The organism is Endozoicomonas sp. ALC020 (genome assembly GCF_049275935.1).
Taxonomy (GTDB): Bacteria; Pseudomonadota; Gammaproteobacteria; order Pseudomonadales; family Endozoicomonadaceae; genus Endozoicomonas_A.
In genome coordinates this window covers 4,426,103-4,483,773 of sequence record NZ_CP184830.1, presented here as the reverse complement: position 1 = coordinate 4,483,773, position 57,671 = coordinate 4,426,103, and the positions used below count along the sequence as shown (strand labels likewise).

Annotated in this window: 45 protein-coding genes (1 of these 45 cut by a window edge); 22 read left to right on the top strand and 23 right to left on the bottom strand. The window is 47.8% G+C overall.

Annotation, left to right across the window (positions count from 1 at the left end; translation table 11 throughout):
- Positions 1-3,343, bottom strand: partial view of a hypothetical protein gene (locus ACOJUO_RS17140; RefSeq protein ID WP_422137607.1) — the 5' portion only. Its footprint begins 893 nt before the window's first position; the window shows 3,343 of its 4,236 coding nt (coding positions 1-3,343); its start codon is at positions 3,341-3,343; its stop codon lies off the left edge, out of view.
- 318 nt (positions 3,344-3,661) lie between these two features.
- Between ACOJUO_RS17140 and fnr the strand changes: the two genes are divergently transcribed.
- The 3 genes from fnr to ACOJUO_RS17125 all read left to right on the top strand — a co-directional run bounded on the left by fnr (position 3,662) and on the right by ACOJUO_RS17125 (position 5,725).
- Positions 3,662-4,420, top strand: a complete 759-nt coding sequence (gene fnr, locus ACOJUO_RS17135; RefSeq protein ID WP_422133212.1) for a fumarate/nitrate reduction transcriptional regulator Fnr — start codon at positions 3,662-3,664, stop codon at positions 4,418-4,420.
- 34 nt (positions 4,421-4,454) lie between these two features.
- On the top strand, positions 4,455-4,994 hold the full coding sequence (locus ACOJUO_RS17130) for an adenine phosphoribosyltransferase (RefSeq protein ID WP_422137089.1): 540 nt from the start codon (positions 4,455-4,457) through the stop codon (positions 4,992-4,994).
- A 209-nt stretch (positions 4,995-5,203) separates the two neighbouring features.
- Positions 5,204-5,725, top strand: a complete 522-nt coding sequence (locus ACOJUO_RS17125) for a hypothetical protein (RefSeq protein WP_422133211.1) — start codon at positions 5,204-5,206, stop codon at positions 5,723-5,725.
- A 5-nt stretch (positions 5,726-5,730) separates the two neighbouring features.
- Here ACOJUO_RS17125 and ACOJUO_RS17120 read toward each other — a convergent pair whose 3' ends face one another.
- On the bottom strand, positions 5,731-6,066 hold the full coding sequence (locus tag ACOJUO_RS17120; protein WP_317145896.1) for a TraR/DksA family transcriptional regulator: 336 nt from the start codon (positions 6,064-6,066) through the stop codon (positions 5,731-5,733).
- Positions 6,067-6,422: 356 nt separating this feature from the next.
- Between ACOJUO_RS17120 and ttcA the strand changes: the two genes are divergently transcribed.
- Entirely contained in the window at positions 6,423-7,343 is a 921-nt protein-coding gene (gene ttcA, locus ACOJUO_RS17115) for a tRNA 2-thiocytidine(32) synthetase TtcA (protein WP_422137606.1), read from the top strand.
- Between the two features lie 187 nt (positions 7,344-7,530).
- On the opposite strand, the gene ACOJUO_RS17110 is transcribed toward ttcA, so the two are convergent.
- The gene (locus tag ACOJUO_RS17110; protein WP_422137605.1) at positions 7,531-8,364 is read right to left on the bottom strand and encodes a glucosaminidase domain-containing protein; all 834 of its coding nucleotides are present in this window, start codon (positions 8,362-8,364) and stop codon (positions 7,531-7,533) included.
- Positions 8,365-8,797: 433 nt separating this feature from the next.
- Between ACOJUO_RS17110 and ACOJUO_RS17105 the strand changes: the two genes are divergently transcribed.
- The 3 genes from ACOJUO_RS17105 (at position 8,798) to ACOJUO_RS17095 (ending at position 12,069) form a co-directional block, all read left to right on the top strand.
- Entirely contained in the window at positions 8,798-9,409 is a 612-nt protein-coding gene (locus ACOJUO_RS17105) for a Yip1 family protein (protein WP_422133208.1), read from the top strand.
- Between the two features lie 143 nt (positions 9,410-9,552).
- Positions 9,553-10,065, top strand: coding sequence for a SprT family zinc-dependent metalloprotease (locus tag ACOJUO_RS17100; protein ID WP_422133207.1), 513 nt, complete (start codon positions 9,553-9,555; stop codon positions 10,063-10,065).
- A 351-nt stretch (positions 10,066-10,416) separates the two neighbouring features.
- Positions 10,417-12,069 carry an AMP-binding protein gene (locus ACOJUO_RS17095; RefSeq protein WP_422133206.1) on the top strand — a complete coding sequence of 551 codons (1,653 nt, stop codon included), beginning with the start codon at positions 10,417-10,419 and terminating at the stop codon, positions 12,067-12,069.
- A 139-nt stretch (positions 12,070-12,208) separates the two neighbouring features.
- Here ACOJUO_RS17095 and ACOJUO_RS17090 read toward each other — a convergent pair whose 3' ends face one another.
- Both ACOJUO_RS17090 and recQ read right to left on the bottom strand, forming a co-directional pair.
- Positions 12,209-13,906, bottom strand: coding sequence for a glycoside hydrolase family 36 protein (locus tag ACOJUO_RS17090; RefSeq protein ID WP_422133205.1), 1,698 nt, complete (start codon positions 13,904-13,906; stop codon positions 12,209-12,211).
- 127 nt (positions 13,907-14,033) lie between these two features.
- Positions 14,034-15,863 (bottom strand): DNA helicase RecQ, encoded by a 1,830-nt coding sequence (recQ, locus tag ACOJUO_RS17085; RefSeq protein WP_422133204.1) that lies wholly within the window; start codon positions 15,861-15,863, stop codon positions 14,034-14,036.
- Between the two features lie 156 nt (positions 15,864-16,019).
- On the opposite strand from recQ, the gene ACOJUO_RS17080 reads away from it, so the two are divergent.
- Positions 16,020-16,625 (top strand): YecA family protein, encoded by a 606-nt coding sequence (locus tag ACOJUO_RS17080; RefSeq protein WP_422133203.1) that lies wholly within the window; start codon positions 16,020-16,022, stop codon positions 16,623-16,625.
- A 78-nt stretch (positions 16,626-16,703) separates the two neighbouring features.
- On the opposite strand, the gene ACOJUO_RS17075 is transcribed toward ACOJUO_RS17080, so the two are convergent.
- Positions 16,704-18,065, bottom strand: a complete 1,362-nt coding sequence (locus ACOJUO_RS17075) for a substrate-binding domain-containing protein (RefSeq protein WP_422133202.1) — start codon at positions 18,063-18,065, stop codon at positions 16,704-16,706.
- A 177-nt stretch (positions 18,066-18,242) separates the two neighbouring features.
- On the opposite strand from ACOJUO_RS17075, the gene ACOJUO_RS17070 reads away from it, so the two are divergent.
- A complete protein-coding gene (locus ACOJUO_RS17070) occupies positions 18,243-20,474 on the top strand; it encodes a tyrosine-protein phosphatase (RefSeq protein ID WP_422137604.1) in 2,232 nt (743 codons plus the stop codon).
- A 41-nt stretch (positions 20,475-20,515) separates the two neighbouring features.
- Here the strand turns inward: ACOJUO_RS17070 and ACOJUO_RS17065 are convergent, their stop codons facing one another.
- The 6 genes from ACOJUO_RS17065 to ACOJUO_RS17040 all read right to left on the bottom strand — a co-directional run bounded on the left by ACOJUO_RS17065 (position 20,516) and on the right by ACOJUO_RS17040 (position 28,394).
- Positions 20,516-20,884, bottom strand: a complete 369-nt coding sequence (locus ACOJUO_RS17065; protein WP_317145885.1) for a MerR family transcriptional regulator — start codon at positions 20,882-20,884, stop codon at positions 20,516-20,518.
- On the bottom strand, positions 20,856-21,167 hold the full coding sequence (gene ihfA / locus ACOJUO_RS17060; protein ID WP_317145884.1) for an integration host factor subunit alpha: 312 nt from the start codon (positions 21,165-21,167) through the stop codon (positions 20,856-20,858). The genes ACOJUO_RS17065 and ihfA overlap by 29 nt, the downstream gene beginning before the upstream one ends.
- Before the next feature lie 89 nt (positions 21,168-21,256).
- Positions 21,257-23,635 (bottom strand): phenylalanine--tRNA ligase subunit beta, encoded by a 2,379-nt coding sequence (gene pheT, locus ACOJUO_RS17055; RefSeq protein WP_422137603.1) that lies wholly within the window; start codon positions 23,633-23,635, stop codon positions 21,257-21,259.
- A 44-nt stretch (positions 23,636-23,679) separates the two neighbouring features.
- On the bottom strand, positions 23,680-24,708 hold the full coding sequence (gene pheS / locus ACOJUO_RS17050) for a phenylalanine--tRNA ligase subunit alpha (protein WP_422137602.1): 1,029 nt from the start codon (positions 24,706-24,708) through the stop codon (positions 23,680-23,682).
- Positions 24,709-24,935: 227 nt separating this feature from the next.
- A complete protein-coding gene (locus tag ACOJUO_RS17045) occupies positions 24,936-27,440 on the bottom strand; it encodes an ATP-binding protein (protein WP_422137601.1) in 2,505 nt (834 codons plus the stop codon).
- Between the two features lie 375 nt (positions 27,441-27,815).
- Positions 27,816-28,394: a hypothetical protein gene (locus ACOJUO_RS17040; RefSeq protein ID WP_422137600.1), complete on the bottom strand. Its 579-nt coding sequence runs from the start codon at positions 28,392-28,394 to the stop codon at positions 27,816-27,818.
- Positions 28,395-28,633: 239 nt separating this feature from the next.
- On the opposite strand from ACOJUO_RS17040, the gene thiS reads away from it, so the two are divergent.
- From thiS to smrA, 6 genes are all read left to right on the top strand, one after another.
- Positions 28,634-28,834: a sulfur carrier protein ThiS gene (gene thiS, locus ACOJUO_RS17035; RefSeq protein ID WP_422137599.1), complete on the top strand. Its 201-nt coding sequence runs from the start codon at positions 28,634-28,636 to the stop codon at positions 28,832-28,834.
- Positions 28,835-28,891: 57 nt separating this feature from the next.
- On the top strand, positions 28,892-29,659 hold the full coding sequence (locus ACOJUO_RS17030) for a thiazole synthase (protein ID WP_422137088.1): 768 nt from the start codon (positions 28,892-28,894) through the stop codon (positions 29,657-29,659).
- Entirely contained in the window at positions 29,659-30,774 is a 1,116-nt protein-coding gene (gene thiH, locus ACOJUO_RS17025) for a 2-iminoacetate synthase ThiH (RefSeq protein WP_422133195.1), read from the top strand. The genes ACOJUO_RS17030 and thiH overlap by 1 nt, the downstream gene beginning before the upstream one ends.
- A gap of 148 nt (positions 30,775-30,922) precedes the next feature.
- Positions 30,923-31,381, top strand: a complete 459-nt coding sequence (locus tag ACOJUO_RS17020) for a type III secretion system chaperone (RefSeq protein WP_422137598.1) — start codon at positions 30,923-30,925, stop codon at positions 31,379-31,381.
- 92 nt (positions 31,382-31,473) lie between these two features.
- Complete coding sequence (locus tag ACOJUO_RS17015) at positions 31,474-32,340, top strand: hypothetical protein (RefSeq protein WP_422137597.1); 867 nt, start codon at positions 31,474-31,476, stop codon at positions 32,338-32,340.
- Between the two features lie 149 nt (positions 32,341-32,489).
- Complete coding sequence (smrA, locus tag ACOJUO_RS17010; protein ID WP_422133192.1) at positions 32,490-33,068, top strand: DNA endonuclease SmrA; 579 nt, start codon at positions 32,490-32,492, stop codon at positions 33,066-33,068.
- Positions 33,069-33,137: 69 nt separating this feature from the next.
- On the opposite strand, the gene rplT is transcribed toward smrA, so the two are convergent.
- The 4 genes from rplT to thrS all read right to left on the bottom strand — a co-directional run bounded on the left by rplT (position 33,138) and on the right by thrS (position 36,471).
- Positions 33,138-33,494 (bottom strand): 50S ribosomal protein L20, encoded by a 357-nt coding sequence (rplT, locus tag ACOJUO_RS17005; protein ID WP_257254376.1) that lies wholly within the window; start codon positions 33,492-33,494, stop codon positions 33,138-33,140.
- 36 nt (positions 33,495-33,530) lie between these two features.
- On the bottom strand, positions 33,531-33,722 hold the full coding sequence (gene rpmI / locus ACOJUO_RS17000) for a 50S ribosomal protein L35 (RefSeq protein ID WP_034837404.1): 192 nt from the start codon (positions 33,720-33,722) through the stop codon (positions 33,531-33,533).
- Positions 33,723-33,922: 200 nt separating this feature from the next.
- On the bottom strand, positions 33,923-34,465 hold the full coding sequence (gene infC, locus ACOJUO_RS16995) for a translation initiation factor IF-3 (protein WP_252180580.1): 543 nt from the start codon (positions 34,463-34,465) through the stop codon (positions 33,923-33,925).
- A gap of 83 nt (positions 34,466-34,548) precedes the next feature.
- Entirely contained in the window at positions 34,549-36,471 is a 1,923-nt protein-coding gene (thrS, locus tag ACOJUO_RS16990; RefSeq protein WP_422133191.1) for a threonine--tRNA ligase, read from the bottom strand.
- Between the two features lie 571 nt (positions 36,472-37,042).
- Here thrS and ACOJUO_RS16985 point away from each other — a divergent pair.
- From ACOJUO_RS16985 to mnmH, 3 genes are all read left to right on the top strand, one after another.
- Complete coding sequence (locus tag ACOJUO_RS16985) at positions 37,043-38,278, top strand: hypothetical protein (RefSeq protein WP_422137596.1); 1,236 nt, start codon at positions 37,043-37,045, stop codon at positions 38,276-38,278.
- Between the two features lie 469 nt (positions 38,279-38,747).
- Positions 38,748-39,668, top strand: a complete 921-nt coding sequence (locus tag ACOJUO_RS16980) for a hypothetical protein (RefSeq protein ID WP_422133189.1) — start codon at positions 38,748-38,750, stop codon at positions 39,666-39,668.
- Between the two features lie 291 nt (positions 39,669-39,959).
- Positions 39,960-41,069 (top strand): tRNA 2-selenouridine(34) synthase MnmH, encoded by a 1,110-nt coding sequence (gene mnmH, locus ACOJUO_RS16975; RefSeq protein WP_422133188.1) that lies wholly within the window; start codon positions 39,960-39,962, stop codon positions 41,067-41,069.
- Here the strand turns inward: mnmH and ACOJUO_RS16970 are convergent.
- Positions 41,045-42,028, bottom strand: coding sequence for a hypothetical protein (locus tag ACOJUO_RS16970; RefSeq protein WP_422137595.1), 984 nt, complete (start codon positions 42,026-42,028; stop codon positions 41,045-41,047). The genes mnmH and ACOJUO_RS16970 overlap by 25 nt on opposite strands.
- Positions 42,029-42,205: 177 nt before the next feature.
- On the opposite strand from ACOJUO_RS16970, the gene ACOJUO_RS16965 reads away from it, so the two are divergent.
- The 4 genes from ACOJUO_RS16965 to ACOJUO_RS16950 all read left to right on the top strand — a co-directional run bounded on the left by ACOJUO_RS16965 (position 42,206) and on the right by ACOJUO_RS16950 (position 46,906).
- A complete protein-coding gene (locus ACOJUO_RS16965; RefSeq protein ID WP_422137594.1) occupies positions 42,206-43,360 on the top strand; it encodes a MalY/PatB family protein in 1,155 nt (384 codons plus the stop codon).
- A 258-nt stretch (positions 43,361-43,618) separates the two neighbouring features.
- Positions 43,619-45,760, top strand: coding sequence for a 5-histidylcysteine sulfoxide synthase (gene ovoA / locus ACOJUO_RS16960; RefSeq protein ID WP_422137593.1), 2,142 nt, complete (start codon positions 43,619-43,621; stop codon positions 45,758-45,760).
- Positions 45,761-45,930: 170 nt separating this feature from the next.
- Positions 45,931-46,644, top strand: a complete 714-nt coding sequence (gene tsaA / locus ACOJUO_RS16955) for a tRNA (N6-threonylcarbamoyladenosine(37)-N6)-methyltransferase TrmO (protein ID WP_422137592.1) — start codon at positions 45,931-45,933, stop codon at positions 46,642-46,644.
- A gap of 22 nt (positions 46,645-46,666) precedes the next feature.
- The gene (locus ACOJUO_RS16950) at positions 46,667-46,906 is read left to right on the top strand and encodes a YheU family protein (RefSeq protein WP_422133183.1); all 240 of its coding nucleotides are present in this window, start codon (positions 46,667-46,669) and stop codon (positions 46,904-46,906) included.
- A 64-nt stretch (positions 46,907-46,970) separates the two neighbouring features.
- Here the strand turns inward: ACOJUO_RS16950 and ACOJUO_RS16945 are convergent, their stop codons facing one another.
- The 6 genes from ACOJUO_RS16945 to ACOJUO_RS16920 form a co-directional block, all read right to left on the bottom strand.
- A complete protein-coding gene (locus ACOJUO_RS16945) occupies positions 46,971-48,281 on the bottom strand; it encodes a hypothetical protein (protein ID WP_422133182.1) in 1,311 nt (436 codons plus the stop codon).
- A 476-nt stretch (positions 48,282-48,757) separates the two neighbouring features.
- Positions 48,758-50,113, bottom strand: coding sequence for a hypothetical protein (locus tag ACOJUO_RS16940; RefSeq protein ID WP_422137591.1), 1,356 nt, complete (start codon positions 50,111-50,113; stop codon positions 48,758-48,760).
- A 686-nt stretch (positions 50,114-50,799) separates the two neighbouring features.
- Entirely contained in the window at positions 50,800-52,344 is a 1,545-nt protein-coding gene (locus ACOJUO_RS16935) for a hypothetical protein (protein WP_422137590.1), read from the bottom strand.
- A gap of 393 nt (positions 52,345-52,737) precedes the next feature.
- A complete protein-coding gene (locus ACOJUO_RS16930; RefSeq protein WP_422137589.1) occupies positions 52,738-54,522 on the bottom strand; it encodes a hypothetical protein in 1,785 nt (594 codons plus the stop codon).
- Positions 54,523-55,118: 596 nt separating this feature from the next.
- Positions 55,119-56,831 carry a hypothetical protein gene (locus tag ACOJUO_RS16925; RefSeq protein ID WP_422137588.1) on the bottom strand — a complete coding sequence of 571 codons (1,713 nt, stop codon included), beginning with the start codon at positions 56,829-56,831 and terminating at the stop codon, positions 55,119-55,121.
- Positions 56,832-57,342: 511 nt separating this feature from the next.
- Positions 57,343-57,564: a hypothetical protein gene (locus ACOJUO_RS16920; protein ID WP_422137587.1), complete on the bottom strand. Its 222-nt coding sequence runs from the start codon at positions 57,562-57,564 to the stop codon at positions 57,343-57,345.
- Between the last annotated feature and the right edge of the window lie 107 nt (positions 57,565-57,671).

The following is a 57,671-nucleotide window of genomic DNA, read 5'->3' as shown; positions in this document are numbered from 1 at the left end:
CCGACAGTGGCATTTCAGAATGCTGTCGAACAAACTGCATCTTCAGCGTATTGATCTGACTGAGATAATCTGCTGACTTTTTTTGCTCCAGCAAGAGATCATCGCGCACCCGTTCCAGCGCCAGGGCTTCGGGATCTGCTTCAGCCTGAATAACAGGATGATTCTTCACTGTCATGAGAGTCCGTGACAGCTCTTTCGCTTCCTGTCTTGATGCCTGCAGCGAGGCTTCAGCAGCAACCAATTCTTCAGCAAACTTGTCTGCCTGTTCAGGGTCGCTGCCCTTTTGCAACCCATTGAGCGTTCTCAGAGCTTCAACCAGCTTAACCTGAGTTTCCAGAGTCTTGGTCTGACCCTCTATTTCCTGAACTTTCAACAGATAGTTCATATCATGGAGCTGTTCGACCTGACGTTTGAGAGCGGTCATTTCCTGTCCCGTCAGAACAACGATCTCCTGACATTCAGACTTCAGCCGGGACAAGGTCCTGGTAAACTCATCAGCATTACTTTGAAACGACTCATGAGGCGTTTGCAAATACCCCCCGAGGAGCGACAGCTGTTCCTCAATGTCCCTGAGCTTACCTTTGAGCTCTGGCAACGTCTGAACATCAGCCAGAGATTCGCTTACAAGATTGTCACTGGCACTCAGCTCTCCCTGTAATTTTTTGACATTGCCTTGTGCTTTTTCCAGCTCGTCCACGACTCGTTGATGAGCTTCTTTATCAATGCCTTCGGGTTTTGACCTGAGCAGCTCAAGCTCGTTGGTCAGGGAATCCAGTCTGAATTGCAGTTTAGCCCCGGAGTCTTCCAATTCTTTGAGCTTTAGCCTTCGCTCTTCGGACTCTATCTTGGTTGACTGCAGCTGAACGGATACAGCACTCGCTTCCTGCTTTGTGGCATTTAACTGCTCCGAGACCTGAGCGAACGCCTCTTCAACTTGCTTAAGTCTCTCACTCATTTCATGAACTGAGTCGTTTTTGCTGATCAGGTCCTGCTGTAATTTTCTGGCAAGAAGCTGACTCTGCTCAGCTTCAGATTTGGCCTGCCTGATTTGCTGTTGCCAGACTCTTCTTTTTTTCTGACCTCGTTTATTATTAAACTGAGTGACTTCTTCGAGCAGCTGCTTATTCATACTGCTCAGCGCCTGAAACTGGAGCTCCAGGTTATGCTTTTGCTCCTCAACCTTTCTTGAGTGGTTTTTGCTATTCAGCGAATCACTGGTCAGTTGATCCACGTGATCCATAGCGCTGACCACAGTCCCCTCTATGGCCTGGCTGCGCAGAGACTCATACTCTGCATTCAGGTCAAATGCCTTCTGCTCAGAGCTTTCCAGAACACTTTCTGTTTTCTGTAAAAGGTCGCGAACTTCCCTGATCTCTCTATCTCTAACCAGCACCTCTAGTCTCACCCGGTCCAGTTCGGCTCTGAGCTGTTGATTCGAAAGCTCACCCTGACTGATATTCTCCTTAAGGCCGGTATAACTTTCCTGCAACAATTTAAGCTCATTCTTTTTCTCTTCAAGCTGACGCTCTGTCAAGACGAGCGCATCCCGATCGGTCTTTTCCTGTTCCCTGAGATGCTGGATCTGCACCTCCAGCAAACCTTTTTCTTTAGCAGCGGCTGCTTCCCGTTGCTTAAAACCATTGAGCTCTGCTGTCAGCACTTTTCTGGAACAAGCCTCATGTTGCAACTGAACTCTGGTTTCCTGGAGCAGTTCCCCCTGAGCCTGCAGTTCTTTTTCAACATCCTTGAGACGCTGAGTCGACTTATGGGCTTCTACCCAACGGGCTCTGACCATCTGCTCTTCCCGGGTGAGCAGATCAATCTGCTCCCGATAAAACTGATTCTCGGAAGCGACCTTTGCTGAGTTATTGATCAACCCGGCCTTCTCTTTTTGCAATTGTTCCAGATCTGACCTCAGTTGCCTTTCCTGAATGCGTTGAGCCGCCTTATCCTTCTCCAGCTGATTCTCCAGCTCATGCTGTAACATCTGACTGCTTTCAAGCTGCATACGAACAGCATTAAGTTCATCAATGACAATCAGGTAGTCCTTATAGGTTTTGTCTTTATGCTGAATGGCAGAACTCAGCTGAGACTCCAGGAACAGTGCCTTCTCAGTAGCCCTCTCCAAATCAAGCTTTTGGGTAACCGCCTCATCAGAAACCGTCTTTACCTCCGTTTCCAGAGATCGAACTGTCTGCTGGGTTTGAAACAGCTGGTTTTGAATAGCCTGCTGATCGGCTCCTGCCTCCATCAGCATCCGCTCGGCTGCCCTGAGTCTTCTTTGCAATGGTTTAATGGTGTCTCGCTCAACGGCTTTCTTCTGCAAAATCAGTGCCTGAATGTCAGTAGTCTGATGGTTTTTCTGCCGATTCAGCCTTTCAAACTCAATATCTTTTTCTTTAATGGTTTCAGTCAGAATCCGTGCTTCATCTTCAAGCGCCTCGACCTTTTCCTGAAAAAGCTGAAGTGTCTCTTGTAACCTCAAATCCTGTTGTTTTAACTGCTGGCGATCTCTTCCCTTGTCACTGCCTTGCCTGTTCCTGAGCGCCTCACTCAGTTGTTCAACTTCATCAAGCACTTCCACCATCTCACGATCAACTTTCCTGTGCTGCTCAGTCAGTGTTTTCAACTCACCAGCCAACTCTTTTTGCTGTTTCTCCGCAGCCCTGAGTTTTTCGATTCTATGTTGCATTTGTTTAAAGTGTTCTTGCCCTGATGCCAGATCCGCTTTTCCCGGGAGCAGCTGGTCGGCCAACTCTGCTTTTCGCTGTTTCTCCAACTTCAGCGCGTCTTCTGCCTCACGGAGCCTTCTATCCAGAGCCTCTGCACGCTCAGACTCTCTTAGCTCCAGCTGTTCCCGAATGATTCTCTGGGGTTGTGCATGGGTAATGACAAAATCAGTCAGTTGCTTTGAACGTGTTTCCAGCTCGCCTGAATGGGTCCGCAGATAAAACAGGTAGCCCACCCCTGAACATACAGCCAGTCCGGCAGCAACAGGCACCGATACAGAAGCGGCCCCGGCAGCAAAAGCACCGACGACCAGAACCCCGGTTCCCTTGGCTATCGTGACAGCAATTCTGCGGCCATCCCAGATCGCACTTTTTTGAAGCCGGATACGATGCGCCTCTTCAAGCTCAGCACACTCGGCCTCTTCGAGCTTTAATGCCCTGAGTTCCTCAATTGTCAGCTCACCCTTTCTGGCCATCAGGATTTGCTTTTCCTGTGGTGAAAGATCATTGAACGTCAAATCCTCAGCGGCAACGAGTTCCTCAAAGGTTCGAGGTTCAGCCACTTGCACGGTTGGAGTAAACAGAATCCCTGTCACTGAGCTGAGCAGACTCATGGCGTAAATCTCCCTGATTTACGAAATTGTATTCAGTACAGTTATCGACACATTGGCGCTGAAGAACATCTTTCTTGCATCATAGGTATTGATAGCGTTCACAGCCTTCTCATCAAGCTCAATGACTTAACTGCCAGGCAACTGATCAAGTACAACATTTTTTTAGTGCGGACTTATCGCAACCCAGTAAGGATTTTCCGAAAAAGCCTTAAGTATGAAGGAATTACGCTTTAGTCTCGGAAAGCACAGACTTACACTTTGGTAGCATTTTCAATAGAATCGTCAGCGATTTCGCCAATACGACTTTGAGGCCACTCAATGACGTCAAAGCCCAATGTACGACAACCTGGCCATGTGGCCTGCAGAGACTGCAGTCTTAGCTCCCTCTGCCTACCTCTGGCATTGAATCTACAAGACATTGACCAGCTTGATCGCATCATCAAGCGAAGCCGCCCTCTCAAGAAGGGGGAACACCTGTTCCTGGAAGGAGACCGGTTTACCAGCGTCTTCGCTGTCCGTTCCGGGGCCTTAAAAACTTATACCGCCACCAATGAAGGTGAGGAACAGATTACGTCTTTCTATCTTCCCAGTGAGATATTGGGCCTGAGTGGTCTCGATACTGACGTCTACCCGGTCTCTGCTCAGGCCATGGAAACCACCATGATCTGTGAAATCCCCTTTGACCAGCTGGAAACGCTATCCGACCGATTCCCGGAGTTGCGTCGTCATATGATGCGCCTGATGAGTAAGAAGATTCGTGAAGATCAGCAGATGATGATGCTATTGTCCAAGAAAAACGCTGATGAAAGAATTGCGACCTTCCTGATCAACCTGGCCAGTCGTTTTCGTCGCAGAGGCTTCTCATCCCAGTCATTCCGCCTGTCCATGTCCCGCAATGAAATGGGCAATTACCTGGGACTGGCTGTAGAAACCGTTAGCCGGGTATTTACCCGGTTCCAGAAAAACGATCTGATCTTCGCAGTGGGCAAAGAAATTGAAATCCGTGACCCGATTCAATTATGCTCCCTGGCGGGTGGAAAGTCTGTCGGTTTGGAACAGATTATCTCCTCCGCATAAGCGCACCAGGAACGGACATTAAGGGAAAGATATGATCGTTGACGAAGCTTATCTGAAAGCACAGATTAGAACCGTTTCTGACTGGCCAAAGCCCGGCATTCAGTTTCGGGATGTGACCACTCTCTTCGAGAACCCCAAAGCCTGGCGGTCGGTCATGGACAGCCTCATTCATCGCTATATGGATGTTGAGTTTGACCGGATCGGCGCTCTTGATGCGCGGGGCTTCCTGATAGGCTCTGCATTGTCATATGCCCTGAACAAACCACTGATCCTGTTTAGAAAAAAGGGAAAGCTGCCCTACAATACTGTCGCTCAGGATTATGAACTTGAGTACGGGAAGGCAACGCTTGAAGTTCATGCAGACACTATTAAGAAAGGCGATAAAGTCATTCTGGTTGACGACCTGATTGCTACAGGTGGCACTTTGCTTGCGGCCGGTCAACTGGTCAGACAACTGGGCGGACAAATTCTGGAAGCAGCTGCCATTATGGATCTTCCAGACCTTGGTGGTTCAAAGATACTAAATGAAGCAGGAATTCCTGTCTTCTCACTGTGTGAATTTGAAGGGGAGTAGTCTCCTTCTTTTCTTTCCCGGCACCCCACGCCTTTCAACGCCTTCGCAACTTTCAGGTATTCAGTTTTATCGGAAAATGACTATCAGGGGCTGCTGTGGTTTTCACACCCGAAGTATGCCCTGGTTAAATTATGCTGTACTTAAGAATTTTCTGAGTGCTACGATAATCTGAATAATGAAAACAATGCTCTAAGACAAAGGAAATCCCGATGGGTATTTGTGCAAAGGAGCTGCGCCACTACGTTGTTCGCCCGACCCTGAAGCATTTAAAAATGTGGAGTCCTACGGCAGAAAATCTGCTGCTGGGAACAGCTGCCAGAGAATCCGGACTGGGTTTTCATCTTAAACAGGAACACCATCAGGCTCTGGGAATTTTTCAAATCTCGCCCAGAATGCATCGCAATATCTGGGACCATTATCTGGCGAAGAAATCCGACCTTTCCAGTTTGATCCGGGGACTGGCCAGCCAGAGAGAATTTCTGGCTCATCCGCATCTGGAATTAGCGACCAATCTCTCTTACGCTACCGCCATTGCCTGGATGATTTATTATCGAATCGATAAGCCAATCCACAAGGTGCCCCACGATGACGTCTATGCCTTGGGTAAGCTTTGGCATAATTACTACCACCGTCACCACCCCGGCCCCATTGAGAGCTTTGTGGACAGTTACAAGGCTTTAATAACGAATTCTATGGAAGAGTCAGTGTCAGAGAGTCTGAAGACTCCCTAACGCTGTCAGCTGGCACGATCCCGCTTTTCTGCACATTTGATGCAAAGATCGGCGTAAGGCATAGCTGCCAGACGGGCTTCAACTATCTTGTCACCGCAGCCGGTACAGAAGCCGTAATCATCATGATTCATACGATCCAATGCTTTGTTTATCAGATTAAGTTCAGCCCGGGCATCATTACCCAGCTGATCAATAACCTCATCATTTTCCCTCTCCTGCGCCTGCTCCGACCAATCGGCATTGGCTCTGCGAGTCATATCTTTATTGATGTTTCCGAGCCGGATATTCAACTCGTCTCTGCGAGATAATAACCAGACTCTCAGTTTCTCGTAATCAGCCATGGAAGTCCCCTGAATAAATGTCCACGATTATTCTGTGTATAAACGACTGGAACCTGTGTCCCTGCGCATTTTGTCCATTAGATAAGCATAGCTTCACTTAACCATATTTCGACAGCTCATTCACAATAGCAGCCGTCAGCCCTGTGAGTTCGGGAGGTAACTAATTGGTTAGGTACTTATAGCTGCTGCTGTCATTATCCCTGATGCCTATCGTGAAACCTTTGATTATAATGTTGTGAATTTTCGGGATCTTGCCCGTTTCACCATTATCCAGAGCAGTAAGTCACCCGGTTTAACCGCCCCCTCTAAGGGCCTTAAATGAAGTTGGGTACTTTCAGAGACAAGACAGAACCAAAATGCAGAGCCAAACAAAAAGCGCAAAAACCCACTTCAACAAACTACAGAAACGCCTGAGACGAGAGGTAGGTCGGGCCATCGCCGAATACAACATGATTGAGGACGGCGACCGCATCATGGTCTGTCTGTCCGGGGGTAAGGACAGCTATACCCTGCTGGATATTCTGCTGAACCTGAAGACTTATGCGCCGGTCAATTTTGACCTTATCGCAGTCAACCTTGATCAGAAACAGCCTGGCTTTCCTGAACATGTACTGCCTGATTATCTGGAAACCCTGGGTATTGAGTACCGCGTTGTTGAGGAAGATACCTACTCCATCGTCAAAGAGAAGGTGCCTGAAGGCAAAACCACATGCGCACTCTGCTCTCGGCTGCGCCGAGGCATCCTCTACCGCACGGCCAGCGAACTGAAAGTCACCAAGATTGCCCTGGGCCATCATCGGGATGATATTCTGGAAACCCTGTTCCTGAACATGTTCTATGGCGGCAAGATGAAAGCCATGCCGCCCAAACTGGTCAGTGACGACGGTCAGCACACGGTAATCCGTCCTCTTGCCTTCTGCCGTGAAAAGGATATTGTCCGTTTTTCCGAGTTTAAGGCATTCCCGATTATTCCCTGCAATCTCTGCGGCTCTCAGGAAAACCTTCAGAGGCAGGCAATCAAGGCTATGTTCACCGAGTGGGACAAACGCTTCCCCGGCAGAATGGAGAGCATGTTCAGAGCTCTGAGGAACGTAGCGCCCTCCCATCTGGCAGACAGCTCACTGTTTGATTTCAACAATCTGTCGGCGGATGGTCAGCCTGTTAAGGATGGAGACACTGCGTTTGACCCGGTGGATGTACCTCTGTCCTTCAGGGATGAAAACGATGAAGAGGAAAAGCCTGAACAAGCTTCCATTGTGAATATTGTTAACCTCTGACACGCACACTCTTGGCTTTGCTTTGGCCAGGTTCTTGAATCACTCCAGGAACCTTGCTGATGCAACACGCCTTCCCTGGCTCGTTACTTTTATCCAACCCCTCCGGTATTCACCGGAGGGTGCTGCCTGCTGCTGAGGCATCAGCAATATAAGTGCAATCAATGGCTACACTATTGCTCTGGGCAGACTAGTGGCCCGTTAGAGGCTTTTCCAGATCGTACTTCAACAAATCATTACTCTCAATCATGGATACCAACTCTTCTATATAATCAATACCTCTGGAGGAATAGGCATAAAGTCCCTGTGCCAGTACCGGCCCGGTAACCGGGTGTCCCATGGATTTTCTTTTTGAACGCAGCTCCCTCAAACCCTCATAATGATGGCTGGTATTGAGGTTATGCATATACGACCGTACCGATGCCTCCAATGAAGAAAACTTCCTGACTTCGTAGGTCGCACCTTCCGGACGCTCACCAGGAACAACACCACAGCCCAGAGTAAAACACCACTGGCCAAAGTAGTTGTTGGCTTCAACGGCAAACCTTGAAGTCCCCCAGGCCGACTCGTTAGCCGCCTGCACCAGAGCAAGCGATACCGGGATCTCGTCCGCCCTGTGCAGCAGGTCGTCATAAAGCGCATCACTGACTTTAAGCTCTTCATCCACTCTGAACTTTCGGGCCATGTCCAACAGCCACTTTTCTTCGCTTTCATGCAGAGCCGATTTTTCCCTGAGCATCTTAACTTCCTGACGAATACCCGCCAGACGCTCATTCTCTTCATCAACCATTTGCTTCACGTGGGCAAAGAACTGACTTTTCTTCTTATTGACGTCCTCAATGGCAGCAAAGTCGGGAATATTCTTTTGAGCCTTTTTTTCAACCTTGACTTCCTCCCTGGTGACCTTTTGCACCTGTTCTATTGCGGGCTCTTTAACAGGCTGAAAATCTCTGTTGTACCCGCTTCCCAGAGCAACGAGCCCTGCCAGCAGTAAAAGAAACAAACGATCAATTCTAGTCATCATGGTCTATGTCATTCTCCTGAGCCCGTCCGGCAAAAACGAAACTATTTAGACACTACTTTTTAACAAAAACGGCTTCGCCTGAAGTCATGTAATCATTCCGGAGTTCTATGATACTAACCGTTTAGTCTCACAATCCACCAAACCAGCGAACTGAACCAGACAGTCATGCCGAAGCCTTTATGAGACTGATAAACGAGGAAATAATTGCCCTATTATTCAATAAAAGAACCTGTATTGGGACGATATTACTTTACTTCGTATAAGAAATATGTAAACACTGAAGTCAAGGCTATCGAACGATCCTGTTGAACAGGAAGAGCCGATGCCTGTCACAGTGAATAATAACAACATATTAGCCGCTGTTTTGTAGCTGATAACTTAGCAAAACGTAAGGATTACCAGCTACTGGTACAGCCATAACGGAGGTTGCACCATGATATTAAGTCACTTTTGGGGGCTTCTCTTTCGTCCGAAAGAAGAGTGGACCGATATTCGGGAGCACCCTCCCGGCATTATTCGCCTTTACCTGGGTCAGGTCATATGGCTGGCTGCCCTGCCAGCGGTCTGTACTTATCTGGGGACGACTCGAACCGGCTGGACAGTCCCGGGCAGTGATCAGGTCGTCAAGTTAACGGAAACCAGTGCTGCTTTCATGGCATTTTTTGCCTGGCTGGCCATACTGGCGGGCGTTGCCGTTATGGGTGCATTCATCCAATGGATGGCAGAAACCTTTGGCAGCAAACCCAACATGACACAGAGTGTTGCGTTTAGCTGTTATACCGCTTTACCACTCTTTCTGGCGGGCCTGTGCGGGCTTTATCCCTCTATCTGGCTGACTATTGTTGCTGGCACTATCGCCATGACCTGCTCAGCCCTGATTCTGTATTCCGGTTTGCCAACCTTTATGCAGATACCTAAGGAGCAGGGGTTTGTCTATGCCAGTTCTGTGCTTTGCATCGGGCTGGTTGTTCTGGTCTCGATTATGATCACTACCGTGATCTTCTGGGGTATGGGTGTAAGCCCCGAATACATTCAAGTTTACTGAAGTTCAGCGCCAAGCCAGATGAATTAAGCTGTATCATCTGGAAGCGATGCCTTGATGAAACCTGCCTGATTATTCCAATAAACCCACTGTACAGATACAATCCCTCTGCTATCCTCCCATGAGTTTTCCAAGTCAGCCTGTTTATGTCGAATATACAATGCCCCTATTTGCCTACCGTTGAGTTACGGGTCAGTGAGCTTTACTGCCTGGCCGAGCGGCATTTTCTTAAACGATTTCCACGCCCCCGGATCAGTCTGAGTTTAAGAGGCGAAACGGCCGGACAAGCCTGGACCGAAAAAAACCTGCTTCGTCTGAACAAACAACTGCTCAAAGAAAACCAGGAACATTTTCTGAAGCATACCGTGGGTCATGAAGTCGCACACCTCATTGCCCACCAACTGTTTGGCGGAAAGATCCGCCCCCATGGCAGAGAGTGGCAATTGATTATGCAAGAGGTGTTCAGACTCCCGGCCCGGAGAACCCACAGCTACAACACCAGCAATGCCAGCAAAAGACCATTCCTATACAGTTGCAGCTGTGCAGGAAAGACCATCCCGCTCAGTTCCATTCGCCACAACAGGGCCGTAAGAGGTGCAGTCTATTTGTGCGCCCAGTGTCGAGAACCTTTGAAATTCGTTGAGAAAATCAACGTTTGATGATCAGTGCTTCAGGGGGAATTGCGGATCAATTATCGTTAAATTTTTTAAAATACAATAAGTACTCAGCCATACGGAATCGAATATTTCTGGCTTATTGGACAGGTGCTCTGCAAGGCGCAACAACGGGAACATAGCAAGCTATGTGACCAGAGTTGCAACGCATCACGACTGCATGGATGCAGGAGCTAGAGCAACGCAGGAGCAGTTGCCGCGAGTGCCTGAACAATAAGTCAGAAAATATGATTTCGTATGGTTGAGTACTTAATTGTTGTATCTATCCATTGTACAAGTTAGAGTTCATCCGTTAGCTAATGTTAGCAACCAAAGAATGTACGAAAAAATAATAATATGAAAAATCGTAGAACCCCCCTGGCACAAATGCAGCTAAACGTTGCAAGGCATCCCGATAAGGTCTGGCTTAATCAGCCTGACAACAGGCAATGGACTTCTTACACTTGGGGGGAAGCTGACGAGCAAGCCCGCAAGATCGCTCAAGGTCTTTTATCCAATGGAATATCAAAGGGCGATAAAGTCGCCATCATCGCCAAAAATTCAGCCGAATGGTATATTGCTGATTTAGCCATCATGATGGCAGGCCTGATCAGTGTGCCGATATACCCAACAGCTGGGGCAGACAACATAAAATATGTGCTTGAGCACAGTAATGCAAAGGCTATTTTTGTTGGCAAACTGGACAGCACTGAAGCCCTTTCAGAAGCAATGCCAGATGACTTTCTCAGCATCTCATTTCCATACCCTACACTTGATTGCAAAGAGCAGTGGCTTGACTGGTTGAATAATTATGAGCCACTAAAAACACTCCATAATCCGGATATCGACGATCTATTTTCTATTATCTATACCTCAGGCAGTACAGGCCTTGCCAAAGGCGTCATGATCAGCCAGAGAAATGTAGCTTCTTCGGCCATGGCTGGAGGTGAGAAGTTTTTAACAGGTCAAGAAAGACGGGTAATGTCATATTTACCCCTTGCCCACATTACTGAGCGATGCGTTGTTGAACTCCCATCAATTTATTACTCTGCCGAGATTTTCTTTGTCGAGTCCTTAGATACTTTTGTCGATGATGTTCGCTATGCACGCCCCACTGCTTTTTTATCAGTGCCCAGATTATGGACTAAGTTTCAGTCACAAATTCTGGCCAAAATGCCCAACAAAAAGCTACAAACTCTTTTGAAAATCCCCATTATCGGTAAATTAGTAGCAAAGAAAATTCGCACTGCTCTGGGCCTGCAGGAAGCTAAAATTTTCGGCTCTGGTAGCGCACCTATCTCTCCAGAGGTTTTGAAGTGGTTCCAAAAGTTGGGTATTCGTATTAGCGAAGGCTGGGGTATGACCGAAACCTCAGGCTTATCATGCAGCAACATCCCTTTCAAACCCGATGATATTGGCACAATAGGCAGCCCTCAATCTTGTGTCGAAATGTCACTTTCCGAGCAAGGAGAAGTGTTGATTCGAGGAGAAGCGGTATTTAAGTCTTACTACAACAATCCTGAAGCAACAGACGCTGCCTTTGAGAACGGCTGGTTTAAAACAGGTGATAAAGCTGAAATAACCTCTGAGGGTTCATGGAAAATCATTGGTCGGGTTAAAGAACAATTTAAAACCAGCAAAGGCAAATATGTTTCTCCGGTACCTATCGAGTCGAGCCTCGGTCGTAACCCGGATATCGAGCAGGTCTGTGTTATGGGGATTGGGCGCAAACAACCTATAGCAATGATTGTGCTGGGAGAAGGCGCTTCAAAAGATCGTGACCAGCAAAAAGAACAATTGGTCAGCACGATGACATCGGTTAATAATGAGCTGGAGGCTCATGAAAAGCTGGATCATATCATAGTCGCCAAAACGACCTGGAGTATTGAGAATGAAATGCTCACTCCAACACTGAAGCTAAAGCGGGATGAGCTTGAAAAGGAATATGGTCATTTTTTAACTCTGAAACATGACTCAGAAGTTATTTTTGAAGAGGAAATAGGCAGTTAAAAAGTGAAAGGTACAGTCTATTTATGTACCCAGTTTCGACAGCCTTTAAAGTTCGTTGAGATAATCTGCGTTTGAAGACCATTGCTTCCAGGGCAATTAAAGAGAGGTAAAACCTCTGTTTTTTGGGAGTGAGCCTCTCTTACATCGAAGCAATGATCGCGCGACCCGTTAGCCCGGCTGCCAATAAAACCCTGACCTTTTGAACAGGCCCCTCAGTGAGCTTCTCGCCGCTCCAGTAATCGTACCAATAAAGAGGGTGATCGGAGGTCAATGTCACCTCCCTGGCATTCTCGTTGTAGTTAAATAAACAGTGGAGTTTTTTACCCTCTGTTAATGCCAGAGAAGCGTGATGTAAAGACAGTGAAGTAAATTGAGCGGCGTCTTGACTATAACGATGGCGCAGTATCAATTTGCTTAACGTCGTTTTAGCAAACGGAGTAAGATCAGGCAGCGGATCGCCCGAAAGCAGAAGCCCGCCACTGGCGAGTAATACATTGCGATGAAAGTCATAATTACAGGGATCCGTTGATTGATTAGCAAGCGAAACAAAGGTGCCGCAATCAGGATCAATCTGCCACAATTTACGATGCTGCCAACTACGATGGAAGGTTTCTTTCGCAATTTGCTCAAACCGCTGAGCGCTCCGCTCCACATCGTCCGAGACTCTCATGGCATCAACAAGTCCTAAAGACGGCCACATGGGTGCGTTACACCCAAGTAAAAGAGCATCCTGAGCGCCCTTCGCTATTGCCTCCATACCCATTCGGTACGCCTGCACTCCGGTGACGCCTCTCTGATAACGTTTTCCTTTGAGCGTTCCCCAGTAATTGGCATCAAGTTTAAACAGCTCAACACCCCACTCTTCTCGCATGGTTTTGACTATGTGAGTTAGATGAGCCTGTACCTCGGGGTTCGATGTATCCAATACGTACCAGGGGGTACAACGCCAACCTCCGTAGGTCACATCTTCGGCCTTGAGGAGATCACCGTTATGATGGCGAACAAACCACGATGGATTCTGTTTAAACACTTCTGACTCAGGCTGAGCAATAAAAGGAGCAAGCCAAATCGCCGACTTTTTTCCTTTGCGCTTGATATCCGCTATTAATTCTTTCACTCCTCCAGAAAATTTATCCGACGGAGTCAACCAGTCGCCCATAAATGCCTGATAACCATCATCCAACAGTACCCACTCCAGATCGCTGAGATCTCCCGTCATTACATTCAGATTCTGGCGGATATTGTCCTCGGTGACATCAGTATAATAGACATACCAGGAACACCAGCCAATGGGGGCTGGTTGCACAACGCCTGCCCTTACGGGGTGATGCTGAGCAATCAACCCTGCGTATTCCTGATAAAGTTGGGGTAAAGAGCCTCCAGTTAGCACGACGACAGATTCCAACTCTCTGCTGCCCCAGTCCTGAGGAGAAGTTCCTTCCCCATCGATAGAGGCTGAGACCAAAACACCTCTCTCACCACTGACTATTTCGAAGTAGCCCGCATAGCGATGACAACAGGTAAAACCAAACAGGGTGTACTCCACTGAATCGTCTACAACCAAGTAGTTGTAGTAACGCTTTCCCTGCTGCTCTCCATAAATCCGGTAACTACTGCTGTTATCCGGACATCGACCAATATCAACCGGTTTGTCGTACGTCCCGGTGGTTTGCGCCAACATCTGAAATCCATCACCCAGCAAAGTCGCACTATGACCAAAATCAAACTCACTGGTGAATAGCTGATAGTTGTCCGGTATTGGATCGTTATGTAAACCGATATAGTGAAAGGTCACCTGGTTTTCACGAGCTTCATCCAGTAGGTCTGGATTTGCCAATGTGATTTCTCTGTGACACGGTAGATGAATGCTATGAGACATAAGAACCTGCTAAAGCCGATAAAAAGAAAACCGATAGCGTGATTCGAAAAGCACCCATACTCCAGCATAGAAAAAAATACCCGGATCAAACAGTCGAAACAACAAACCCGGATATTAACTCTACAAAGGTCTGCCCATATTTTTCCAGCTTATACTCACCCACCCCTGAAATATGAGACAGAGCTTCCAAACTGGCGGGTTTAACCGCTAACATTTCATAGAGTGTTTTGTCATTAAAAATGACATAAGCAGGAACACCCTGCTCTTCCGCCAGCTCTTTACGACGCGCTCTCATGGCTTCCCATAATGGACGATCATGGTCGTCAATAATAACTCTGCCCTGATCCACTCTCCGGGTTTTGCGTGCTGCACTCTCAGAGGCGTATTCAAAGCGATCCTGACGGAGCAATAATCGCTCACTACCTTTGAGCAGAGGACGGCATTTTTCATTCAATTTGAGAGCCCCATGCCCTTCTACATCAACATTTATATACCCTCTGGACACCAACTGCCGGAAAATTGAGCGCCACTCACTCTGTTTGAATTCACTACCTATACCAAAAGTGCTTATCCGTCGGTGACCAAATTGACTGACTTTGGCCGTTTCTTTGCCAAGCAGAACGTCGACCAGATGAGAGACTCCAAACATTTGCCCGGTCCGGTAAACACAGGAAAGGGCTTTTCTGGCGGCTTCCGTACCATCCCAGGTCGTCACCGGCTCCAGACAAAGGTCACAGTTGCCACACTTATCTTTCAAGGGTTCATCAAAATACTCCAGCAACACCTGACGGCGACAACCCGTTACTTCACAGAGAAACAACATGGCCTCCAGCTTTTGCTGCTCAATTCGCTGAATTTCAGGCGCTGCGGTAGAATTCGACTGAATCTGTCTCAGCAACATGACGTCCTGAAGACCATAAACCATCCAGGCAGTAGCCGGGAGTCCATCACGACCGGCCCGACCGGTTTCCTGATAATAAGCTTCGATACTTCTTGGCAGGTCCAGATGAGCAACAAAACGAACGTCAGGCTTATCAATCCCCATTCCGAATGCCAGGGTAGCAACAATAATCATGCCGTCTTCGTTGAGAAAACGATGCTGATTATTCTTGCGATCGTGAGCTGTCATACCGCCATGATAAGGCAGTGCTTTTCGGCCCTGGGCATTCAGCCAGGCAGCAGTATCCTCCACCCGTTTTCTGGAAAGACAGTAGACTATGCCCGAATCATCAGGGTGCTCTTTTTCCAGAAATCTCAACAATTGCTGCTTACCCTGCTTCTTCTGACTGATGCGGTAAAAAATATTGGCCCGGTTAAAGCTGTCAACAAACACCCTGGCCTGCGCCAGACCCAGACGTTCGATAATTTCCTGTCGGGTTCGTTTGTCTGCTGTGGCGGTCAGGGCAATTCTGGGAACCGTTGGAAAACGTGTTTTCAGTACCGAGAGCTGCAGATATTCAGGCCTGAAATCGTGCCCCCATTGCGACACACAGTGAGCCTCGTCAATAGCAAACAGAGAAATCTGTATCCGATCCAGCTTCCTTAGCATCATTTCAGTCATCAGACGTTCGGGAGCAACATAGAGCAGGTCAATATGCCCGGTGAACAGCTCCTGCTCTATTCGGTACTGCTCTTCCATGGAAATGCCCGAATTCAGGCTTTCGGCCCGAATACCTATCTGCTTGAGATTACGGATCTGATCTTCCATCAGGGCAATCAGAGGGGACACAACAATAGCTGTACCCGCCATAACCAGAGCCGGTACCTGGTAGCAAAGTGACTTACCACCGCCAGTAGGCATAAGGACCAGCGCGTCACGCCCTTCTGTGACCTCTCTGATGACCTCTCCCTGGAAGCCACGGAAAGATTCGAACCCGAAAGTATTTTGCAGAACATTCAGAGCAGGATCAGTCATTACAGTCCAATGCACATTTAAACGACGGTGATTAATTAGATAAGAAAAGACAAACCAGTATACCATCAAACTGAGGACCTGACCGAGAATAGACAGGAATCTTTCAGAAAACTACTGTAGACTCCCCGGTTTTCATTCATACCGGATTCTCTTTAAATGCAGGACATCTGTTCTACTCTGGAGCCGCTGCTGAACAGGTATGCGGATGAGGAAGGTTTTACTTTCCACGCCATCCATGGCTTCTATAGCGCCATGGCTATCGTCCCGTTCGAATTGAAGACCGATGTGCGTAATGAGATTCTGTTTGGCACTCGGGTAACACTCTCCGGGGAAGATTCAGCCCTTCTGGAACAGGCTCTTGATCAGTTGTCACGAGCGATAGATCGACAGTTCAATGAAGAAGAAGGCTTTGAGCTTTCCTGTGAAGAATTTGCCGACCCGAATGATGAAGACCTGCTGGACTGGTGCTGCGGTTTTCTTCAGGCTCATATGATGACGGAAGAAGAGTGGTTCCGAGAGAATGAACAGGAAGTCAGTGAACTGTTGCTCCCGGTCATGCTCGGCTCTGGTCTGTTTGACGACGAGCCTGAGTTCGAAGCTATTCTGGAAGACGAAAAGCTGACTGAAGATATGTGCAGCCAGATACCTGAGGTGTTGATGGAGCTTTATCTGATGTTTAACTCTCCAGAGGAGGCCAGCGGCAAGCCGCCAGCCAATAAGTTAAAATCAGCCCGCAAGGCCCCACCGCGCAGGCACCGGTAACATAGTCTGCACTGCTCAAGAAGGAAGTGAACAGTGCTTCATGCTATTGTACCGCCTTTATGAAATTTATCGGTGAATTCAAAAGGAGGCCGCCACTTGATTGGATTCACTGTCTGCTTTGACCCAGACTTCCACCCGGCGGTTTCTTATTTTACTGGCCAGACTCTCTGCTGAAGACAATGCCATATACTGACCGTAACCCCGGTACTGGATTTTCTTCCGTGGAACTCCAGCCTTGACCAGAGCTCTTCTGACCACATCAGCCCTGAGCTTAGCCAAAAGATCTGAATTTCTCGATTGCGCCCTCTGATCTGCGAAACCAATTAACAGAACCTCGCCTGGCTGTCGATCAATGAAACGCGCCAGCCTTTCAATATCATTGATAGCCTTGTTATCAAGCTGGGCACGCCCCTGAGCAAAGCGGAAATTAACAGACGCACGGTCAAACTGGTCAACAATCCGCTGATAATCCTCTGGTGCAGACTGCACATCAGGGCTCATCAGCTCAACCGCCTGATGAACATAACCAACAGAAGCTACGACAGGTTGTGCCTGATCGCTGGTTGCAAAACGGAGAAAGTCGAGAGCATCAGGATCAGCGTCCTTTTCTGGCAGATACATATAAAGACGGCGACTCAGAACATAATCTTCCGTCGAAACATGCAGCAGCTCAGGCTTCAATGCTCTGTCAGTGCCTTCAGAAACCATCAATGGTCTGGCTCGACCAATGGTATTCAGGCTGACAAAACCAATGCCCCCCGGGGTCGATGCCACCTTGTCAGAGACATCGGCATTGGACTCAAAACGCATGGCAGTTGGGTCGAGCTGGTATTTTTTGGCCAACACGAGGTTTTTGAAAGTATCCCAGGTTCCCGAACGATCATCGCGGGCAAACAGCGAAACCGGCAGATCGGCCCCTCCCAATTCTTTCCAGTTCTTCACTTCACCAGAAAAAAGACGGGCAATATCTTTGATATCCAGCTTGTTAATACTGTTACCCGGATTCACAATAATCGCCAGACCGTCAATGCCAACAACATACTCTGCTTCCAGACTGCTGAAATCGCCCATGCCAGACAACATGGCCTGCTCTTTAGTCTTTATCGGTCGTGAAGCGGCGGCAATCTGTCCTTTCCCGCTGGCCAGTGCTTTAAAACCACTGGATGAACCATGTGCAGCAATAAAGATGCTGACCAATTGACCCTTAGCGGGTAAAAAGCCAGTCACTTTGACCTCATTATCCAGACCGGTCGGGAAAACACCTACGCCTTCTGCCCCCAGATACTTCAGATAGGACTCAGCTAATGATGGCCCTAATCTGGCACCCACAGTATTTGAGCCATGAATCGAGAACAATAATTCTTCTTGAGCCTGAGCGCCAAAAGAAACAAGAGATAAGAATGAATAAAACAGCAGAGATCGGAATGTTGTTATTGTCATGAGTAAATTTCAGAGCACACTTCTAATTTTTCGGTGAGTCTATCGGCGAATTATGACAGAAATATGACACCCATTAACGATAAACGCCTGTCAGCGCCGCTTGACCCTGACTCTGTGGAAAATGTTACATAGCCTTTTATACTGCAAGAATCAGGGAAGATTCTCAGGAGAGAGGTTGTGGGCAATACAATTAATAACGGCGGGACTTCTTCAATAGGCCATTCTCAAACAGCGGGCGCTGATCCACAGAATTCAATAACCAAGACAGTCAAGGTCAACGGTAAGCTCTACAATTGCAGTGCTTCGAAAGTCTGGGGTTTGAGAGTTGCACGGGAAGTTCTCGGTGTTCACGGTCTGGTTAAACCCGTCTATGACCACTTCCATGGCAAGTTGCATGAACATCTCGCTGATAATACAGCGACCCCATCAAAAGCGCCTTCAACACCGCTCTCAGAAAGAAGCACCCGCCCACTGCCCAAGCTTCCCAACCAGATGAACGAGCAACCCAGGACCCATTCTAAACCTGCTAATACACCACTTGCAGTCAGAAACAGCAGTCCTGAAACCCAACCGGCTAAAGCCCTGAAAGCACCGGAAATCATTAAAAACCTGGAGCATGGCAAATTTGAGGATAAATCCGGCTTCTCACTCAACAAGTTCTCGGAAGCCGTCCAACAGCTCTCTACTCCGGATATCAAGGAATTGATCTTTCAACTTAGCCAAAAGGACGACCCTGGTTATGATACGATCATGCAAGAAGTACGAGAGATTTATGCTGAAAGAAAAGTCACCGAGGGGCTGAAAGAATTTGGTGATAATGTGCAGGGTCTCAAAGACAGATGCGCCGGACGCTATGCCAATTCCCCCAAACTTGCAGCTGCGGTGTTTGCAGAGATTGATCGTCAAGTTGGTCTTCAGGACCCCCCCGACTCCCGATCCCTTGAACTTAAGGAACTGACTCCGTCCTTGCAGTGTGTCTATGGGTCAGACCATGGATCTCAACTTGAATTTGGCACTTACCAGGGAGCTTCGCTTAACTTGAGTCAGGAGTTCCCCTATAAGCCTGACGACTCTGAAATTAATACGCAATACAAAAAGATTAAAAGCCCACAGATACAAGGAAGGATCGATAACCAACCTTTCTTCGAAAAGGCACATCCAAAATTTTCTGACATCCATCTTGGCAATAGAGACAAAGGATTTGCACCGGGAGCACCCTATCATGCCGCAAAAGTCGACCTGCCTGGTGGCAGCTTTATCGCGAGTCAGGGGCCACTTGAAAACACAGAAAACAACTTCATAAAAATGCTTGCTCATCATCGTCCTGCCGTATCCGTTTCTCTTGTTAACTCCAAAGAACTCGAAGATCCGGAAATTTCCCATAAACCAGATAAGAAGCGTTCTATCGAAGTTGGCCCTAAGGAAGTCGGCGAAGAAAAAGACTGTGGCGGCGTTAAGGTTAGACTGGATGGACAATACTCTTTTGATGAGGGTAAAGTTACCGTCAAACAACTCTCCATTAATGGGGAGACACAATTCAGGGTTTACGATAAAGGCTGGGCAGACCATAGCGCCGGCACCCCGGAAAGACTGGCAAAACTGTCGGTACTGGTTGAAAAGTTACGTCAGCACCCCTCTGTTGCAGCCAGGTCAAACAACCCCACCGTCGTCAACTGCAATGCGGGAGTCGGCAGAACCGGAACCTTCATCACGATTGATAACAGCCTGCGGCAGTATCAAAAAACGGGTGAGGTTCCCCGGGATTTCACTCAAACCATTACTACCGCGCGCCAGGTCAGGAACAAATTCGTGCAAACAGCAGGACAGTTCAATACCCTGACAGCGGTTCACGGACAGTTCACACCCTTGTTTAATCCCTTATTGAAAGAAGCGGGTCTGACCGTTGCGACACCTGCTACCCCTCAAAAAGCCCCGGAGCCCAAAGATAACGGGCTGGGGTACGGCTCAGAAGATTATGCCGTCGTCAATAAGCAAGCGCGAGATGCTGACAGACTCAGAAGAGCCAATAGGGATGACACTTACGTCAATGTCAACTTTGCAGATAAAACAAAAACTTCTGTTGAAAAGGCTCCAGACTTACCGCCGGTAGCAGCGAAGAGAACAAGAAACAATGGCCCTAAAGATGCCGATGAATTGCTGGATAAAATTACTGGCGGCGGGTATGGAATGACAATACAAACATTCGATAGACAGACGCTGACCACTGAACTTACCCGTGTCTTGCGTCAGGCAAATAAGATTCAGGATCAGGAACAGTTCGTTGAGATTTCTAAATACACCAAGACCTTGAAAGCAGATAAAAACTGGAGTGAGATAGGCCAGCTTATTGATAAAATCGTCAATAACCACACGCAAAACGGCCCCCCGCCCACTCCTTCCCGAAGGTAAATCATACCGGCATCCGCCGGTATTTTTTTATCTGCATATTCTTACTTGGAAGGAATCCCATCCAGCGCATCGACAACATCTTCCAGTTCAGCAATGGTTTGCCGGATCAGTTGTTTGTACTGGGAAGCGTCCAGCTTCTGCACTTCGCCTTTGAGATGATTACGGGCGCCGTCAATGGTAAAACGCTTGTCGTAGAGCAAACTGCGAATTTGCCGGATAAGCAGCACATCCTGTCGCCGGTAATAACGACGGTTCCCGCGCCTGACCGGTTTTAACTGCGAAAACTCCTGTTCCCAGTATCGCAGGACATGGGATTTGACCTGACACAAGTCGCTGACCTCACCGATGGTGAAGTAACGCTTGCCGGGAATAACAGGGAGATCACTCTTCCTGAGCTCTGTTTCCTGCATAAGCCTCGACTCGTGACCTGAGTTTCTGACCAGGCTTGAAAGTCACCACCCTGCGAGGAGAGATAGGAACCTCTTCGCCGGTTTTGGGGTTTCGGCCGGGCCGCTGACTTTTGTCTCGCAGTTCAAAATTACCGAAGCCGGATAACTTGACCTGTTCATTATTCTCTAATGCCTGACGGATCTGTTCGAAAAACTGCTCGACCATATCCTTGGCTTCGCGCTTGTTCAAACCGAGTTCTTCGTGCAGACGCTCGGCTATGTCAGCTTTCGTCAGAGCTCCCATGGATAACTTCCGCTCTCTTATAACCAGGGCAGCGAACTGTCGAGCCTGCTCAGAAAACAGGCCCGATACAGAGCGCTTGCATTGGCTGATTAGCTTCGGAGACTGGCACCAAATTCCGATCCCAGCCGACTTACGATGCTGTCAATCACTTGATTAACTTCTTCGTCTTTTAGAGTGCGGGAAGCGTGCTGCAAGGTCAAGCCCAAAGCAAGACTCTTATGACCTTCCGCAATGCCTTTTCCGGCATAAACGTCGAAAATACGAACATCTTTCAACAGCTCAGAGGCTTCTTCCCGAATGACCTGGTTCAGACTGTCAGCCGCCACTTCCTGCTTGACAAGCAAGGCCAGGTCACGACGAACTTCAGGGAACTTTGACAGCGGTGTGAACTCTGTTACTTTGCCCAGGCTCATCGCTTCCAGACTTGCCTCAAACATGATCAGCGCATCATTCACCTCCAACTTTTTCGTCAGACTTGGGTGCAGAGCGCCTATATGACCGACCACCTTGCCATCACGAACCAGCGCTGCACACTGACCTGGGTGCATGGCATCGTGGCTGCTGTTTTCAAAACGGAACTCCCCTGCAGCACCACCCAGTTCCAGCAGAGCTTCCACATCCCCTTTCAGGTCGTAGAAGTCTGCGGGCTCCGCTTTAATCGCCCAGCTTTCAGGGTAGCGACTGCCTGTAATCACGGCAGCAATCTGATTTTCCTGCCTCAGAGAGTCGCCTTCACGAACGAACGTCTGACCGGTTTCAAACAGACGAACACGGCTCTGCTGACGATTCAGGTTGTAGCTGACTGTTTTAACCAGGCCCGGTAGCAGAGATGTTCGCATGACAGAAAGATCGCTGGCGATGGGGTTCGCCAGAACCACAGGCTCACGCCCGGGATCAAACAGCTGATGCAACTTCGGGTCAATAAAGCTGAAGGAGACCGCTTCCTGATAGCCACGAGCGACCAGAATACGACGAATATCCCCTTCTTTAACTCTGTTTTCATCCACTTGCTTAAGCTTTAACAGAGCCGTTGGGATGGTTTCTGGCAGTCGTTCATAACCGTAGATACGACCCAGTTCTTCCACCAGGTCTTCTTCTATAGAGATATCAAAGCGCCAGCTTGGCACAGAAACGGACCACTCACCCTCGGCAATAGAACTCATCTCCAGACCCAGTCGTGTCAGCAGAGCTTCAATCAGGTCATTCTCGATGGTAATGCCCAGCAGAGAAGCCACTTTTTCAGCTCTCAGCTTGACTGTGCTCAGTTCAGGCAGCTTGTCTTCGCTCACTGCCTCAGCAACAGGACCTGGCTGACCACCGCAGATTTCCAGAATCAGGGCGGTTGCTCTCTCAATGGCCTTACGCTGCAACTGGAAGTCCACACCACGCTCAAAGCGGTGGGAAGCATCGGTGTGCAGTCCGTAGGAACGGGCCTTACCGGCAATGGTAATGGGATCAAAGAAAGCCGCTTCCAGCAGGACGTTACGGGTAGTTTGTGAGACACCAGAGCCTTCTCCGCCCATCACACCGGCAATACCCAGAGCCTGCTGCTCATCGGCAATGACCAGAGTCCCGGTATTCATAATGACTTCCTGTCCGTCCAGCAGAACCAGCTTCTCCTGCTCATGGGCCATGCGAACAATCAGGGAACCCTTCAGGGTATCCAGATCATAACCGTGCATAGGCTGACCCAGTTCCAGCATGACATAAGCGGTCACATCAACAACGGGATCAATGGAACGAATACCGGAACGACGCAGGCGCTCAACCATCCACAAAGGGGTAGGTTGAGTGACATCAACATCTTTCAGGATACGGGTCAGAAATCGTGGCGCCCCTTCCCTGGATTCAACAACCACCTTAAAAGTATCATCAATGGTCGGAGCTACCGGCTCAACCTGAACTTCGCTGACGTCAGCCAGGAAGTTCGCACTGACTTCCCGGGCCAGACCCGCAATGCTCAAACAGTCACCCCGGTTTGGCGTCAGGTCAACATCAATAATCCTGTCATCCAGGCTCAGGTACTCTCGGATATCCTGACCCACAGTAGCATCCGCTGGCAGCTCCATCAGGCCGTCTGAAGATTCAGCCATACCCAACTCTTCTTCCGCACAAAGCATGCCAAAAGATTCAACACCACGCAGTTTGGCTTTCTTGATTTTGAAATTGCCCGGCAGAACGGAACCGACTGTTGCAAAAGGTACACGAATACCCACACGGGCATTAGGCGCACCACAAACCACCTGGAACTCTTCTGAACCAGTACTGACACGAGTGACACGCAATTTGTCAGCATCCGGGTGTTGTTCACAGGCAACAATTTCACCCACAACCACACCGGAAAACTCGCCTGCTACCGGGTCAACGTCGTCCACTTCCAGGCCAGCCATGGTGATCTTATCTACCAGCTCCTGAGTGTCCGCTTCCAGGGCAACCCACTGACGTAACCATTGTTCACTGAATTTCATAGACTTTTCTCAACTCCGTTATTCGATCTGATCGCCGCAAACCGTTAATTGAACTGGCTCAGGAAGCGCAGGTCATTATCGAAAAACTGACGTAAATCGTTTACGCCGTAACGGAGCATGGCAAAACGCTCAACCCCCAGACCGAAGGCAAAGCCTGTGTACTTGCTGGTATCAATACCGGAGTATTCAAACACTTTCGGGTGGACCATACCGCAGCCCAGAACCTCCAGCCACTTGATGGAACCGTCTTCATTGCGTCCCCATTCAATGTCCACTTCTGCTGAAGGCTCAGTGAACGGGAAGTAGGACGGACGGAAGCGGACTTTCAAGTCGTCACGCTCAAAGAACACCCTCAGAAAGTCACTGAGAACACTCTTCAGGTCAGCAAAACTGACTTTCTCTGCCACATAAAGACCTTCGACCTGATGAAACATCGGGCTGTGAGTCTGGTCGGAATCGCAACGGTAAACCTTGCCCGGGCAAACAATGGCAATAGGAGGTTTCTCACCGGCCTTGCTCAGGGCCTCCATGACACGAACCTGAACCGGAGAGGTGTGGGTTCTCAGAACGGTGTTGTCATTGAAGTAAAAAGTATCGTGCATGGCACGGGCCGGGTGATGACCGGGAATATTCAACGCTTCGAAGTTGTGGTAATCGTCTTCGATTTCCGGCCCCTGGGCCACTTCAAAGCCGATGTTGCCGAAGTAATCGGTGATACGCTCCATGGTGCGGGTAACAGGGTGCACCGTCCCCAGGTTCTGGCTACGGCCGGACAGGGTGACATCAATGGTTTCACTGGCCAGGCGAGCTTCCAGAGCCACTTTTTCCAGACCTTCACGTTTCACATCCAGGGCGGCCTGAACCTGCTGCTTGGCTTCGTTAATAAAGCCGCCCGCCTTCGGACGTTCTTCCGGAGACAGTTTGCCCAGACCTTTCAACAGCTGGGTCAGCTCGCCTTTTTTGCCAAGAAACCGCACCCGAACATGGTCCAGATCAGTGGCATTGGCAGCTGACTCAACTTCAGCCAGTGCAGAGACGACTATAGGTGAAACAAGTGTTTCCAGATTCTCCATGGGATTCCTGATAACCGATGCGTAGAGAAAATAAACCGCCAATTCTAGCGGTTGAGGAAAGGTTTGAATAGATTTACTTGCAGGACGGATTTCACCAGTACAGGAAAGCCCTGACATTCATAACGGTACTGCGATAAATCGGTCTGAAAATTCCTGCTCCCTCGTCAAATAGCTCGCTATTCTCCTCGGAATCAGAAATTTTTATCCTCAATTTATCGCAATCTTCGCTAAGGACGCTTAAGTCTGTCAGGCTGCTCCTGCAGTCCGGATTCCGCAAAGTCCGGGAACATATGCTCTAGCCGCTCTCTGATACGAACCTCCCCATTTAGAAGTTGAAGAAATTTTAAATAATCCATTACAGCTTCCAAGAATAATGTGCGGTCATTGGTTTTCACTACCAGCTTCAAGCCTTCGTCGTGTACTTTCTGAACAACATTTAAGAACTGCTCTATCCAAGTACTACTAACAGTAAAATTACACTCCATAAAAACAGCCTGATGCTCCGTTTTGGATAAATGGCTGAAATGGAAATCCTGGCTTACAAATTCTGTTCCAGGTAATTCGGGAGGGCCCACCTGGCGGATCCGATCAGCTGGAATACTGAGTACTCTGGCCATTTCCTCTATTGGTACGGCGTGCTCAGTGATCACTCCTGCAGCATTGCGGCCTTGATACTGACCCAGTTGCGCTAGTGCATCAGCAGCCTGTACGTCAGGGCTTTGCCACCATTGGGAACGACAACTGTCTCCCTGCAAACCACTAAGGTAAAGAAAATTATGGGCACACCTGGTTAAGGGCTCGATATCGCCAAGGAATTCAGCTTTGACAGGAATATGATGATTTGAACTGACCATGATAGCTTTCTTGGCAGTCATCACATGTTTCATTGTTTTTGCCAGAAGTTGTTTGCTAAAGTGACCGCCGTTAGCATCATCGATTACCACCAAATCTTTACCGGCAAGCATTTCCTCGATCTTGCTATCCCATTCATTACCCTGGAAGCACTGATACAGTTCGCCTGCCTTATCTGCGTCTAGATACAGGGTGTTGACACCATAGTCGGCTGCTTTTTTGGTAACTGCTACACAAAGATGTGTTTTTCCTAGTCCCGGTGATCCGGTCAGGAATAGTCCCATGGGCTTTTTATACGAGGCTCCACCCTGATTATTAATCACAGCACGCGTGAACTTCAGGGCCGTCTCATGCATCAGTTCCTGCTGTGTTGAGCGGGGTTCGAATTGATCTATATCAGCATCAAGATTTTCAGTATGGAAACGTGACACCTGGTGCACCGGCTTTGGTTTCATAGCCCGAGTGACAGACAAAAGCGGTTGACGGTGCCAGACTTGATCGCACTCGGACAAAAAATTTTCCCAGGTCACAGTATTAAATCGAGCCACGATAGTGATGCCACCAATAGGGTGATCATAGGGCAGGATATCGTCGGTCCAATCTTTATAGCTTGATTTCCCTTCTTTAATGGCAAGGATTGTCTCAGGACTCTGTGGTCTATTGTAGCCATCAATCAGTATTTTTTTGACCTGCTCGTAGGTTTTCGGTTCAACAAATTCACCCGGACCAAACCCCAGATAGAGATTCTGTCCGCTGCTGTTTTGCCCGGTGCATACCAGATTAAAACCGACAGCATCACCAGTTGCGTGCTTCAAATCGTAGCCTTCTACGCCCTGAATATAGAGGATATCACCCTTTTTTATTTTCAGCTCTGACTGCCCATTGCTCCCTGAACCTTTGTAAAACTCGAGATACTCAAACAGACAATGGAGAGGGTTGCTGTACTTGATCCGATTGACATATTCACCCTTTGTGAAGCATCCAATAACCTGGGACATGTGACCGAAAAGGGTGACTGGAATTCTGAACTTTGAGATCGGTGCACCAAAGATGCGGTCGAATTCGTCGGTGCCAATGATGGTTTCAATGGCCCGATACTGACAGGCCGAAAGGGTCGTTGCACAGTCTGCAATGGTGGGGCCATGAAAAAAAGCATTCAGACACTCACTTGGTTTATAGCCATTATCCATTGCTACAAAGTTATACTTGTTCGTTATGTCAAAATATTCCGGCAGTGAGTGCTTCCCGAGGTATGAACTTTTTGACAGACCGGGAAGTTCGTGAGTCCGATAATCCTCAGGATAAAAAACACCCAGACGTTTTTTTTCTACTTGGGTCCGATATTTCTTGATACAAAAATCATCCTGAAATGATTCTTCTCCTGCTTCAGAATCTTCCACTCGACGCTGAAAGCTTGTCTCAACTGAGTCCCGATCAGCGTAGGATGTGTTACTGAGCTGGAGCCAGTCAATTGTATTCTCGGCGAACTGCTCAGCCACAGACTTAGTGCTGTGACTTTTCGGAAAGGGTTTGTAAGTGGGGGTTATCTGACGTATAGAGTTGAGATGATCGTTCAAAGTAGCAGTATCGTCGTCCGAGACATTATTTGAAACTGATTTCTTCTCATCGCCTGATTGCAAAGATGATACGCGCCTGGACAAAACAGCTTTATGTATCGGTTTCTCTTCGCGTTCGATATCGATTGCGGTTAAAGCTTGCGAATCTGAAGAATCAAATCGCACAGGTGATACACACCTTGAGGGGTTAAACGAAAACTTTCTCGTGGAACTTTCGTTACAATCCGTTCTAATAAATTTAACATCCTCTGCTCTGGGCTGAAAATATGTGCCGGGGTGAGAGCCTTCAGGTTTAATATCCATATTTCTTATCCTCCATTCACTTATGCTTGCTGTTAATACCTTCTTGAAGTCAGCTCATTTAGTCAGCCTGTTCAGTTCTGCCTGACAGTATTTCAGGTCATCTCAAGAGAACGTGCGAGTTATATGATACTGAAACTATCGTCTTAACACTTTTGACAACCAGAAAATGATTTAGTTCATTGCCAAATGGAGGTGCCCGTTTCAGGAACTTGAAACATGATCTACTAAATATCGCATCAGGTCAGACCTAACCTTTTGATCAAGCTCGCCTTTTTTGCCAAGGAGCCTTGCCCGACCTGGTCCAGGTCAGCGGCATTGGCAGCTGACTCAACTTCAGCCAGGGCAGTGACGTTGCTGTGATTTAAAACCTTCCATCTACCTGTGTTTTGAATAAAGGACATCGCAATGAAATATATTCTTTTTTCCCGGGAACTGCGAGCTTGGCTGAACCAATATAAAAAACAACCCAATTCCTAGCTCATAGCCATTCAATTCTCTGTTTAATGCACTAACAAAGCGAGAAAGCTTACGCTGGCTCATTGATAAATAGTCTTTTTCCTCGACTCCCAAGCCTGCTCCACAGTCTATCTGCTCATGATAAGTGCTAAAAACTTTTATTGTTGATGACCAGGCGTCCGAAGTAATCAGTTGATTCCCAGAAAATTTTTTATCGAAGATATACTGCACCGAAAAAACAGCATCCTCCGGTGTTGCAACATAACCATTTGAAAACAATTCATTTCGAATTAACGCAGAAACACGTTCTGGAGTAGAACATCTTTTATTCAAAGCCTGTGGCAGGTTATGCTCAATGTAAGCCTTAAATGAATCCGATAACGGCAAGCTGTTTGTCTTAACAATTATTAGTGAATCAGGGTAACATACCGATGAATCCGCATAACATACCGATGCAGCCAGAAAAGCTAAAGCGGTTACTATTTTTCTGAAAACCATATACAACCTCAAGTCATTGCATATATGTAAACTGTTTAACCTATTTTTCAGTTTTAAGTTCAATATTCTCGTCTCTGACCCTATCCACTAGCCCATAAGCCCTGCCATGGCAAGTCTCGCTACGCCGCTCAAAAAGGCTGACCGAGATCACAAGAACGGCTCCTGACTGCCCACCATTTATCCGGAGAAGAATTTGCTTTAAACTTCCCCCCTGTTTTCAAAACCTCCCAGAATGATCTATGCAATTTTTTGTTAATGACCAGCCCCTGAGCTTTGAGGCCCCTCTGACGCTCGAGCAGCTGCTGGAACAGATCAATCAGGCTGAAAAGAGCGTGGCACTTGCGGTCAATCAAGAGATCGTCAGTCGCTCCCAATGGCCCCGCAGAAAAGTAGAAGAAGGTGACCGTATCACCCTGATCAAGGCTACCGCAGGTGGCTGATAGCGCGCAGAAATCGCACTTGGAATGACCGACAATTTATCGAACTACAGGGCTGGTATGCTGACCATTGCTGATAAAACCTTCCATTCTCGCCTGTTTACCGGTACCGGGAAATTCAATAACAGCCAGACCATGGCTGAAGCCATCAGGGCTTCACAGAGCGAACTGGTGACCATGGCACTTAAGCGAGTGGACCTGAATAATGATCAGGATGATATTCTCTCACCCCTGATTGAAGCAGGTGTTAACCTGCTGCCCAATACTTCCGGTGCCCGCAACGCCAAAGAAGCCGTGTATGCAGCCCAGCTGGCCAGAGAAGCCCTGCAGACCAACTGGCTAAAACTGGAAATTCACCCGGACCCCAAATATTTGCTGCCTGACCCCATCGAAACACTAAAAGCCTGCGAAGAACTTGTCGAACTGGGATTTGTTGTTCTACCTTATGTTCACGCTGACCCGGTCTTGTGCAAGAGACTGGAAGAAGCGGGTGCCGCTGCGGTTATGCCTCTCGGGGCACCCATTGGCAGCAACCTGGGCCTGAAAACCGAGGCGTTTCTGAACATCATTATCGAGCAGAGCCAGGTCCCTGTGGTTGTAGATGCCGGTATTGGCAGCCCTTCCGACGCCGCTAAAGCGATGGAAATCGGAGCTGACGCCGTGCTGGTGAATACAGCCATTGCTGTTTCAAATGACCCGGTAGCCATGGGTATTGCTTTCAGGGAAGCCGTGACAGCTGGCAGACGAGCCTACGAGGCTGGCCTCGGAATACGTTCGCACCAGGCTCAGGCAAGCAGCCCACTGACTGCATTTCTGGAAGACTTTTAATGTCATTTGTAGACACGTTTAACCAGTTAAACTGGGATGAAATCAGGATGAGCATCCTCAGCAAAACCGCTGCGGATGTCGAACATGCCCTGTCCACCGGCAGACTGGCCCATGATCAGTTTCTGTCGCTCATCTCCCCAGCGGCTGAACCTTACCTGGAACAGATGGCACAGAAAAGCATGGCACTCACCCGCCAGCGTTTTGGCAATACAGTTCAGATGTACATTCCCTTATACCTGTCCAACAAGTGCACCAACATCTGTACCTACTGTGGTTTCAGCCTTGACAACAAAATTCGACGCAAAACCCTGAGCACGGAAGAGCTGGACCGGGAACTGAAAGCCATCAAAGCCATGGGGTTTGATCATATCCTGCTGGTGACTGGCGAAGCCCAGGGCACGGTGGGCACCGAATATTTCAAAACCGTACTGGACAAAGTCAGATTGCACTTTTCCCACATTACGCTGGAAGTACAACCTCTGGAACAGAGCGAATACGAAGAGTTGATGGCGCTGGGGCTGGACGCCGTGCTGGTTTACCAGGAGACTTACAATCGCCCGGCCTACGGGAAATACCACCTGCGAGGCAGCAAGATGGATTTCGACTATCGTCTGGAAACCGCTGACAGACTCGGCAGAGCAGGCATCGACAAAATTGGTGTGGGCGCCCTGATTGGTCTGGAAGACTGGCGTACAGACTCTGCCATGGTCGCCGCACACCTCGACTACCTGGAAAAGACCTACTGGAAAACCCGTTACTCCATCTCTTTTCCCAGACTGCGCCCCTGCGAAGGTGAATTCCAGCCCGTTTCCGTCATTTCAGACAGACAACTGGTACAGCTGATCTGTGCTTACCGCCTGTTTAAACCGGAAGCGGAACTGTCACTGTCCACTCGAGAGTCGGAATCGTTCAGAGACAATGTATTGCCTCTGGGTATTACCGCCATGAGCGCTTTCTCAAGCACTCAACCTGGCGGTTATGCCAATGGTGCCGTGGAATCTCTGGAACAGTTCGCCATCGACGACAACCGTCGTCCTGAAGTGGTTGCAGCTGCGATTAAATCAAAAGGTCTGGAACCGGTCTGGAAGGATTGGGACCGCAGTTATAGCCACTAACCCAAGTCATCTCATGATCTGATTGTCGGGCCTGGTCATTAAGACAGGCTCTGACAGCCTGATGATACATAGCTCTTCCGCCAAACCCTTCAATTTCATTTATCCAAGCCGAACCAAACACTAATGATTTGCTATGGAGAGCCCGGCTATGATTGAGCCTTACGAACAATTTAAAGAGTTTTTAAAGGACTTTGGTGAACATATTGGTCATGACCTGACCACAGAAGACAACACCTGCGCTCTGGTAGACGAGCACAATGAGATCGCAGTGATCATAGAGTTACCTGAGAACAGTGATCTGTTACTGCTGCACCGTATGCTGACAACCATGCCAACAGATCCTGAGCTACAGGCCGCCAGAGCAATGCAGCTGTTGTCTCTCAACGGAGCCCCAGACAAGCTCAAAGGTGCCTGGTTTTATACGGACCAGGATGGAATAGGTTTGCACCTTATGACCAGTCACCCTGTCGGCAGTCTGACCCATGAGACTTTCAATAACCTGGTGCTTGGCTTCATAGAGCTCGCCAACACATTAACCCGGGAACTGACAGAAGAAGAGCAGGAGCTTGCTTACGACTCATCACCTTCTGGAGGGATAGCACAATGAGAGGAGTCTTCTTTGGAGCAGGTTTATCTGCAAGTAGATACGCAGAAGCAAACAGTAGAAGTGAAGATACTCAAAAGCCCAAGCTCAAACCAATGACAAACTCACCTCCGGGTTATATTGGAAATTTTGCATCATTGACCAACCCCTGGCAGCATCACGTAGGAACTCTGACTCCGGATAAAGGTACTCCCAGAAATAACTGGCGAATGGGTGAAGCTATGGCTGTTGAGGCAAGGATTGCCGCTTACCCTTACGAAAAGTCCATAGACGGCTGGGGATTAAAAGACAAAAAGATCCTGAATGAACTTAAGTCCTGGGATACTGACCGCCGTCTCGCCCTGTATGCTGGCAAAGCAGCCGGATTATCCACCAAAGGATCCGAAGGCTGTGTGTTCGACAAGAAAACCGGGCTCACTGCCTATATTCTTCGTAACCCCAAAACCAGTCCTCCCGAAGTTCGCATTGTTTTTGGCAGCTGGGACGCCCTGAAAAAACCGGATGAGCTTTCTCATACTGGAAGGTTCAAAAAAGCATTCACTCTCATCCGCTGGGTACGAAATCTGAGAAACGCAAGGCGAAAAACTGTGCCTGAAAGTTACCAGCAAGCCAGCAAGCTCACTAAGCAGGTTCAGAACCTGATGAAGAAAAACAGTGCCTTTAAAGGCTGGACTCTGAAATTATCGGGCTACGAAAAAGGCGGGGCTCAGGCGGCTTACGCAGCGGTTTCACAAGATAAGGTTTTACCTGCCAGATGCTTTTCCAGTGAATACATGAGCAGCCATATTATCAACTCTCTGGACAAGGAAAAACGGCAGGCCGCCGATGTCATCCACTACCAACCTGTGGAAAACGAGTACGTATTGAATCTGGAAAAGCATGACAGGTTTTTCCAAAATAAAGTCATAGGAAAACCTGTTGCTATGTATGCCTTGAATTATGAAAAAACGAATTTCCTCTGAATTCAGGTTTAGGGAAAAAGTCGCTTAAAGCAGCTATAGTTCTCCGGATACACAAAAACAGGTACTATCAAAATTCATTGAGGTGTATCCAAACGTCAAACTTCCAGACCGTCGAGCACCTCTGACCGTTCTACGACAAGTACAAAGCCATGAGTTACGACGACCAGGATCTGTTCCTCCAGGAAATGGAGGGAGTAGCTCCCCTGAAAAGCAGCACCAAAGCGAACCTCAAGAAACATCAGACAGCGACTCCCGGTCAGGCCCTGAGAAGGAAGGCAGCCCAGGCTGAGCTGAATGACCCTAATTTTTTATCTCTGGATAACCCGAAAAGAGTCCAGCCTTACGATCACCTGGAATATAAACGCTCCGGTGTTCAGGAAGGTGTTTTCAAGAAAATGAGACTGGGCAAATACGACATTGAAGCCAGACTCGACCTGCATAATCACACAGCGGCTGAGGCTCGAAAAGCAGTTTTTGACTTCATCAACGACTGTCAGCAACACGAGCTTCGCTCACTCATTATCAATCATGGCCGGGGCCTGAACACTAATCCCCCGGCCATCATTAAAAGCTACGTCAACACCTGGCTGCGGGAAATGGACCAGGTACTCTGCTTTCATACCGCATTAAAGTTTCATGGCGGTTCTGCGGCGCTGTATGTGGTGCTAAGAAAGAGTGAAAGAAAAAAACTGGAAAACCGGGAGCGTCACTCCAAACGCACCGCCTGATTCTGACCCAACACATAAAACGGGGTTATGGAAAACCATAACCCCGTTAAAGGCTGATATGAATCAGACTCAAGCCAGAGAAGCTTTAGCCTTTTCAACCAGCTGACCGAAAACAGCCTTGTCGTGCACAGCCAGATCAGCCAGAACCTTACGGTCGATTTCGATCGCAGACTTTTTCAGACCCGCGATGAAACGACTGTAAGACAGACCGTTGGTGCGCGCACCGGCGTTGATACGGGCAATCCACAAAGCACGGAACTGACGTTTACGCTGACGACGATCGCGGTAAGCATACTGACCAGCTTTGGTTACAGCCTGTTTGGCTACGCGAAATACACGTGAACGTGCTCCGTAGTAACCTTTGGCGGCCTTGAGAACTTTCTTGTGACGCTTGCGCGCGATTACACCACGTTTTACACGTGCCATGAGCTATATCTCCGAAAAAAATGATCTATAAAGCGATTAGTCGCGCAGCATACGCTTAACGAGGCCCTGGTCAGCAGGTGTTACCATGGAGGTACCACGCAGCTGACGCTTACGCTTGGTGGTCATTTTGGTCAGGATGTGACTCTTGAAAGCACCCTTACGCTTGTAACCGCTGGCCGTTTTTTTGAAACGCTTGGCGGCACCACTGTTGGTTTTCATTTTTGGCATGAAAAAGCACTCCGCATTCGCGACCACCTACCCCTTCTCATCTTGGAAAGCGGCGCCCGTTTCAGGGCCATGAGGTGTCGGGATATTAAAAATAAAAGCGACTGTCGTTTAATCCGGGAGAAAATTTTCTGTGTAGAAAAGCCTCATCCAGGACATGAAAAACCGGCCACTGAGGCAGTGACCGGTTTTTCATACTCAAATCACTTCTTCTTTTTCGGGGCAATAACCATGATCAGTTGACGACCTTCCATCTTTGGACGCTGTTCAACGGTACCAATCTCTTCCAGATCTTTTTCAACCCGGTTCATCAGTTCCATGCCCAGCTGCTGGTGAGCCATCTCACGACCACGATAACGAAGAGAAACCTTCGCCTTGTTGCCCTCTGTCAGGAAACGTACCAGGTTGCGCAGTTTTACCTGGTAATCCCCTTCCTCTGTGCCCGGGCGAAACTTGACTTCTTTCACCTGGGTCTGAACCTGTTTCTTCTTGGCTGCGGCTTTCTGCTTCTTTTGCTCGTACTGATGCTTGCCGTAGTCAAGGATCTTACAGACTGGGGGTTCGCTGGTTGCATTAATTTCAACCAGATCCAGCCCTGCTTCCTGGGCCATGGACAAAGCGTCACGGGTATCGACCACCCCTACCTGAGAGCCATCGGCTCCTATTAGACGGACTTCTTTGGCACGGATATTCTCATTAATCGGCGCCTTCTGCGGGCGACGATCGCGGAAGCTGTTACGTCTGATGGGTGTATCTCCTGTAAAGGCAGCCTGTGCGAAAGGGCTCGTCGACGTTTAACATCAAGATCGACAAGCCCGTTACAGATTAATTACGCAGTACGGCCACGCTTGCTGATATCCGCTGCAAGGCGCTCCTTGAATGCCTCTACAGGCATGGTACCCAGGTCTTCACCTGTGCGGGTACGCACAGCAACGGTTCTGTTTTCCATTTCCTTATCGCCAATAACCAGCAAATAAGGCACCTTATTTAAGGTATGCTCGCGGATTTTAAAGCCGATCTTCTCGTTTCTCAAGTCCGCTTTTACCCTAACTCCCTTTTCCATCAACATTTTTTCCAGTTCTACCGCATAAGAAGCCTGTCTGTCAGTAATGTTGAGGATGGCAACCTGCTTGGGAGCCAACCATGGCGGCATGGCCCCTTCATAGTGTTCAATGAGTATGCCGATGAACCGCTCAAACGACCCCAGAATCGCTCTGTGGAGCATGACCGGTGTTTTGCGTTCACCGCTTTCATCGACATATTCAGCACCCAGACGGCCCGGCATCGAGAAATCCACCTGAATCGTACCACACTGCCACACCCGGCCAATGCAGTCTTTCAGGGAAAATTCGATTTTTGGTCCGTAGAAAGCACCTTCACCCGGTAGTTCTTCCCATGGCAGCGCCTGTGCATCCAGAGCATCGGCCAGGGCTTTTTCGGCTTTATCCCAGATTTCATCAGAACCCACGCGCTTTTCAGGACGCGTAGACAGTTTGTAAAGCATGTTTTCACGACTGAAGCCAAAATCCTCATACACCTCATGGAGGAAATCAATAAAAGCAGCCACTTCCGACTGAATCTGATCTTCTGTTGCGAAAATATGGGCATCGTCCTGAACAAAGCCACGGACACGCATGATTCCATGAAGCGCACCAGATGGCTCGTTACGATGGCAGGAACCAAATTCCGCCAGTCGCAGCGGCAGATCACGGTAGCTTTTCAGCCCCTGATTGAAGACCTGGACGTGACACGGGCAGTTCATGGGCTTAACAGCAATATCACGCTCTTCCGAATTGGTGGTGAACATGTCGTCCTGAAACTTGTCCCAGTGACCGGATTTTTCCCAGAGGGAGCGATCCACCAGCTGAGGCGTTCTGATCTCTTTGTAGCCATGCATAATCTGCTTTTTACGCATGTACTGTTCCAGTTCCTGATAGATGGCCCAGCCATTGGGGTGCCAAAACACCATGCCCGGTGCTTCTTCCTGCATATGGAACAGGTCCAGCTTCTTACCCAATTTACGGTGATCACGCTTCTCCGCTTCTTCCAGACGCTGCAGGTAAGCTTTCAGGGCTTTCTTGTCTTCCCAGGCCGTTCCATAGATACGGGTCAGCATTTCGTTGCTGGAATCACCACGCCAGTAAGCACCGGCCACACGCATCAGTTTGAAGGCTTTCAGCTTACCTGTTGAGGGAACATGTGGGCCACGGCAAAGATCCATCCACTCACCCTGACGGTAAACAGAAATCACTTCATTTTTCGGCAGGTCATTAATGATCTCGACCTTGTACTCTTCACCCATGGCTTTGAAAGCACTGATGGCTTCGTCACGGGTCATCACCACTCGCTCAATCCCCAGATCCTGCTTTGCCAGCTCAGCCATGCGCTTTTCAATCTTCTCCAGGTCTTCGAGGTTAAATGCCCGCTCATAGGAGAAGTCATAATAGAAGCCATTATCAATCACGGGACCAATAGTGACCTGGGCACCGGGGTACAGATCCTGAGTGGCCATTGCCAGCAGGTGAGCCGTTGAGTGACGGATCACCTCAACACCTTCTTCGTCACGGGAAGTGATAATAGCCAGCTCAGAGTCATCGGTGATTTTGGCACTGGCATCTACCAGCTCACCGTTAATACGACCCGCCAGAGTCGCCTTGGCCAGGCCCGGACCAATATCCTGGGCCACTTCCATGACAGAAACGGCGTCAGCAAATTCGCGCTTGCTGCCGTCGGGAAGCGTAATTACAGGCATGAGGAGATATTCCTTAATTTTTTGCCGCCAGGGCTTTTGCCGCCATTGGCATTATGTTCATCTTCAGTGGCAACCTGTACCGGAGGCTGCTTGCTCAGCGTTCTTGCCAGCCCATACCAGAGGCTGAGAACTTTTGTACCAGTGGCAACCCATACCAGGGGATGCTTGGATTTTCTCACCGATCGAAAGGAGAAAATCTTCGGACAGTCATTAGTATTTAGCAAAGAAAAGCCGAAAGATTATTATTTTGAGTTTTTCACAGCCTGTGTCAAGTCAGGAATAAAGATAACCTCAGCAGGGCTCTTGAGTTTTTAAAGGCAAGAATGGAGAAGTATCCTCCCAACGTGGGAGCTCTTTAACCGGAAAGAGCGAGAAGCTCAGTACTTTTGCGACAGCCTCCCGGGAGGGATAGCTCAGCACGCCCAGCCAGAAAGTAAAAACTCCGGAAGCTTCCAGTAAATCCGAACAAGTTGCATTTCATCTTACATTGTCTATACCTATCCGAGCCACGACAAGCCGGTCGAGCCGAATTCAGTTTATATCAATCAGCCTGTTGATGGAGAACCATCCAATGCAGTTATTAAAACCTGATCGTCTGCTTTTAATATCGACGCTGATTGTTTATATCCTGAGTCATTCGGCTTTGGCTAAAACTGACATAAATACGACGGCGTCAGTCAATCCTGAAAGTTCCACCTTTTCTTCAAATTTCAGTGAGCCTGCAATCGTTTCAGAATTTAATGTCAGCTCATCGAGTACGGTTTCCCTGGGTATCAGGCTGCCCCTGACATCATCAGACGATATCCTTTTCAGGGAAAACCAAGGTGGACTGACGGGCTTTATCTGCTCACTGATGAACCTGCCTAGTAACTCAACTTTCGTTTATGGCAACAGCTCTCACTTGAACAATATTAAAAATCATCTGGGATGTGACGCCCCCCCTCCAGAAGAGACCATAAAAAATAAACCCGATTACGACCGCTGGGTGAGCAGTGTTTCCATCTGGGTTCGCGAGGGCGTGGAGATGTTCATACTGCTTAGTGCCTCTATAAAAGTTAACCCTAGAGCCAGAAAGCAGATTTTGTACGCAGCGTATCTGACCAGTGCCATCACTATGAGTAGCCTTTACAGTACTGGCGTCGCACTCGCGGCATCCGGTAAGGAAATCCCCGAGAAATGGATTCAACTTATTGACGGGTTAACAAAATTAAAAGCCAGTCTCTGCATTGGTGGCTGGGCTCTTGGGATGGCTGGAGGAATTGCAGATAAAAAAGAGCTCGCCTTATCAGGGTTACTGATAAATGTTATCTCGAACACGTTTCGCGAAACCGGCAATGCCGTTCTCACTACTGTACCGCTGATCCTTGATAAAAAATACGAAGCCGGCCTATTGGGTTTAATCCCTTTGGGGATCATTGCTTCAAAACTCATAAAATTCAACCCGAAAACCAACACTGTCTTTTTGCAGAGGTTCTCATGGTTTGTAATGGCCAGTCTCGGGGCCGGACTGTTCTCGGGAGCCTGGCATAATTTTGAAAAAATTGCCGGTGAATCCGCTACTGTCTGGGATTTGGGCAAACAAACAACGGTGAGCGATGGCTATGAGATACTCAGCGATAAAAAACTGCCAATGTCGATTATTGCTCCCTTTGGATACAGACCCGATCCTACGGTTATCACCTTAACGTCCGGCCTGGGCTATTTTACATTGGTAACTCTTGCAGGCCTCTATCTTGTTATCCACAGAGTGCAACCCACAAGTATTGATCAGTTACTGCCTGATAGCGCCGAGACATTGGGGTTGTAATGCTTATACAAGCTTTCCTTTGGGCTGTTCGGCGATCCTGCAAACGAGTTGCGTTTCACCCCAGATTTACTATACCTACTCGAGCCAATACGAATGTGTTCATAACAGCTTATCTGAATTCAATCGATATCAATCAGCCGGTCAGCTCATGGAGACACATCCAATGCAACGGTCAAAAACCTGTCTTGTGCTCTTAATATCGACGATGATTGCTTATGTTTCTGTTCATTCAGCTCTGGCTAGTCCTGCTCTGAATACTTCAGAATTAGTTAAATCTGACTACTCCACAGTGGCTTCAGCAGTTAACGGAAGCACACCTGCTTCAAAATTCAATATCATACTACCGGATAGGGTTTCCATGAGCACCAGACTGCCGCAGACAGCATCAGACGATATCAGCTGCGGGGAGAACAGAGGAAAGCTGAAAGCCTTTGTCTGCTCAGAAATCAACAACCCGAATAACTCAACTGTGTTTTATAATAACAGCTCTGACTTTAACGCCATTAAAGATAAACTGGGATGTGAAAGCTCTACTGCAACTGTCGCCAAAAAAAGCAAACAAGGTACCGAGCCGCTTCTTACCAGCGTTGCTATCTGGATTATGGAAGGCGTGGAGATGTTCGTACTCCTTGAGGGCTCTATCAGAGTTAAACCAGAAGCCAAATATAAGATTTTGGGGACAGCGCTTGGCACCAGTCTCATTACCATGGGCGGTGTATTCACTTCGGGTGTCTTACTCTCGCAGTCAGGGATGGAAATCCCCGAGAAATGGGTTGAACTTATTGCTGGCTTAACATCATTAAAAGCCAGCATCTGCGCTGGTGGCTGGGCTCTCGGGCTCGCTGGAGGTGTCACAGGTAAAAAAGAACTTCTCTTGTCAGGGTTGCTGATCAATGTTGTCTCATATACTTTTCGCGAAGCCGGAGAAGGCGCTCTGGCCACCTTACCGCTGATCCTTGATAAAAAATACGAAGCCATTTCCTTGTCTTTTATTCCTATGGGAGTCATTGCTACAAAACTAATACCATTCAACCCGGAAACCGATAGCGCCTGTTTGAGAGCATTTTCATGGATTGTAATCGCCAGTCTGGGAGCTGGACTGTTCTCGAATGCCTGGCATGAATTTGAAAAAATTGCGGGTCAATCGAGCACTCTCTGGGACTTGGGAAAAAATTTAATCGTTGGCAATAGTTATGAAATACTCAGTCGTGAAAAACTGCCTATGTCAATTGTTGCTGCCTTTGGATACAGACCTGACCCTACAATTATTACAGTAACCACCGGTCTGGGCTTTTTTACGTTCGTATCTTTAGCAAGCCTCTACCACCTTCTCCACAAAGCCAAACCCAGAGGCAACAGACAGCTTGAAATAGAAATCATGCAGTTTTAATGCTCATCAAATGTTAAAAACCTGTTGTCAGAAAGCCATTTGGGCAATCGCTATGGCGATGTAAACCTTGTGCAGAATGTTGTACTCAGATATACACAGCAGCCAAACTCTGATTCCTATACACAGCCTGTATTGTGCCGCCTGGTTTTGTTCCGGTAAGTTTGGCTGTACTCTGCCCTTCTATATCCGATAGAAACAATCCACACTTGCTTAAACAGACAGGTTCCAGCGAAACTATAGGGCTTTTGGACAAGAACCCAGCCCGCTCCCGTTGAGCTGTTACGGAACCTTATGACCCAGCAACGCCCGGATACTCACGACTACCTCGCCCTGTTCCTGAATGATGTGCCACTGATGGATGTTCGGGCTCCTGTTGAATTCAACAAAGGTTCATTCCCACTGGCGACCAGCCTGCCAATCCTGGATGATTACCAGCGTGAAGTGATTGGTACTGAGTACAGGCAGCGGGGGCAAGATGCTGCCGTCGCCCTGGGTTATCAGCTAGCCACTGACGATGTGCGTGATGAAAGAGTGACCCACTGGCAGCAATTTGTACAAAAGCATCCAGAAGGCTACCTATTCTGTTTTCGTGGCGGTCAGCGCTCTCATATTACCCAATCCTGGCTGGCCGAGTCCGGATCCCCTTACCCTCTGATCAAAGGGGGCTACAAGGCACTGAGAAGGTTCCTGATCGATGAACTGGAAAAGTCTGTTGAAGACATTCCCTTTATGATTCTCAGTGGCAAAACCGGTACCGGCAAAACTCGTCTGATTTATGACATTGAAGACAGCATTGATCTGGAGGATTTGGCCAACCATCGGGGGTCGAGCTTCGGTCGTCGTTATGGTGGCCAGCCCACTCAGATTGACTTTGAAAATCGTCTTTCTATCGCCATGCTCAAGCACCGCCACTTTAAACCAGGGCGCGCTCTGCTTCTGGAAGACGAAAGCAAGCTGATCGGGCGCTGTAGCCTGTCCCAGGTGTTCAGCAACAAGATGCAAAAGTCCTCCATTATTCTGCTGGAAGCTTCTATAGAAGAGCGTGTAGAGATAGGTCTTCAGGAGTATGTCAGCAATAACCTGGCCGAATACCAGAACGTTTACGGCAAAGAAGAGGGCTTTGCCCGCTTCAGCGAGGGGCTGACTGACAGCCTTTGCCGGATTCGCAGAAGATTGGGTGGAGCCCGTTATCAGGAGCTGGGAGAGCTTCTCTCTTCAGCCCTTCAGCAACATGAAGTTCATGGTGTCATTGATGGTTATCGGCCACTGATTGAGCAATTATTGGTTGGCTACTATGACCCCATGTACGAGTATCAGCTGGAGCAGAAACAGGAAAGAATTCTCTTCAGAGGTAACCGGGACGAGATCAGAAACAACTATCCTGAGCTGGTATTAAATTGAGAAACAGTTCGGTTCCGGTAAAAAAGAGCCATACTCGAAACCAGGATGGCAATGACTGCCCACTCCTGATTGTTGGGTATGCGCCCTTCCAGCATGAAGACAAAAAGCACTCCAAATAAAACCTCAAGGGTTGTGCAGGGATAAAATCCTGAATCACTGTTGTGCGACACTGCTTTGCGTCTGCATATCCGGGCCAAACCGGTGGCTAATATCCCTGCTACCAACCCCCCTCCTCCGAAGTAAGCCCAGTCAATATTGACAACACCTCCCGAAAACAGGGTGAATTCAGGGTGGTCCAGCCAGGTCAGTGGATAAATCATGGGCAATGCCAATACAGAGCCCAGTCCGGTTAACAGATAACGATCGGAAGGATCAATATCGGGGCGCTCAGTAGCCATTAATAACTGTATGCGGGTACCTGTGAGCCAGCAGATACTCGCCAACAGTAAACAGAACAATCCATAGACCATACTCTGCTCATGTGAGTCCGGATTAACCTGATCAAACTTCTGGGAAATCAACAGAAAAAAGGCTCCAATCAACAGCAGTAGAGGCATAGTGAGCTGGCTGGCAGCCTTTCTTTCCAAAAAGCATTTCTGAAAAATCATGGGTAAGGCGGCTATCAGAATACAGGCAAAAACGCCGCCGAGGCTCCGGATACTGATGACAAGAAACAGGTAATAAAGAAGATTCGTCAGCAGGGCCACCCAAATCCATGGCACGATACCATCTTGCCGGACTCTTTTAATAATCTCGCGACGAAAAAGGACAATGATAGATACCCATAGACCAAATACTGCAAAGCGTCCTGCTACCAGCTCAATAGCAGAATATTTCGACATCAATCCAGGAAGAATGATCAGACTCCCCAACAAGGCTCCTGACAACAGCGAATAGACAACGCCTCTGGCAATCAACTCGGGACTTCTCCACAGAGAAACTTCAGGTTCTCTGAGCATTGTCTACAAAACCGTGATTTTCCAGCCTCCTGGCAGGATTTACCACCCTGAGCTGACCAGCGAGACAGCAAAACGGATAAAATCGGCAAAGCCATCCTGATAAATCAGATTTCAAAAAAGACTGACTGCAGGTAGTATCAGTGAAACACATTCAATCCAACCCCGGGGGAAGTATCCGTGTCCACAGATTTCGATACTTTTATCGACCGAAGTCATACCTCAAGCCTTAAGTGGGATCGCTACAAAGATAGAGATATCTTGCCTTTCTGGGTGGCGGATATGGACTTCAAATCCGCCCCTGAAATCATTGAAGCTGTGCAACAACGTGTTGACCACGGTGTTTTTGGCTATACCCTGGCCGATGAGGGTCTGGAAGATCGAATTGTCGAGCGAATGCAAAACCTCTACGGCTGGCAGATTGAAAAAGACTGGATTGTCTGGCTGCCGGGACTGGTGACCGCACTCAATATTGCGGTGAGAAGCGTCGCTGGTCCCGGAGAGACCGTTGCAGTGCCTCTGCCGGTTTACTACCCCTTTCTGATGGCACCCAGGTTGGGAGGACGCCAGATGATCGGACTGGACTGGGTGATCAGGGACAATCAGTGGCAGCTGGATTTGGAAGCCTTTGAACACAGGATCACCGACGACACCCGGCTGTTGATGCTATGTAATCCTCAGAACCCCAATGGCCGGGTACTTACCCGGGAAGAACTGGAGACTATCGAGGCGCTCTGCAAAAAGTACAGCATTGTCGTCTGTTCTGACGAAGTGCATTGCGACCTGATTCTTGATCGTAATGCCGAACACATCCCCTATGCCAGTCTGAGTGAATTCACCCGGGACACATCTATCACCCTGATGTCGCCTTCCAAGACATTTAATCTGGCCGGCTTTGGCTGTGCCTTTGCCGTAATACCAGATGGCACATTGCGCATGGAATTTCAAAGAGTGCGCAAGGGTATCGTCCCTGATCCGGATAACATGCTGATAGGCTTCACGGCTGCCAGAGCCGCCTACGAACATGGCGAACCCTGGCGCCAGAGTCTGCTCGACTATCTTCGGGGTAACCACGATTTACTGATGTCCGAAATCAATGACATTAAGGGCTTAAGTATGCTGCCACTGCAGTCTACCTACCTGGCCTGGATTAATGTCAGCGAACTGGGCCTGGATGATCCACACCGCTTCTTTGAAGATGCCGGTGTGGGATTCTCCCCCGGTGCCCAGTTTGGAGACCGTGACTACCTGAGACTGAACTTTGGCTGCAGTCGATCTACTCTGGAGGAAGGCGTTCGCAGGATCAGGGCCGCAATAGCTGAGTTCAAACCCTGAATGGATTATATAGGTCTGTCATTGAATAACTGACAGACCTTTCAACTCTTTCCAGAGCAATCCATTGATAACCTGTCATCCAACAACACTTTGAAAACGTATGATCTGTGGCAGCGCGAAAGGCATTAGTCAACTGGCTGAAATTGACATATCGGTCAACCTTGATACTACTGCCTTTAAGCTCTAGACCATATAGGATATTTTAATAGTCTCTGGTCAAACCGTAACGCATTGTTAAATTGCTTTGGAGGTTAGCTCGTGCCAAATGTGACGTCTACTGAAAACACCTCGCCACTCCAGATCCCCACAAGAACGCTGATACTCGATTCAGGCACTCCGGAAGCAAAGCGCCAGGAACTGATTCAGTATTTCTGCGAAACCTACGATATCTACGATCGTCTTTTTGAAACACTCACCAGTGATGAGGCCTATTATCGTAAGGCTATTTCCCAGAGACACCCCCTGATTTTCTACTACGGCCATACCGCAGCATTTTTTATCAACAAACTGATTGCTGCCCGCCTGATTAATGAACGAGTAGATACCGATATTGAGGCAATGGTAGCCATCGGCGTTGATGAAATGTCCTGGGATGATCTGGACGAAAACAACTACGACTGGCCAACGGTTCCAGCCATGAAGGAATACCGTCAAAAAGTCAGGGCACTCATCGTTGAATTTATAGAAACCATGCCTTTGGAAATACCCATCACCTGGGAAAGTCCAGCCTGGCTGATCATGATGGGCATAGAGCATGAGCGCATCCACCTGGAGACCTCATCGGTTCTCATTCGTCAGCTACCCCTGGCTTACGTCACGCCTCACCCGGACTGGCAACCCTGCAAAACTTCCGGGGCAGCGCCGGAAAATCAGTTGATTGAACATGCCGGTGGCCACCAGATTCTCGGCAAGCCATATGATCATGCTCTTTATGGCTGGGACAACGAATACGGTCACTATGAAGAAACTATCCCTGCCTTCAAGGCCAGCCAGTACCTGGTCAGCAACCAGGAGTTTCTTGAGTTTGTCCGGGATGGGGGCTACAACGCCGAAAAATATTGGACCGACGAGGGCTGGGCGTGGGCTACCTTTGCCGAAGCCATTCACCCTGAGTTTTGGGTTCCCGGTGATGAAAATTACCGATACCGGACCATGCTGGAAGAGATAGACATGCCCTGGAACTGGCCCGTGGATGTCAACTGCCATGAGGCTCAGGCTTTCTGCCGGTGGAAGTCAGAAATGACAGGGCTGCAGATACAACTGCCGTCCGAAGCTGAATGGTATTGTTTGCGAGACAGCATTGATACAGACCAACCTTATTGGAAACAGGCTCCTGGCAACATCAACCTCGAATACTGGGCCTCTTCCTGTCCGGTTAACCAGTTCAGGACGGGGGACTTTTATGATGTCATTGGCAATGTCTGGCAATGGACAACGACTCCCATTGATGCCTTTGAAGGCTTCAAGGTTCATCCCTACTACGATGACTTTTCAACCCCCACATTTGACGGCCGGCATAACCTGATCAAAGGTGGCTGCTGGATCTCGACAGGTAACTATGCGATCCGGGATTCCCGATATGCTTTCAGGCGACATTTTTTCCAGCATGCCGGTTTTCGCTATGTTGAATCCACTGCTGAGCTTAATGCCAACCTGAACCCCTACGAAACCGATGTGCTGGTGGCTCAGTATCTGGAATTTCATTATGGTGAAAGCTACTTTGGTGTTGAAAATTTCCCCCGGGCCTGTGCCGAAGTCTGCCATGAGCTGTTGACAGACCTCAACTGCACCCGGGCACTGGATCTGGGCTGCTCGGTAGGGAGAAGCAGTTTTGAGCTGGCCCGCTGGTTCAAACATGTTGATGGAATCGACTTCTCAGCTCGTTTTATCTCTGCGGCCTCCAGGCTTCAGCAGAATGGAAAAATTCGATACTTTGTGCCCTTTGAGGGAGAACTGGGTGAATACCGTGAAGCCAAACTGACTGACTTTGCCGATAACATTGATGTCAGTCGTGTTCTGTTTACCCAGGGAGACGCCTGTAATCTCAAAACCAAATACAATAACTATGACCTTGTCTTTGCCGGGAATCTGATTGATCGACTCAACGATCCCCATAAATTCCTTTCTTCTGTTCATGAGCGAATCCGTCCGGAGGGACTGCTGGTGCTGACTTCGCCCTATACCTGGCTGGAAGAATACACGTCAAAGGATAAATGGCTGGGAGGAATACGTGAGAATGGTGAGGCCCTGACAACCTATGACGGGCTGAAAAGAGTTCTGGGCCAACATTTTGAGGAGATTAAACCACCCAGAGATATTCCTTTTGTCATCCGGGAAACCGCCAGAAAACACCAGCATACCCTTGCCCAGGCAACCTTCTGGAGAAAAAAGACTTCCTGAAAACAACAGGAGTCTGATAGTCTCTGTCAGGCTCCTGATCTTTCTAAAGAAATCCTGATCAGGCCCAGCACAGTTGCTTTGAAACAATGACCCGTCATGAGGCTAAGACCTGTTAAGAGCCTCATTTTTCCATTATATTGCCCGGTCAAAACAGCGATTACGGGTTAAATGTGAGCAAAAACAGTTTCCAGTTTCAACAAATTGGAGTGATTCACTCCTGCTACCGGCAAAAATTTGGAATCCCCCGCCAACCGGGCATTGTCACAGCGGCAGAGTCAGAGCTGGAACTGTTACCACCCTTCAACCAGGAGAACCTGGTACGTGGTCTGGAAGGTTTCTCTCACCTCTGGGTTCATTTTGTTTTTCACGAAACCATGAATCAAGGCTGGCGCCCTACCATTCGCCCTCCCCGACTTGGCGGCAAACAGCGCATGGGCGTTTTTGCCACTCGTTCGACCCATCGTCCTAACCCTATTGGCCTGTCTGTGGTAAAACTGAAAAGCATCCAATCGGGGAACGGCAAGTTGATACTGAGACTGGCAGAAGCTGATCTGCTGGATGGCACACCGGTTATTGATATCAAACCCTACCTGCCCTACGCCGATGCTCTGCCAGAAGCTAAAGGTGGCTTTGCACCTTTACCCGCCATCATGGCAGCAGTGGAATTCAGCGAAGAGGCCATGATTAAATGCCTGGCTTATGAACGCCGGACCGGACGCTCTCTGGTGGAACTGATTCAACAGGTATTGGGGCAGGATCCACGCCCGGCCTACCTCAGAGATACCACCGGGCGAAGGCATGGCTTCGCACTCTGGGACGTTAATGTGGTCTGGGAGTCCAGGGGAGACCACTTTCTGGTCACCGATCTGGAATTATATCCATAAGGACATATTCAGGAGCTGAAGAATGATTATTCCTTATCAGGAATTAAACACAGAAACACTGCACAACCTGATTGCTGAATTTGTCAGCCGGGAAGGGACCGACAACGGTTTTGAGCAGGATCAGGAAAGTCGTATTCAGCAGGTACTTGGGTTATTGAAATCAGGTGAAGTCTCTATTGTTTTTGATCCCCAAACCGAGAGCGTCAATATCATACCTGCCAAAGAAGCTCAAAATTATGAGTTTATGGTCAACCACACCTGAAAGCTCAGGCTTTTTTTCAACACATCAATTACCCCGTCAGGGTGGCGGGGCATGAAACCACAAACTAAAGTTGATTCTGATCCTTTAATAGCCAGAACAATAAGGAGAGCTTTGTCTCTCCTACCACTCCAGTTCTGCAGTATGTCAATTGCAATGCAGGAAGACCAAAGCCCATTATAGATGCTAACGCCCTGCTGGTGTGTCTGATCCAGGCCTGCTTGATATGGTATGAAAGAAAGAACCAGGTATGAGTGATGGCCTGATCCAGAAGAATCAGGACTGCAATTGCGGCTCTCTGATAGGTTAATGCTTGCATCTCATTATTGATAACCTGAGCACCTGTATCCGGATCGGAACCGGCTATAAATGAAATGTTGACTACCAGATTTGTATAAGGCGAGGCTGTTAATAAATTGGGTGAAATGGATGACGCGGATGAAGCAGGCTCTAGCGTAGTACAATTACAAGCAACATCAAAGCCTGTCTCAGACCATTCGCTCACTGGAGCAAAGCCTGTATGATAACCGTTTCCCAATTCAGCCACGCAGCTATGCTTATCGTTATGATCCGTTGCTATCAGACCCCATGCCTGTTCTCTGTCTTTTAATCCAAACGCTCCCTGAATTATTTTGATACCTGAACAGTAACTTCTACCGTCAGTAGGTACGAATATAACGGTTTTAGTGTTTTTCATGGTCAACTGCACTTTCCCTGTTTTCTCAAAACACTCAACATTCAGTACAGCGTTTTGAAAATCTTTCCGTCCTTTTACGCCTCTCAGAAGATCAAATTCAGAATTCATAAATCGATAGACGAAGTTTACTTCTGATGCTCTCCCACCAGCAAAGCTTCTACACCCGAGTTTCACCGGTTTAATCCGCATCTGATTATCTGCCGGATCCAGCACCACTTTGACGTTGTTCGCAACAAAGATACCTGCACCCATCAGATTCAGAACGCCTGCCAGTAGATGATTCTGTTTGGTTGGAGTTAATTCGGAAGACCCAGCCAGAGCCACTGTTGATGAATTATTCAAGACTTGGGGATTCCTGGAATCAATTTCAATATTAGCCAGATAATAGACAGAATCACTGTGAGTCGCCGATATCACGAAGTGATCCTGTAAGACTCCCTGAGTAACAAACACAGGCAGAATATCCGCTCTATTTCCCACAAAAGCCGAGTTATCCGGCAAGTGAAAAGTTGATCCCCCTTCGTGGCTGATTCTGGCATCCTCTGTCAATGGCAATTCATAGACGACTGGCTGTTTCTTTTCATGTAATTGCTCTGCATCAAAGATAAAGAGGGTTGGATGGAGCGTTTCAAAAACCTCATGACTCAATCTTTCTGATGTAGCAGATATTTTTCGTATCATGACCGTTTCAGGAATTAGAGAAAGACGATTGTTCTTTTCCCTGATAAGTGCCTTGAAAGCGGCTAAATGATGACTGCACACGTTTCTGTCGACACGACTGGTCAACTCAGAACAACTCGAAACCTCTGTATATGTGGAGCTGACCGTTGAACTAACGGCAGGAAAAGCACAACTGGGGAAGGCATAAATTGATAACAGTAAAGCAACTACTATATCTAACCTGAAAATTATCATAACAGTAATCTGTCGATTTTTTAAAAGTCAAGATAGAAGCGTCCTTAACGTAACAATCCTTCCTAGGGCCGTTATTCATCCTAGACCAGATATTTAATAAATAAAGGCAAAGTCTTCTCTAGCAAAAAGAATATCCATTGTCGTATTTTTTTAACCGAATGAGAAATTACAGCAACGCAGGAGCAGTTGCCACGAACGCCTGAAAAACAGGTCAGAAAATGTGATTTCGTACGGTGGGGTACTTAGAGTGAATCAAAATCATCATGTAACAGAGAGTGCCTTATCGGCGATACACTGTACCCTCTCAATCCACTGACACATTTCGGAACCAACTGGAGTGCTGGGAGACCCAAACCCAATGTAGCCGCCAACACCTGACTGGTGTGCCTTATCCAGGCTTGCCTGATACGGTCTGAAAGCCGGAACCAGATTTGAGCAATGAACTGGCTCCCGCCGAACAGGCAACATATACCTATGATCTCTAATCCGGTTAATTTTGATCTGCTGATTTTATTCCCGACCAGAGCATCTGCATCAGCCGTTGTGTAAGGTATCTGAGTTGCAAAGGGAGAAGCAGTGCATGCAACATTAAAACCTGCCTTAGACCATACACCCACTGGAGCAAAACCCGCTCGATAACTCTTCTCATATTGAGCCCAACAGCTCTCTTTTTCGGCATGTTCAACCGGTATCCAACCCCATGCCTGATCACTGTCTTTTAATCCGAACGCCCCCTGAACCATTTTGATATCAGAACAGTCACTGCCAAAGACGCCGCCCATATAGTGATCGGGATCCGATGGATTAGCAGGGTCAATGGATAGATCGTTACGAAACTGATCAACGACACTGTTACAGGTAGAATTAAAAAAGCTCAGAATATTTTCCTTAGGCAACAAGCTAATGGAGAACAACACACTACTGCCCTGGGGCATCCCACGTCCTGCAGCATCAGTTTCAGTGGATACAGACAAGACAGTTGTAGTGTTTTTCATAGTCAACCGCACTTGCCCTGTTTCCTTATAACATTCAAGATTCAATGCAGCGTTATGAACATTATTTAACCCTGGCTGAAGTTCAATGTCAGAGTCTGTAAATCGATAGATGAAATACTCTTCTGCTCCTCTCCCGTCAGCATAATCAGTACACCCCAGGTCTACTGTATTAACCCTCATCCCATTATCCGCATGATCAAGTACCACCTTGATATTGTCTGCAACAAAAATACCTGCCCCCCTCAAATCCAGAATACCCGGAGGCGCATGATACTGCGTGGTCGGGGTTGAACCGGGGGATACTGTGGCAGCTGTTGCTAATGAACCACCCTGCTCTTGAGGATTTCTGGAATTGATTTTGATATTCGCCAGATAATAGACGGAATCATTATAGGTTGCCGACATCACGTGATGATTCTGCATGCCTCCCGCAATCACAAATTCAGGCAGAATATCCTCTCTGTTCCCCACAAAAGCCGAATTAACAGGCAATTGAAAACTCCTGGTCATCCTGGGATTGCCACTGTCAGGCTCTGTCAGTGGTAATTCATAGACGGCGTGTTCACCCTTTCCTGATGATCGCTCTGCATCAAAGATGAACAAGGTTGGATGGGTGTCCCTAAAAACCTCATGACTCAATCTTTCTGTTGTAGCGGATATTTTTCTTATCCAGACCGTCTCAGAAATTGGAGCTGCGGTTGAGGAAGGTGTTGCCGAAGATACCTGATTATTCTTTTTCCTGATAAAAGCCTTGAAAGCGGGTAAATGTTGACTGCACACCTTTCTGTCGAAACTACTGGTTAATTTTGAACAACTTAAAAACTTTGTATATTCGGAACCGACCGTTGGCCCAACAGTAGTGATAGCATGACAAGAGAAGCCACAAATTGCTGACAATAGCGCAACAGCTAACCCGATTCCGGAAATATTCATAACCGCACTCTGTCTGATTTTTAAACGTTAAAACAGAAGTATCCTTTCCTTAACCATACTTTTTAAGGGCGTTATTTATCCTAGACCGGATATTTCATAAATACAGGAAAAGTCCTGTCCCATAGTAAATAACCCGGACCACCGAATTGTGGAGGGTTCAGAAAAACCTTCCGGAGGCGGATCATATGGGCTCCTAGCAGCCTGTCGGACTTAAGCGTCCGTAGCGAGGATTGCAAGAAATTGAGGATAAAAATCTCTGTTTCTGAGGAGAATAGCGAGCTATTTGACGAAGAAACAGGGATTTTTAGACCAATTTATTGCAACCGCAGTAGGACAGTCTTAAGTCCGACAGGCTGCTAGCGTGGTTCAAATATATCTTGATATCCCAATGGCTCCTTATCCCCCAATACGGCGTGCCCTGACCTTCCTCTCAATCCACTGATACATCCCGGTAGCCACTGAAATGCCGGAAAACCCAAACCAAACGTAATAGCTAATGCCTGACTGGTATGCCTTATCCAGGCTTGCCTGATCCGTTTTGAAAGATGGAACCAGGACTGAGTAACGATCTGGTCAGCAAGAAACACGCCAGCTCCAACGCATACTTTCTCCCCCGTGGTTAATTTTTCTAATGCCTTTAATCCTGCGGCATCAGTCTTATTCATAACCAGAGCGCCTGTATCAACAACATCAGAAGTCAGTGCGGGTGAAACCTGAGTCGTATAGGAAGAAGTTGTGAATGAACTGACTGAAGTGTTTGAAATGGATGAAGTAGATGTTGGCATACTGCAATGACAGGCAACATGAACATCTGCCGAAGACCATTCGCTCACCGAAGCAAATCCTGCCTGATATCTTTTCTTACCCCAGCAGCTACGCTTACCGACGTGCTCAACAGCCGGCACAAAACCCCATGCTTGCGCTCTGCCTTTTAATCCAAATGCTCCATCTATCATTTTGAAGTCAAAACAGAAATTATTATTAAAGACGCGCCCCATATAGTGATCAGGATCCGATGGATTATCCCGATCAATGGATAAATCATTGCGAAACTGATCAACGACGCTGTTACAGGTAGAATCGACGAAGTTCAGAACGTTTTTCCTGAAATATAAGGCTATATAGAACAACTCACTACTGCTTTTTGGTGAATCGGTTGCTGTCCTGCCAGTGGGTACAGATATGAATGTTGTGGTGTCTTTCAAGGTCAACGCCACTTGCCCTGTTTTCTGAAGACATCTGACACTCAATGCAGCGTTTTGACGGCGTGTTGGTCCTTGCTCTCCTTGTGACAGATAAAACTCAGAGCGCATAAATCGGTAGATGAAATTTTCCTCGGTTCCAACCCCGTCAGCATAATTGGTACAGCCCAGCTCTACCAGCCCGATCTTCATATCACTATCCGCTGGGTCCATTACCAATTTAATGTTGTCAGCAACAAAAATACCCGCACCTCTGAGATCCATAATACCGAACGGAGTGTGATTCTGTGTGGTCGGGGTTGTAAACGACTGCCCTGTTGCTAAACCCCTCCCCATATCTAAAGGATTTCTGGAATCAATTTCGATATTCGCCAGATAGTAAACAGCATTATTACGGGTTGCCGAGATCATGAAATGATGATGTTTGCCTCTCCCAATCACAAATTCCGGCAGAATATCTGCATTGTTTCCCACGAAGGCCGAATTATCCGGTAATTGAAAAGTATTAATTGTTCTATGACCGCGACTGATGGTCTTAAGTGGTAATTCATAGACGGCTGGTTGCTCCTCTCCTGACGATTGCTCTGCATCAAAGATAAACAGGGTTGGAACGTTCGTTTTAAAAACCTCTTGACCCAATGGTTCTGCTGTAGCGGATATTTTTCTTATCTCGACCGTTTCAGCAATGGGCGCAGACACTGAGGGGGTACCTGGAGAAGTGCCCGGCGTAAATGTTGTCGGAGGTACCTGATTGTTCTTTTGCCTGATGAGATCCTTAAAAGCATCTAAATGGTGTATGCAAAAGCTCCTATCGGTATCACTGGCTAATTTAGAACAACTTGAAAATTTTGTACATATGGAACTTTCCGTTGAGCAAGCTGTGGGAGAAGCATGACAGGAGAAGGTATGGATTGCTAACAATAGAACAGCCCCTTGCCCGGATCTGGAAATATTCATAACTGCACTCTGTCTAATTTTTAATAGCTGAAACAGAAGCATCCATACTGTTACAATCCTTATTAAGAACGTTATATATCCTAGACCGGATATTTTATAAATAAAGGTATCGCCCTCTGGTATTTTTTCGACAAACTACATCTGTTGAGCGGGATCTTTCAATAGGCCGATCTCTATATCTGTTTTTTTCAATCCACTTTTACATTTCGGTAGCAACTGGATGGCCGGAATACCCAAACCTAAAGTAGCAGCTAGTACCTGACTGGTATGCCTTATCCAGGCTTGCTTGATACGGTTTGAAAGATAGAACCAGCTATGAGTAATGACCTGATCCAAAGTAACTGCGGCAATACCAATGCCTGCTTTCTCCAATTCGGTCAATCCTCTAGTGCCGTTACTGTCAATAGCCAGAGCACCTTTACCCGGAATCTGTGTGGGTGAAGTGTATGCTACCTGCGTTGTGTAAGGATAGGTTGGGAATGAACTGAATGAAATTGATGTTGGCATGGTGCAATTGCAGGCAACATCAAAGCCTGCCTTCGACCATGCACTCACAGGAGCAAATCCCAATTGATAACGCTTATCCAATGCAGTCGAACAGCTGTGCATATCGGTGTGATCAACAACTATCAAGCCCCATGCTTCCTCTATGTCTTTTATTCCAAAAGCTCCTTGCATTATTTTGATATCAGAACAGTAATTGACGCCCCGGACACCACCCATGTAATGATCTGGATGAAATTTGTTTGTTAAGTCGACCGATAAATCATTGCCATGCTGATCAACGACGCTGTTACAGGTAGATTTATCCAGGCGTAGTACATCTTCTCTAGGCGCTAAATTCATAGAGAACACGACACCATTGCTATGTGTCGGACGGGGTAACAAAGTTTTAGTGGGTACAAATATGACTGTTGTAGTGTCTTTCATGGTCAACTCCACATACCCTGTTTTCTCATCGCAATCGACACTCAATGCAGCATTTTGAAAATGTGTTACATCTTTCAGGCTTTTCTGGAGATCAAATTTGGTCTCCGTAAATCGATAGATAAAACGCTCTTCTGTTCCTTTCCTGTCAGCAGAATTTGTACACCCCAGTTTTACCAGATCAATATCATCCTGATTATCCGCCGGATCAAGTACTACCTTGATGTTATCCGCAAAAAAGATACCTGCGCCCTTCAGGTTCAGAACGCCTGCGGGTATGTGAGCCTTTGAAGTGGGAGTTGTAACCGCCGGGTATCCTGTAGGAGCTGTCGTTGATCTAACAGCCTTTTTCCGAGGATTCCTGGAATCAATTTCAATATTCGCCAAATAATAGACAGAATCATTATTGGGTGCCGACATCACGTAATGACTCTGTATACCGCCCTCAATAACAAATTGAGGCCGAACAGTCGCGCCGTTCCCAACAAAAGCCGAGTTATTCGGTAACTGAAAACTGTTGACACTTCCGGAACTGCCACTGACGCCACCTTTCAACGGTAATTCATAGATGGCCGGTTGCCCCTTTCCGGGGACTTGCTCTGCATCAAAGATAAACAAGGTTGGATCATCAGTTCTAAAAATCTCATGACCCAGTCTTTTTGTCGTAGCGGATATTTTTCTAATATTGAACGTTTCATCTATTAAGTAGGTACTTGGAGCAGTGCTCAGGGAGCTATTTGGAGAAATACTTGAGTAAGCAACCGGGAAAGACGTTGTTGGAGATACCTGACTGTTTTTTTCTCTGATGAGTTTCTTAAAAGCAGATAAATGAGCACTGCACACGCCTCTATCAACACCGGTTAACTGAGAACAGCTTGAAAAATCTTTGAACAGGGTACTGTCCGTTGGCCCATCAATGGCGAAAGCATGACAGGGAAAAGCATACGTTGTCGAGAGTAGAGCAACCACCAGGACGGGTCTGGAAATATTCATAACTGTACTCTGTCTGATTTTTTAAAAGCCAAAACTGCAGCATGTTTACTGTGATAATTCTCTTTAAGTTCGTCATAAATCCTAGCAGCCTGTCGGACTTAAGCGTCCGTAGCGAGGATTGCAAGAAATTGAGGATAAAAATCTCTGTTTCTAAGGAGAATAGCGAGCTATTTGACGAAGAAACAGAGATTTTTAGACCAATTTATTGCAACCGCAGTAGGACAGTCTTAAGTCCGACAGGCTGCTAGACCGGATATTTCATAAATAAAGGGTGACACTCCCGCTTTGTCGAGGATGTCGCAAAACTCTGGTTCCCATGCTTTCAGGCCCTGTGGGTCCCAGCGTGGGAACCCATACCTATCTCACGGTGTAGAGTCTGCTTTTCAGTGGAGGTATGCATTCCCACGCAGAAGTCTCCATCAGCAGTAACCGGGTACCCCTCGGTTGCACAAACACGCAAGCAGAAGGCTCTGCACCTGTGCGGCTCGGCCTGCGCGGCTCGGCCTTCACGCCTTATATCACCGCCCTGAAAGGGCGATGGTTTACGGCGATTTACGCTAATCCAGATTACCGACTTACAGGGGGCTAGCAACAAACTATGGCTGCTTCTCTTCTGTCAATAGAGTGTGCACTGCACTCCTACCTCTCAACCGACTGATGCATTTTGGCATCAACTGGATTACCGGCAGCCCCACCCCCAATGTAGCGGCTAACGCCTGACTGGTATGTCTAATCCAGTCTTGCCTGATCTGGTGTGAAAGGTAGAACCAGCCCTGAGTAATGACTTGGTCCACAAAAACAGCGGCAAGTCCTATGCCTGCTATTTGCCCCGGGGTTAATCCTGCCGCACTGGCATCATTCTTTTCCAGAGCATCGGCACCAACAATAGCGTAGGGCACCCGGGTTATAGAAGTAGATGTTGGCATTGTGCAATTAGCTGTAACTTCAACACCTGCTTTAGACCATTCGCTCAATGAAGCATACCTTGGTCGATAAGTTTTTTTCACTGCAGGATTACAGCCATAATTACTGTTGTAATCAGTTAATATCCAACCCCATGCCAGTTCTCTGTCTTTTAATCCAAAGGCTCCCTGAATCATATTAATCTCTGTACAGAAACTGGTATAGATGTCACCCATATACAGATCGCGATACGATGGATCAGCTGAGCTAATGGATAGATCATTGTCAAACTGATCAACGACACTGTTACAGGAAGAACCGACAAAGCGCATAATGTTGTCTCTTGGCCATAAGTAAATAGAGAACAACTTACCACTGCCTGGTGCATAAGAGGATATTGGATCTCCAGGGGGTACAAATATAACGGTTGTAGTGTTTCTCATGGTCAACCGCACTTGCCCTGTTTGTTGATAACAGGAAACACTTATTGCAGCGTGTAAACCATATTTTGTTTTTTTTAAGCCTTGCAGTAGATCAAATTCAGAGTCCGTAAATCGATAGACGAAAGTCTCTTCTGTTCCTCTCCCGTCAGCAAAATTTGTACATCCCAGCTTTACTGGTTGGAGAGTCTTACGATAATCTGCCGGATCCAGTACCACCTTGATGTTGTCTGCAACAAAAATACCCGCACCTTTCAGTTCAAGAACGCCAAAAGGTTTATGAATCTCTTTACCGGTGGAATCTAAGGCAGCCGTCACTGAAGAACTGCCCCTGTCCAGAGGATTTCTGGAATCAATTTCGATATTCGCCAGATAGTAGACAGCATCATTATTGGGTGCCGACATCACATAATGATTCTGTATACCTCCCTCGATTACGAACTCTGGCCGAATATCTTTACTGTTCCCGACAAAAGCTGAGTTATCAGGCAACTGAAAACTCTTTACTCCCCTGAGACCGTCGCCACTAACGGGCACAGTCAATGGCAATTCATAAACGGCGGGGTGCTCCTGTCCGGGTGATTGCGCATCAAAGATAAACAATGTTGGAATGCTGGTTTCAAAAACCTCTTTATCCAGCCTTGTTGTAGCCGATATTTTTATTATCTTGACCGTTTCGGGAATTGGAGAAGCACTGGGTGAAGCCGTTGAGTATGACGTTGCTGGAGATATCTGATCGTTTTTTTCCCTGATCAGAGCCTCAAAAGCCGACAAATGATAGTCACACACCTTCTTATCCACATCGCTGGCTAAATCAGAGCAACTTGAAACTTTCGTTTCTGTGGGACTGCCTGTTGGCGCATCTGTGGAACTGCCTGCTGGCGCATCTGTGGCGTAGACATGACAGGGTAAGGCATAAATTATTGACAATAAAGTGATGACCAAACTGTATCTGGAAATATTCATAACTGTACTCTGTCTGATATTTTAAAGTCACAACAGATGAATCCTTACCACGATAATCCTATTTAGTGTCTTCATAAATAAAGGCAATGTCTTCAACAGTAGGAAATGAGCCTTATGCTTTTGGAATGTTTATATCAGGAAGCCGGTAACACTGCTTTAAAAATTCATATTACCGACTTGCAAAGAGCTTTGTGCCAAACCACGATCGAGCTTAATGTGTCAACAGAGTATAGAATCTCTTTCCACTCAATCCACTGCCACATTTTGGGTAGCGGCTGGACTGCTGACTGCCGGGTACCTGGCTTCTGACCTGAGGTTAATCCTGCTGTGCCAATATTATTCATAGCCATAAGTACCCAACCAGTTGGTTTCGCATATTCTGGACGGAGGCTTTTTCCATCCTTCTGCGTTCCAACTCTGGTTGCGTAGCTGTGGCTACGCGCCCGTCGTTGCGCCTTGAAGGATGAAAAAATCCACTCACCAGAATATGCGAAACCAACTGGCCAGGTACTTAGCGTCTGACATCAGAAATATCGCAGGATACCGGAGTTTTATCCTGAATGGCTTTGGAAGTAGGCAAATCAGAATGACAGGCAACATCAAAGCCTGCCGAAGACCATGTACTCACTGAAGCAAATCCCAGTTGATAACGCTTAGCAAACACATTCGAACATCTGTGGGAAGCGGCTGGATCAACGTCTATCAAGCCCCATGCCTCGTCTCTGCCTTTCAATCCAAATGCTCCCCGGAATGCCAAACGTGAACACCCTGCACGAGATGGTTATTCAGGACGAACAAGATTAGGTTTTTGTACTATGGGTGGGGCTTAATATTTACCCT

Coding starts and splice junctions, on each gene's coding strand:
- smrA (WP_422133192.1), top strand. CDS start 32,490: ATGAGTTACGACGACCAGGATCTGTTCCTCCAGGAAATGGAGGGAGTA.
- ACOJUO_RS17080 (WP_422133203.1), top strand. CDS start 16,020: ATGCAGGACATCTGTTCTACTCTGGAGCCGCTGCTGAACAGGTATGCG.
- thiS (WP_422137599.1), top strand. CDS start 28,634: ATGCAATTTTTTGTTAATGACCAGCCCCTGAGCTTTGAGGCCCCTCTG.
- mnmH (WP_422133188.1), top strand. CDS start 39,960: ATGACCCAGCAACGCCCGGATACTCACGACTACCTCGCCCTGTTCCTG.
- ACOJUO_RS17120 (WP_317145896.1), bottom strand. CDS start 6,066: ATGGCTGATTACGAGAAACTGAGAGTCTGGTTATTATCTCGCAGAGAC.
- fnr (WP_422133212.1), top strand. CDS start 3,662: ATGACGTCAAAGCCCAATGTACGACAACCTGGCCATGTGGCCTGCAGA.
- ACOJUO_RS17125 (WP_422133211.1), top strand. CDS start 5,204: ATGGGTATTTGTGCAAAGGAGCTGCGCCACTACGTTGTTCGCCCGACC.
- ACOJUO_RS17030 (WP_422137088.1), top strand. CDS start 28,892: ATGCTGACCATTGCTGATAAAACCTTCCATTCTCGCCTGTTTACCGGT.
- ACOJUO_RS17015 (WP_422137597.1), top strand. CDS start 31,474: ATGACAAACTCACCTCCGGGTTATATTGGAAATTTTGCATCATTGACC.
- ACOJUO_RS16950 (WP_422133183.1), top strand. CDS start 46,667: ATGATTATTCCTTATCAGGAATTAAACACAGAAACACTGCACAACCTG.
- ihfA (WP_317145884.1), bottom strand. CDS start 21,167: ATGGGAGCTCTGACGAAAGCTGACATAGCCGAGCGTCTGCACGAAGAA.
- recQ (WP_422133204.1), bottom strand. CDS start 15,863: ATGACTGATCCTGCTCTGAATGTTCTGCAAAATACTTTCGGGTTCGAA.
- pheT (WP_422137603.1), bottom strand. CDS start 23,635: ATGAAATTCAGTGAACAATGGTTACGTCAGTGGGTTGCCCTGGAAGCG.
- ACOJUO_RS16930 (WP_422137589.1), bottom strand. CDS start 54,522: ATGAATATTTCCAGACCCGTCCTGGTGGTTGCTCTACTCTCGACAACG.
- ACOJUO_RS17065 (WP_317145885.1), bottom strand. CDS start 20,884: ATGCAGGAAACAGAGCTCAGGAAGAGTGATCTCCCTGTTATTCCCGGC.
- ACOJUO_RS16925 (WP_422137588.1), bottom strand. CDS start 56,831: ATGAATATTTCCAGATACAGTTTGGTCATCACTTTATTGTCAATAATT.
- ACOJUO_RS16970 (WP_422137595.1), bottom strand. CDS start 42,028: ATGCTCAGAGAACCTGAAGTTTCTCTGTGGAGAAGTCCCGAGTTGATT.
- pheS (WP_422137602.1), bottom strand. CDS start 24,708: ATGGAGAATCTGGAAACACTTGTTTCACCTATAGTCGTCTCTGCACTG.
- rplT (WP_257254376.1), bottom strand. CDS start 33,494: ATGGCACGTGTAAAACGTGGTGTAATCGCGCGCAAGCGTCACAAGAAA.
- thiH (WP_422133195.1), top strand. CDS start 29,659: ATGTCATTTGTAGACACGTTTAACCAGTTAAACTGGGATGAAATCAGG.
- thrS (WP_422133191.1), bottom strand. CDS start 36,471: ATGCCTGTAATTACGCTTCCCGACGGCAGCAAGCGCGAATTTGCTGAC.
- ACOJUO_RS17075 (WP_422133202.1), bottom strand. CDS start 18,065: ATGACAATAACAACATTCCGATCTCTGCTGTTTTATTCATTCTTATCT.
- ACOJUO_RS16945 (WP_422133182.1), bottom strand. CDS start 48,281: ATGATACGAAAAATATCTGCTACATCAGAAAGATTGAGTCATGAGGTT.
- ACOJUO_RS16985 (WP_422137596.1), top strand. CDS start 37,043: ATGCAGTTATTAAAACCTGATCGTCTGCTTTTAATATCGACGCTGATT.
- rpmI (WP_034837404.1), bottom strand. CDS start 33,722: ATGCCAAAAATGAAAACCAACAGTGGTGCCGCCAAGCGTTTCAAAAAA.
- ttcA (WP_422137606.1), top strand. CDS start 6,423: ATGCAGAGCCAAACAAAAAGCGCAAAAACCCACTTCAACAAACTACAG.
- ACOJUO_RS17110 (WP_422137605.1), bottom strand. CDS start 8,364: ATGATGACTAGAATTGATCGTTTGTTTCTTTTACTGCTGGCAGGGCTC.
- ACOJUO_RS17095 (WP_422133206.1), top strand. CDS start 10,417: ATGAAAAATCGTAGAACCCCCCTGGCACAAATGCAGCTAAACGTTGCA.
- ACOJUO_RS17040 (WP_422137600.1), bottom strand. CDS start 28,394: ATGGTTTTCAGAAAAATAGTAACCGCTTTAGCTTTTCTGGCTGCATCG.
- ACOJUO_RS17045 (WP_422137601.1), bottom strand. CDS start 27,440: ATGGATATTAAACCTGAAGGCTCTCACCCCGGCACATATTTTCAGCCC.
- ACOJUO_RS17020 (WP_422137598.1), top strand. CDS start 30,923: ATGATTGAGCCTTACGAACAATTTAAAGAGTTTTTAAAGGACTTTGGT.
- ACOJUO_RS17100 (WP_422133207.1), top strand. CDS start 9,553: ATGTCGAATATACAATGCCCCTATTTGCCTACCGTTGAGTTACGGGTC.
- ACOJUO_RS17105 (WP_422133208.1), top strand. CDS start 8,798: ATGATATTAAGTCACTTTTGGGGGCTTCTCTTTCGTCCGAAAGAAGAG.